54 protein-coding genes and 1 tRNA gene (1 of these 55 cut by a window edge) are annotated in these 55,881 nt (G+C 70.9%); 16 read left to right on the top strand and 39 right to left on the bottom strand.

The annotated features are described in order from the left end of the window. Nucleotides 1–108: 108 nt before the first annotated feature. Genes sseA through ASG59_RS18460 form a run of 3 tightly spaced genes read left to right on the top strand, consistent with a single transcriptional unit; the run spans nt 109 to nt 2,764 of the window. Nucleotides 109–957, top strand: coding sequence for a 3-mercaptopyruvate sulfurtransferase (gene sseA / locus ASG59_RS18470; RefSeq protein ID WP_056410689.1), 849 nt, complete (start codon nt 109–111; stop codon nt 955–957). Next, nucleotides 954–1,892 (top strand): arginase, encoded by a 939-nt coding sequence (rocF, locus tag ASG59_RS18465; protein WP_056410687.1) that lies wholly within the window; start codon nt 954–956, stop codon nt 1,890–1,892. Before sseA ends, rocF begins: the two co-directional genes overlap by 4 nt. Next, nucleotides 1,889–2,764 carry an urease accessory protein UreD gene (locus ASG59_RS18460; RefSeq protein WP_244475759.1) on the top strand — a complete coding sequence of 292 codons (876 nt, stop codon included), beginning with the start codon at nt 1,889–1,891 and terminating at the stop codon, nt 2,762–2,764. The genes rocF and ASG59_RS18460 overlap by 4 nt, the downstream gene beginning before the upstream one ends. A 79-nt stretch (nt 2,765–2,843) precedes the next feature. On the opposite strand, the gene ASG59_RS18455 is transcribed toward ASG59_RS18460, so the two are convergent. The 20 genes from ASG59_RS18455 to ASG59_RS18360 form a co-directional block, all read right to left on the bottom strand. Further along, complete coding sequence (locus ASG59_RS18455) at nt 2,844–3,152, bottom strand: hypothetical protein (RefSeq protein ID WP_082528852.1); 309 nt, start codon at nt 3,150–3,152, stop codon at nt 2,844–2,846. Nucleotides 3,153–3,329: 177 nt separating this feature from the next. Beyond that, a complete protein-coding gene (locus ASG59_RS18450) occupies nt 3,330–3,689 on the bottom strand; it encodes a hypothetical protein (RefSeq protein WP_056285566.1) in 360 nt (119 codons plus the stop codon). Between the two features lie 212 nt (nt 3,690–3,901). Then, nucleotides 3,902–4,324 (bottom strand): acyl-CoA thioesterase, encoded by a 423-nt coding sequence (locus ASG59_RS18445; protein WP_055889398.1) that lies wholly within the window; start codon nt 4,322–4,324, stop codon nt 3,902–3,904. Nucleotides 4,325–4,591: 267 nt separating this feature from the next. Beyond that, on the bottom strand, nt 4,592–4,888 hold the full coding sequence (locus ASG59_RS18440; RefSeq protein ID WP_055889395.1) for a hypothetical protein: 297 nt from the start codon (nt 4,886–4,888) through the stop codon (nt 4,592–4,594). Nucleotides 4,889–5,053: 165 nt separating this feature from the next. Next, nucleotides 5,054–5,239, bottom strand: a complete 186-nt coding sequence (locus tag ASG59_RS18435; RefSeq protein ID WP_055889391.1) for a DUF1508 domain-containing protein — start codon at nt 5,237–5,239, stop codon at nt 5,054–5,056. A 189-nt stretch (nt 5,240–5,428) separates the two neighbouring features. Beyond that, nucleotides 5,429–6,940, bottom strand: coding sequence for a DEAD/DEAH box helicase (locus ASG59_RS18430; RefSeq protein WP_055889388.1), 1,512 nt, complete (start codon nt 6,938–6,940; stop codon nt 5,429–5,431). A 734-nt stretch (nt 6,941–7,674) separates the two neighbouring features. Then, nucleotides 7,675–9,477 (bottom strand): hybrid sensor histidine kinase/response regulator, encoded by a 1,803-nt coding sequence (locus ASG59_RS18425; protein WP_055889386.1) that lies wholly within the window; start codon nt 9,475–9,477, stop codon nt 7,675–7,677. A 630-nt stretch (nt 9,478–10,107) separates the two neighbouring features. Then, the gene (locus ASG59_RS18420; protein WP_056410681.1) at nt 10,108–11,358 is read right to left on the bottom strand and encodes a lytic murein transglycosylase; all 1,251 of its coding nucleotides are present in this window, start codon (nt 11,356–11,358) and stop codon (nt 10,108–10,110) included. A 60-nt stretch (nt 11,359–11,418) separates the two neighbouring features. Continuing rightward, nucleotides 11,419–11,628 carry a hypothetical protein gene (locus tag ASG59_RS21365; protein ID WP_244475758.1) on the bottom strand — a complete coding sequence of 70 codons (210 nt, stop codon included), beginning with the start codon at nt 11,626–11,628 and terminating at the stop codon, nt 11,419–11,421. Between the two features lie 63 nt (nt 11,629–11,691). Then, complete coding sequence (locus tag ASG59_RS18410) at nt 11,692–12,678, bottom strand: aliphatic sulfonate ABC transporter substrate-binding protein (protein ID WP_056410677.1); 987 nt, start codon at nt 12,676–12,678, stop codon at nt 11,692–11,694. 41 nt (nt 12,679–12,719) lie between these two features. Continuing rightward, the gene (locus ASG59_RS18405) at nt 12,720–14,000 is read right to left on the bottom strand and encodes a hypothetical protein (RefSeq protein ID WP_056410674.1); all 1,281 of its coding nucleotides are present in this window, start codon (nt 13,998–14,000) and stop codon (nt 12,720–12,722) included. A gap of 641 nt (nt 14,001–14,641) precedes the next feature. Further along, nucleotides 14,642–14,718: transfer RNA gene (locus ASG59_RS18400), tRNA-Met, on the bottom strand. Between the two features lie 169 nt (nt 14,719–14,887). Continuing rightward, the gene (gene trpB / locus ASG59_RS18395) at nt 14,888–16,129 is read right to left on the bottom strand and encodes a tryptophan synthase subunit beta (RefSeq protein WP_055889371.1); all 1,242 of its coding nucleotides are present in this window, start codon (nt 16,127–16,129) and stop codon (nt 14,888–14,890) included. Between the two features lie 189 nt (nt 16,130–16,318). Further along, nucleotides 16,319–16,969, bottom strand: coding sequence for a phosphoribosylanthranilate isomerase (locus ASG59_RS18390; protein WP_056410670.1), 651 nt, complete (start codon nt 16,967–16,969; stop codon nt 16,319–16,321). A gap of 7 nt (nt 16,970–16,976) precedes the next feature. Continuing rightward, entirely contained in the window at nt 16,977–17,339 is a 363-nt protein-coding gene (locus tag ASG59_RS18385; protein WP_056410668.1) for a LapA family protein, read from the bottom strand. Between the two features lie 28 nt (nt 17,340–17,367). Next, nucleotides 17,368–17,682 (bottom strand): integration host factor subunit beta, encoded by a 315-nt coding sequence (gene ihfB, locus ASG59_RS18380; RefSeq protein ID WP_055889363.1) that lies wholly within the window; start codon nt 17,680–17,682, stop codon nt 17,368–17,370. Between the two features lie 67 nt (nt 17,683–17,749). Beyond that, nucleotides 17,750–18,712, bottom strand: coding sequence for a signal peptide peptidase SppA (gene sppA, locus ASG59_RS18375; protein ID WP_056285532.1), 963 nt, complete (start codon nt 18,710–18,712; stop codon nt 17,750–17,752). 345 nt (nt 18,713–19,057) lie between these two features. Further along, nucleotides 19,058–20,779 (bottom strand): 30S ribosomal protein S1, encoded by a 1,722-nt coding sequence (rpsA, locus tag ASG59_RS18370; protein WP_055889359.1) that lies wholly within the window; start codon nt 20,777–20,779, stop codon nt 19,058–19,060. 315 nt (nt 20,780–21,094) lie between these two features. After that, complete coding sequence (locus ASG59_RS18365; RefSeq protein WP_244475757.1) at nt 21,095–21,658, bottom strand: hypothetical protein; 564 nt, start codon at nt 21,656–21,658, stop codon at nt 21,095–21,097. Between the two features lie 205 nt (nt 21,659–21,863). Continuing rightward, nucleotides 21,864–22,574: a cell cycle transcriptional regulator TrcR gene (locus tag ASG59_RS18360; RefSeq protein ID WP_055889356.1), complete on the bottom strand. Its 711-nt coding sequence runs from the start codon at nt 22,572–22,574 to the stop codon at nt 21,864–21,866. Between the two features lie 321 nt (nt 22,575–22,895). On the opposite strand from ASG59_RS18360, the gene ASG59_RS18355 reads away from it, so the two are divergent. After that, nucleotides 22,896–23,468, top strand: a complete 573-nt coding sequence (locus ASG59_RS18355; protein ID WP_055889506.1) for a fasciclin domain-containing protein — start codon at nt 22,896–22,898, stop codon at nt 23,466–23,468. Between the two features lie 131 nt (nt 23,469–23,599). Here the strand turns inward: ASG59_RS18355 and hflX are convergent, their stop codons facing one another. The 4 genes from hflX to ASG59_RS18335 all read right to left on the bottom strand — a co-directional run bounded on the left by hflX (nt 23,600) and on the right by ASG59_RS18335 (nt 29,502). Then, complete coding sequence (gene hflX, locus ASG59_RS18350; RefSeq protein ID WP_055889504.1) at nt 23,600–24,958, bottom strand: GTPase HflX; 1,359 nt, start codon at nt 24,956–24,958, stop codon at nt 23,600–23,602. A 381-nt stretch (nt 24,959–25,339) separates the two neighbouring features. After that, a complete protein-coding gene (gene hfq / locus ASG59_RS18345; protein ID WP_055889353.1) occupies nt 25,340–25,594 on the bottom strand; it encodes an RNA chaperone Hfq in 255 nt (84 codons plus the stop codon). A 162-nt stretch (nt 25,595–25,756) separates the two neighbouring features. After that, on the bottom strand, nt 25,757–27,127 hold the full coding sequence (locus ASG59_RS18340) for a sigma-54 dependent transcriptional regulator (RefSeq protein ID WP_055889351.1): 1,371 nt from the start codon (nt 27,125–27,127) through the stop codon (nt 25,757–25,759). Then, a complete protein-coding gene (locus ASG59_RS18335; protein WP_056410666.1) occupies nt 27,124–29,502 on the bottom strand; it encodes a PAS domain-containing sensor histidine kinase in 2,379 nt (792 codons plus the stop codon). The genes ASG59_RS18340 and ASG59_RS18335 overlap by 4 nt, the downstream gene beginning before the upstream one ends. A gap of 130 nt (nt 29,503–29,632) precedes the next feature. On the opposite strand from ASG59_RS18335, the gene ASG59_RS18330 reads away from it, so the two are divergent. The 3 genes from ASG59_RS18330 (at nt 29,633) to ASG59_RS18320 (ending at nt 32,782) form a co-directional block, all read left to right on the top strand. Then, complete coding sequence (locus tag ASG59_RS18330) at nt 29,633–29,920, top strand: type II toxin-antitoxin system ParD family antitoxin (RefSeq protein WP_056285529.1); 288 nt, start codon at nt 29,633–29,635, stop codon at nt 29,918–29,920. A 369-nt stretch (nt 29,921–30,289) separates the two neighbouring features. After that, complete coding sequence (locus tag ASG59_RS18325; RefSeq protein ID WP_056410661.1) at nt 30,290–31,888, top strand: gamma-glutamyltransferase family protein; 1,599 nt, start codon at nt 30,290–30,292, stop codon at nt 31,886–31,888. A gap of 24 nt (nt 31,889–31,912) precedes the next feature. Beyond that, complete coding sequence (locus ASG59_RS18320) at nt 31,913–32,782, top strand: class I SAM-dependent methyltransferase (RefSeq protein ID WP_056285524.1); 870 nt, start codon at nt 31,913–31,915, stop codon at nt 32,780–32,782. 48 nt (nt 32,783–32,830) lie between these two features. On the opposite strand, the gene ASG59_RS18315 is transcribed toward ASG59_RS18320, so the two are convergent. From ASG59_RS18315 to dusB, 5 genes are all read right to left on the bottom strand, one after another. Beyond that, entirely contained in the window at nt 32,831–33,127 is a 297-nt protein-coding gene (locus ASG59_RS18315; protein ID WP_082494600.1) for a BrnA antitoxin family protein, read from the bottom strand. Beyond that, nucleotides 33,108–33,380, bottom strand: coding sequence for a BrnT family toxin (locus ASG59_RS18310; protein WP_056410658.1), 273 nt, complete (start codon nt 33,378–33,380; stop codon nt 33,108–33,110). The genes ASG59_RS18315 and ASG59_RS18310 overlap by 20 nt, the downstream gene beginning before the upstream one ends. Nucleotides 33,381–33,488: 108 nt before the next feature. Next, nucleotides 33,489–34,952, bottom strand: a complete 1,464-nt coding sequence (ntrC, locus tag ASG59_RS18305) for a nitrogen regulation protein NR(I) (RefSeq protein WP_055889331.1) — start codon at nt 34,950–34,952, stop codon at nt 33,489–33,491. Between the two features lie 9 nt (nt 34,953–34,961). Beyond that, nucleotides 34,962–36,098 (bottom strand): ATP-binding protein, encoded by a 1,137-nt coding sequence (locus ASG59_RS18300; RefSeq protein WP_055889500.1) that lies wholly within the window; start codon nt 36,096–36,098, stop codon nt 34,962–34,964. Between the two features lie 104 nt (nt 36,099–36,202). Continuing rightward, nucleotides 36,203–37,264, bottom strand: coding sequence for a tRNA dihydrouridine synthase DusB (gene dusB / locus ASG59_RS18295; protein WP_056410655.1), 1,062 nt, complete (start codon nt 37,262–37,264; stop codon nt 36,203–36,205). Between the two features lie 198 nt (nt 37,265–37,462). Here dusB and ASG59_RS18290 point away from each other — a divergent pair, with 198 nt between their 5' ends. From ASG59_RS18290 to ASG59_RS18270, 5 genes are all read left to right on the top strand, one after another. After that, a complete protein-coding gene (locus tag ASG59_RS18290; protein WP_056410652.1) occupies nt 37,463–38,716 on the top strand; it encodes a bifunctional 2-C-methyl-D-erythritol 4-phosphate cytidylyltransferase/2-C-methyl-D-erythritol 2,4-cyclodiphosphate synthase in 1,254 nt (417 codons plus the stop codon). Further along, nucleotides 38,713–39,219: a nicotinamide-nucleotide amidohydrolase family protein gene (locus ASG59_RS18285; RefSeq protein ID WP_056410649.1), complete on the top strand. Its 507-nt coding sequence runs from the start codon at nt 38,713–38,715 to the stop codon at nt 39,217–39,219. The genes ASG59_RS18290 and ASG59_RS18285 overlap by 4 nt, the downstream gene beginning before the upstream one ends. A gap of 114 nt (nt 39,220–39,333) precedes the next feature. Beyond that, nucleotides 39,334–41,526, top strand: a complete 2,193-nt coding sequence (locus ASG59_RS18280) for a pilus assembly protein TadG-related protein (protein WP_210168515.1) — start codon at nt 39,334–39,336, stop codon at nt 41,524–41,526. After that, a complete protein-coding gene (locus tag ASG59_RS20840) occupies nt 41,523–42,056 on the top strand; it encodes a TadE/TadG family type IV pilus assembly protein (RefSeq protein ID WP_056410643.1) in 534 nt (177 codons plus the stop codon). The genes ASG59_RS18280 and ASG59_RS20840 overlap by 4 nt, the downstream gene beginning before the upstream one ends. A gap of 3 nt (nt 42,057–42,059) precedes the next feature. Beyond that, nucleotides 42,060–42,602, top strand: coding sequence for a TadE family protein (locus ASG59_RS18270; protein ID WP_056285502.1), 543 nt, complete (start codon nt 42,060–42,062; stop codon nt 42,600–42,602). Nucleotides 42,603–42,617: 15 nt separating this feature from the next. On the opposite strand, the gene ASG59_RS18265 is transcribed toward ASG59_RS18270, so the two are convergent. Next, complete coding sequence (locus ASG59_RS18265; protein WP_056410640.1) at nt 42,618–43,079, bottom strand: type II toxin-antitoxin system RatA family toxin; 462 nt, start codon at nt 43,077–43,079, stop codon at nt 42,618–42,620. 6 nt (nt 43,080–43,085) lie between these two features. Next, nucleotides 43,086–44,054 carry a lipoyl synthase gene (gene lipA, locus ASG59_RS18260; RefSeq protein WP_055889492.1) on the bottom strand — a complete coding sequence of 323 codons (969 nt, stop codon included), beginning with the start codon at nt 44,052–44,054 and terminating at the stop codon, nt 43,086–43,088. A gap of 491 nt (nt 44,055–44,545) precedes the next feature. On the opposite strand from lipA, the gene ASG59_RS18255 reads away from it, so the two are divergent. Together ASG59_RS18255 and ASG59_RS18250 are read left to right on the top strand one after the other, a co-directional pair. Then, the gene (locus ASG59_RS18255; protein WP_056410637.1) at nt 44,546–45,736 is read left to right on the top strand and encodes an SDR family oxidoreductase; all 1,191 of its coding nucleotides are present in this window, start codon (nt 44,546–44,548) and stop codon (nt 45,734–45,736) included. A 185-nt stretch (nt 45,737–45,921) separates the two neighbouring features. Continuing rightward, nucleotides 45,922–46,197: a hypothetical protein gene (locus tag ASG59_RS18250; protein ID WP_056410635.1), complete on the top strand. Its 276-nt coding sequence runs from the start codon at nt 45,922–45,924 to the stop codon at nt 46,195–46,197. A 52-nt stretch (nt 46,198–46,249) separates the two neighbouring features. Here ASG59_RS18250 and lpdA read toward each other — a convergent pair whose 3' ends face one another. From lpdA to ASG59_RS18215, 7 genes are all read right to left on the bottom strand, one after another. After that, nucleotides 46,250–47,689, bottom strand: coding sequence for a dihydrolipoyl dehydrogenase (gene lpdA, locus ASG59_RS18245; RefSeq protein ID WP_056410632.1), 1,440 nt, complete (start codon nt 47,687–47,689; stop codon nt 46,250–46,252). Nucleotides 47,690–47,835: 146 nt separating this feature from the next. Beyond that, a complete protein-coding gene (locus ASG59_RS18240) occupies nt 47,836–49,239 on the bottom strand; it encodes a pyruvate dehydrogenase complex dihydrolipoamide acetyltransferase (protein ID WP_056410628.1) in 1,404 nt (467 codons plus the stop codon). Between the two features lie 4 nt (nt 49,240–49,243). Next, on the bottom strand, nt 49,244–49,849 hold the full coding sequence (locus ASG59_RS18235) for a Uma2 family endonuclease (protein WP_056410795.1): 606 nt from the start codon (nt 49,847–49,849) through the stop codon (nt 49,244–49,246). Nucleotides 49,850–49,861: 12 nt separating this feature from the next. Continuing rightward, nucleotides 49,862–50,137 carry a DUF5076 domain-containing protein gene (locus ASG59_RS18230; protein ID WP_056285486.1) on the bottom strand — a complete coding sequence of 92 codons (276 nt, stop codon included), beginning with the start codon at nt 50,135–50,137 and terminating at the stop codon, nt 49,862–49,864. Nucleotides 50,138–50,147: 10 nt separating this feature from the next. After that, a complete protein-coding gene (locus ASG59_RS18225) occupies nt 50,148–51,596 on the bottom strand; it encodes a pyruvate dehydrogenase complex E1 component subunit beta (protein WP_056410625.1) in 1,449 nt (482 codons plus the stop codon). 55 nt (nt 51,597–51,651) lie between these two features. Beyond that, complete coding sequence (pdhA, locus tag ASG59_RS18220; RefSeq protein ID WP_156387826.1) at nt 51,652–52,668, bottom strand: pyruvate dehydrogenase (acetyl-transferring) E1 component subunit alpha; 1,017 nt, start codon at nt 52,666–52,668, stop codon at nt 51,652–51,654. Nucleotides 52,669–52,937: 269 nt separating this feature from the next. Then, complete coding sequence (locus ASG59_RS18215) at nt 52,938–53,249, bottom strand: septum formation initiator family protein (RefSeq protein ID WP_055889490.1); 312 nt, start codon at nt 53,247–53,249, stop codon at nt 52,938–52,940. 104 nt (nt 53,250–53,353) lie between these two features. On the opposite strand from ASG59_RS18215, the gene ASG59_RS18210 reads away from it, so the two are divergent. Next, complete coding sequence (locus tag ASG59_RS18210; protein ID WP_056410792.1) at nt 53,354–54,301, top strand: LysR substrate-binding domain-containing protein; 948 nt, start codon at nt 53,354–53,356, stop codon at nt 54,299–54,301. A 62-nt stretch (nt 54,302–54,363) separates the two neighbouring features. Next, a complete protein-coding gene (mntR, locus tag ASG59_RS18205; protein WP_055889292.1) occupies nt 54,364–54,816 on the top strand; it encodes a manganese-binding transcriptional regulator MntR in 453 nt (150 codons plus the stop codon). Between the two features lie 9 nt (nt 54,817–54,825). Here mntR and ASG59_RS18200 read toward each other — a convergent pair whose 3' ends face one another. Beyond that, nucleotides 54,826–55,881, bottom strand: the 3' portion of a protein-coding gene (locus tag ASG59_RS18200; RefSeq protein WP_055889289.1) for a type III PLP-dependent enzyme. Its footprint extends 231 nt past the window's final position; 1,056 of the gene's 1,287 nt are visible here — the last part of the coding sequence; the start codon falls outside the window, past its right edge — the gene reads right to left on this strand; its stop codon occupies nt 54,826–54,828.

The following is a 55,881-nucleotide window of genomic DNA, read 5'->3' as shown; positions in this document are numbered from 1 at the left end:
CGGGTGGGTCCGACCCGCGCGGCGCGATCGTCCGGGGCCGTGCAAGGCCCGCCGCGATGTGATTGAGTGGCCCCTCCGTCCAGACCCTCGCCCGCACCGGATCGTCCCATGGCGCCCTCCCCCTTCGTCACCGTCGACTGGCTGTCGGCCCGCCGCGATGCCCCCGACATCGTGGTGCTCGACGCCTCCTGGTACCTGCCCGCGCAAGGCCGCGACGCGGCGGCCGAATACCGTGCCAGCCACATCCCCGGCGCGATCCGCTTCGACCTCGACGCCATGAGCGACGAGACCTCGCCGCTGCCGCACATGCTGCCGCGCCCGGAGGTCTTCGCCTCGCGCATGCGCGGCCTCGGCATCGGCGACGGCGCGCAGGTCGTCGTCTACGACGGCCTCGGCCTGTTCTCCGCGCCGCGGGTGCGGTGGATGCTGCGCACCTTCGGCATGCGCGACGTGGTGATTCTCGAGGGCGGGTTCCCGGCCTGGGTCGCCGGCGGCCATCCGGTGGAGGACGGCGATCCCCGACCGCGCGAGCGGCGCCACTTCACCGCCCGCCTCGACCACGGCGCCGTGGCCGATGCGGGCGACATCGCCCGCGCCCTCGAGACCGGCGCGGCGCAGGTGGTGGACGCCCGCTCCGGCCCGCGCTTCCGCGGCGAGGAGCAGGAGCCTCGCCCCGGCGTGCGCCCCGGCCACATGCCCGGCGCCCGCAACCTCCATTACGCCGCCCTTCAGGGCGACGGCCGCCTCAAGGACGAGGCGTCCCTGCGCGCCGCCTTCGAGGCCGCCGGGGTCGACCTCGACCGCCCGGTGGTCACCACCTGCGGCTCGGGCGTCACCGCCGCCATCGTCTCGCTGGCGCTGGAGACCCTGGGGCGCCCCTCCCGCGCCCTCTACGACGGGTCCTGGTCGGAGTGGGGCGCCGACCCCGCCCGCCCCGTCGCCACAGGCCCGGCGTGACCGGCAGCGGCCGTCGGGCCGTCGAGGTCATCGGCGCCCCGATCGAGGTCGGCACCCACGAGGCCGGCGCCATCATGGGCCCGGCCGCCCTGCGCACGGCGGGGCTGGTGCGGGCGCTCGCCGACCTCGGCTGGCCGGTGACCGACCGCGGCGACGTCTCGCCCGATCCGGCTGCGCCCGCGCGCGGCGCCGTCGCGGTGGCGGCCTGGGCGCTCGCCCTGCGCGAGGCTGTCGGCGCCGCCCTCGGCCGGGGCGCCCTGCCCGTGGTGATCGGCGGCGACCACAGCCTGTCGCTGGGCACCGTCGATGCGGTCCTGCGCCATTGCGTGGCGGGCAACCGCGCGCTCTTCGTGCTGTGGCTCGACGCGCATGCGGATTTCAACACGCCCGAGACCTCGCCGTCCGGCAACATGCACGGCATGCCGCTGGCGGCGCTCTGCGGCGAGCCGGGGTTCTCGGACCTGTTCGCGGACGACGACCGCCCGACTCTGGCGCCGGGCAACGTCCACCTGTTCGGCCTGCGCTCGATCGATGCGGGCGAGCGCGCCCTGGTGGCCGCCCGCCGCATCGACGTCGTCGACATGCGCACCATCGACGAGTTCGGCGTGGTCGCGCCCCTGCGGCGCATCCTGGAGCGGGTCAAGGCCGCCGACGGGGTGCTGCATGTCAGCCTCGACGTCGACTTCCTCGATCCCTCCCTGGCGCCGGGCGTCGGCACCACGGTGCCGGGGGGCGCCACGTTTCGCGAGGCGCATCTCATCATGGAGATGCTGCACGATTCCGGCATCGTGGCGGCCCTCGACGTGGTCGAGCTGAACCCGTTCCTCGACGAGCGCGGCCGCAGTGCGCGGCTCTTGGTGGAACTCGTCGCCAGCCTGTTCGGCCGCGCGATCCTGGAGCGGGCGCCGGTCCTGCCGGACGTGGGCGGGGCGTGAACCGGATCGAAGACCCCTCGCGCCTCGACGAGGAAAGGCCTGCCGCGCCGGCCCGGCAGCGCTCGCAGGGGTTCGCCGGCCTCCGGCTCGGCTGCCCCGGCGGTGGCGGCACCCGCGTCCTCGACATGCGCGAATCCGGCCCGCTGCGGCTGCGGCTGCCGCGCCGGCCGGAGGGCGCGCTGGAGGCCGTCCTCCTCAACACCGCCGGCGGCATCGCCTGCGGCGATGCCTTCGCCGTCGAGGCGACCCTCGACCCGGGCGCCGACCTCGTGCTGACGACCATCGCCGCCGAGAAGGTCTATCGCTCCGACGGGCCGGTGAGCACGGTGGCGACCCGCGCCCGTCTCGCCGCCGGCGCCCGCCTCGCCTTCCTGCCGCAGGAAACCATCCTGTTCGACCGCAGCGCCCTCGACCGGCGTTTCGAGGCGGATCTGGCGGCCGATGCCCGGCTGCTGGCCTTCGAGGCGGTGGTGTTCGGGCGCGCCGCCCGCCACGAGGCGATGACGCAGGGGCGCCTCGTCGATGCCTGGCGCATCCGCCGCGCCGGCCGCCTCGTGGTCGCCGACACGCTCCGGCTCGAGGGCGCGCTGGGCGACCTGCTCGACCGCACCGCCATCGGCGCCGGCGCCCGGGCGATGGCGACCCTGATCGACGTCTCCCCGCAAGCCGAAGGCCGCCTCGACGAGATGCGGGCCCATCTCGACGCCGCGGGGGCCAATGTCGTGGCGGGGGTGGAGGCCGGGGCCAGCGCCTGGAACGGCCACCTCGTCGCCCGCTTCCTCGGCCGCGACGCCGATGCCCTCAAGGCCGTGGCGATCCGGGTGCTGGTGGCCTATCGCGGAGTGCCGATGCCCCGCGTCTGGCAGACCTGAGGACTCGCCGGTCCCCGGCCCATGCGAAAACGGCGGCGCTTTCGCCCCGCCGTCCGCTCTTCGAACCGTGGTGTGCCGGTCAATAGGCCGGGCCGCCCGAGGTGGTGCCGTAGTTGGGCACGACGCGGTTGTTGCCCTCGGCGTTGCCGGCCTTGGCGGAACTGTCGAAGCCGCGACGGGTGACCGACCCGGTGGTCAGGTCGTCGTCGAACGCGCCCCGGCGCGCGGCCTCGGCATTGCGGCGGGCCGTCCGGCCCTCGAGCCCGGCCGGAGCGGTCGCGGCGGCGACGCCGGCCGGTGCGTTGTAGCTCTGCGCAAGAACAGGCGAAGTAACGGTGCCGGCGGCGACGAGCAGGGCGGCGGCGAGGGAAGCAAGGCGCTTGGTCATGACGATATCCATTCCGTTCTGCGCGGTCGTTGCCGTTCCCGGTCGGCCGCGTGATCTTGTGTGATCCGGATATGGGACGGGCAACGCCGCCTCGTCGTGCGGTGCCGCACGCGACTGCGATGGCTCCGCGCCTCCTGCGGGCTCCGAAATCCGGCGACCAGCTTTCGGTCCGATGCTCTAATCCCGACGGCGGCGGGAGGCGGTGGTCCGGTTGGGCGTCCGGCCGGCCACGGTGGCGAACAGGGCGGGATGCGGCTCGATCCCCGGCTTTGCGGGAAACTTTCCGGGCGGACGCCAGACCGTCGGCGGCCGCCGGGACGCGTCGGCGGCCGGTGTCGAGACCGTCGCCGCGCGGGCCTTGCGCGGGACGGCCCGGCGCGGGGCCGGGAACAGAGCGGCGATGCCGGCCAGCACCAGGCAGCCGAGGCCGATCGCCAGGCCGCTCGGCCCCGGCACGGCGTCCGTCATCATGACGACGAGGCCCGCGAGGGAGAGGATGCGAACGAGGTTGTGGGCCGCGAAGGGGTCGTAAGGCATGGCGGCAGGATCGTCGCCAACCCTTGCCGGACCTTGAAGCCGGTCCGTCGCAATCGATGCATCGATTGCTTCGTCAAGGGCTTACGAGCAAGGGCTTGCGAGGAAGTCCGGCGCCAGGGCTTCGCCTTGGTGGCCTAGCCCTCGCGCGCCGCCGCCGCGGCACCGGCCCGATGGCCTCGGGCCGACGCTTGCGATGCCGCGCAAGGGCCGCTTCAGCCCGCCGGTCCTGCGGGCGGGAGCGGGCGGGGCCGGCCCTCGTCGTCCACGGCCACGAAGGTGAAGGTCGCCTCCGTCACCTTCTCGCGGGTCTGTGTGCGGAAGCGGCGAGCCCAGGCCTCAACCTCGATCTTCATGGAGGTGCGGCCCACGCTCGGAATGCGTGTGTAGACACACAGGACGTCGCCGACCCTCACCGGACGGATGAAGGTCATGGCGTCCACCGCCACGGTCACCACCCGGCCCTGGGCGCGGTCGACCCCGGCGATGCCGCCGGCCTGGTCCATCTGCGACATCACCCACCCGCCGAAGATGTCGCCGTTGGCGTTGGTGTCGGCCGGCATGGCGCTGGTGCGGACCGTGAGGTCGCCGCGCGGCTCGACCGCCTGATCCGTGGACGAGCCCTTGTCGCGCTCCATCGATCCCTCCCGTGCCCGCCGGCGAGCCCGGCTTGTCCCGTTCGGCGATGGGGTGCCGACCGTACCGGGCCGCCCCGGCCGCCGTGGCCGGGATCATGGGCCGCAACCGGCGGGAAGGCCAGTGCGGCGACGGCCCGGGGCGACGGCTCGCGCGAGCGCGCAGAACGACGAAGGCCCGGCAGCGGATGTCGCTGCCGGGCCTCGTCCGGGCGTGTCGCCGGCGGGGTCCCTTCCCCGAAGGAAGGTCTCCGCCCGGTGACGGGAGCGTCAGTAGAAGCGGCGCGGGCCGTAGAAGCGCGGGCCGCCGTAGAAGCGACGCGGGCCATAGAAGCGACGCGGACCGTAGAACCGGCGCGGGCCGTAGAAGCGGGGGCCGCCGTAGAAGCGGCGCGGCCCGTAGAACCGGCGGCGATAGCCGTAGTACTGCGCCTGCTCGACGACGGCCGGAGCGGCCTGCGCCTGAAGGGCGAGCGCGGGACCGATCGGGGCCGCCGAGGCGCCCTGGGGCGCCGTCGCAGCGAATCCAAGAGCCAGCAGGGCTGCCAGCAGCATCTTCCTCAGCACGTTCAGAACTCCTCGGATAAGGGCCACCGGCCCGGTGAACGATCGGGCGGCCGGCCGTCACCCTGGCCTTGCCGCCCGCTCGAAGTCTTCAAACGCACGATGCGCCCAAAGCGTTTCAGGCTCGACCGCCCCTTCGGTTCGGGAGGCCTCGGCCTGTCAAAGACCTCAGGCGATCTTGAGCGTCATGTCGACGACCGGTGCGTCTCCGACACGGCGAACCAGGCCGATGCCGTGCTCGCAATCCTCGCGGCGGAGGTAGCCCTCGGCGCAATCGGCGATCACGTTTCCGTTCTGCGCCCGGAGCCGCCAGCGCCATTCGCCGCCGGCATCCCGATAGAGTTCGAACCGCATCCCGATGCCTCGCCTGCGACAAACCGACCGGACATGAGATGGGGTATCGCGCGGCGGCGGCAATGCCGGTGGCACCGATGGCCCACGAAAAAACCGCCTCGGACGAACCGAAGCGGCTTTTTCGTTCCTGGCCTGTCGCGTCGGGAGGTCGACGCGACAGGCGATGGCGGTGCGGTCCGCGGTGTCGGATCAGGAACGCGGGGCGCGGTCGAGCCAGCCGATCGCGCGGCCGCCTTCGCCGCTCGTGGTCCGCTGCGGGCGGCCGGCGCCCTGGGGGCGACCGTCGCCGCGCGGCTCGCCGCGGGGAGCCTGGGTGCGGGCCTCGGCCTGGCGCTCGCCGCCGCGGTTGTCCGGGCCGCGATTGCCGTCGGGGCGACCGGACCGGGCCGGGGCGCCGCGGTTCTCGGTTCCGCGCGCTTCGGGACGGCCGCCGTTGCCGGACCGGCCGTTGCCCGGACGGCCGCCGCCGGGGCGCTGGCCCTGGCGCTGGCCGGGACGCTGGCCCTGCGGCAGCGGGCGACGCTCCTCGGCCTGGGCCGCGTCCATCGCCTCCTGGCGGCTCGGGGGCGCGAAGCCCTCGGGGAAGCCGGCGACGGGGATCTTCTGGCGGGTGGTGCGCTCGATGTCGCGCAGGTACGCCTTTTCCTCGTCGTTGCAGAACGAGATCGCGAGGCCGTCGGCCCCGGCCCGCGCCGTGCGGCCGATGCGGTGGACGTAGCTCTCCGGCACGTTGGGCAGGTCGTAGTTGATGACGTGGCTGACCGCGTCGACGTCGATGCCGCGGGCCGCGATGTCGGTGGCCACCAAGACCCGGCAGGAGCCGTCCTTGAAGGCGGCGAGCGCCCGCTCGCGCTGGGGCTGCGACTTGTTGCCGTGGATGGCGGACGCCGCGATGCTGACCTTCTCGAGGCCACGCACGACGCGGTCGGCGCCGTGCTTGGTCCGCGTGAAGACGAGCACCCGCTCGATCTTGGGATCGCGCAGGATGTGGTTGAGCAGCGCCTGCTTGGCACCGGTGTGGGCGAAGATGACCTCCTGGGTCACCCGCTCGGCGGTGGTCGCCACGGGCGTGACGGCGACCTGGACGGGGTCACGAAGATACTGGTCGGCGAGGCCGGCGATGTTCTTGGGCATGGTGGCCGAGAAGAACAGGCTCTGGCGCTCACGCGGCAGCATCTTCACGATGCGCTTGAGGGCGTGGATGAAGCCGAGGTCGAGCATCTGGTCGGCCTCGTCGAGGACGAGGATCTCGACGGCCTCGAGGGTGAGCGAGCGGCGCTCGATCAGGTCCATCAGGCGGCCGGGGGTGGCGACCAGGATGTCGACGCCGTTGGCGAGCGCCTTCTCCTGGCGGGAGATGGTGACGCCGCCGAACACCACGGTGTTGGTGAACGACAGGTGCCGGCCGTAGTCCGAGAAGCTCTCGGCGATCTGGTTGGCGAGCTCGCGGGTGGGCGAGAGCACCAGGACGCGGCAGCCGCGGCGGATCGGCCGGCGCGGCGTCAGGGCGAGGCGATGCAGGATCGGCAGCGCGAAGGCCGCGGTCTTGCCGGTGCCGGTCTGGGCGATGCCGCAGAGGTCGCGGCCCTGCATGGCAGGCGCGATGGCCTGGGCCTGGATCGGTGTCGGCGTGGTGTAGCCGGCTTCCTCCAGCGCACGCAGCACGGGCTGGGCGAGGCCGAAATCAGTGAATTGGGTCAAGGGTGGTCTTTCAAGGCAGCGGGACCGGCCGCACGCCATCGATCGCGATGGTCGTCGTACGCAGGCTGGTCCGTTGGGCTGGAGGCTGCCCGCGTGATGGGGCAGTCCGGGTGCATGCACGTTGAAGAGAGGGGCTCAGGTCGCTGGGGCCGCGCTGATGCGCAATCGGCGATCCGTCACGCAGCCCTCTCAAGCGGAACCATGACGGCCGCTGACGCTGCAGGGCGACATTTGCGCCTTCGCACTTGCGAAGTCAATCCCCGGACAAGAACCTGCCCCGGATAAGAACCCGCCCCGGACCGAACCTGCCCCGGATCGGACCCGTGCGGGCGATCCGTTGCGGAAATCCGAGGCCCGAAACGATGACGGCCACGGGTGGCGGTGTCCTGTGCGCGTACATCCGGCGTCACAGGTCACCGGCTCCGTGGCCGTGTCCGACGGTGCGACTGGGTCGCGATCGGCATGGGTCGACGATGACCCGAGATGGTTAACGCCCCGTCAACGCCGTGGCGATTCCCTCCGGGTCGGTCGCGGGATCAATAGGTCCGGCGCTGCCCGCGACCGCCGAAGCGACGGCTGACGAACTGGATCAGCCGGGGCAGGAGGAAGGCGACGAGAAGCTTACGGATCATCGAAGGTCTCCGAGAAAGGCGGCGTGACTGCCGGTATGGAGACGTAAAGGCGCGATGCCGCGATGCGTTCCATGCCGTCGGCATCCGCGTGCCGCGGATCGGTCAGGCGGCCATCCGGCTGGATTCCGGCGCGGACACCGGAAAGACGAGCTGGACGGTCGTGCCCTCGCCCGGGCGGCTCTCGATCGACGCGCTCCCGCCGGCCTGCTGGGCGAACCGCAGGACCTGGTTGAGGCCGAGCCCGGTGCCCTTGCCCACGGGCTTGGTCGTGAAGAACGGGTCGAAGGCGCGGGCGATCACCTCGTCGCTCATGCCGGGCCCCGTGTCGCTCACCGCGATGGTCACCTGGACCGTCTGCGTGGCCGTGGCGACGGCGCGTGTGGCGATGGTGAGCGAGCCCCCCGCGGGCATCGCGTCGCGGGCGTTGACGGCGAGGTTGAGGAGCGCATTCTCGAGCTGGTTGGCGTCGAGGGTCAGGTTCGGAACGTCCGGCGACAGCTCCAGCTCCATCCTGATCTGTCCGCCCAGCGTGCTGCGCAAGAGCTTGGCGAAGCGCAGGATCAGGTCGTTGACGTCGGTCGGCGCGACCGACAGCGGTTCGTTGCGGGCGAAGGACAGCAGCAGGTGCGTGGTCTCGGCTGCCCGTTCGGCGCCCCCGAGGGCGTCCTTCACCCGTGCGAGCAGGGCCGGCTCGTGCGCGAGATGACGTTCGAGCCAGTCGAGGTTGGCGATCACCACGTTCAGGAGGTTGTTGAAGTCGTGGGCGATGCCGCCCGCGAGCTGGCCCACCGCCTCCATCTTCTGGGATTGGCGCAGCTGCGCTTCCGCCGCCTCGCGTGCGCGCACCGCGTCCTCGCGCGCCAGCACCGCCTGTGCCCGCGCGATGTTGGCGCGCGCCTGGCGCGCCAGGGTCCAGAGGATGCCCAGGATGGCGGCGATGCACAGGACGGTGGCGCCGGCTCCCAGGATCGCCTGGTTGCGCCAGTCGTGCAGGATGTCGTCGCGGGCACGACTGACGTTCACCACCATCGGGTAGCCGGTGACGGCGCGGGTGGCGACGAACCGATGGACGCCGTCCATCGCATCCGAGACCTCGTAGTAGCCGCCCTGGCTGGCCACGAGGTCCGGGGTGAACGCCTTGATCCTGAACTGCCGCCCGACCCCGGCGATGGCCGGCTCGCGGGTCAGCAGGGTGCCGTCCTGGCGCCACAGGCTGATCGCCGACCGGCCGCCGAGCTTGAGCGAGCGGTAGAAGCTGTCGAAGTACCGGAGGTCGATCGCCCCGAGCACCAGGCCGACGAACCGTCCGTCCGGCCCCACGAGCCGGCGCGCCAGATAGATCGTCCAGGTGCCGGTGCCCCTGTTCTGCACCGGCTCGGTGACGTAGGAACCGGTCACCTCGGTATCGCGCAGGTGCGCGAAGTAGTCCCGGTCCGACAGGTCGATGGCCGGAATCGGAAGGAAGCGGGAGAAGGTGACGAGCCGGCCGTCGGCTCCCACCACCGACACGGCATCGAGCTGCGGGATGCCGGCGATCTTCGCCTTCAGGCCCTCGTGGAAGCCGCGGTCGCCCGCGAGGCTGGCGAGCCCCTCCCCCGTGGGCGGGCCGTCCTTCGAGAGGGAGGCGACGATGGTGTCGACGACGAGGTCGACGCTCTGCATCGCCCGTGCGGTCTCCTCCGCGAGCACCGTGTTGAGGGTCATCAACTCGCGCTTGGCGTCGAGCAGCTGCTTGGTGCGCAATTCCAGGATGACGAAGGCCGCCATGGCCACGAGGCCGACGCTCAGGACCAGCCCGACCAGGGCCAGCCTGCGCGAGAGCATGCCGATCGTCTGCCGGAGCTTGACGATCGAGCGGGCCTCCCCCTCCGGTAGCCGGGCTCCCGCCTCGGTGTCGGGTCTCATGCCGCCGGCCTACCCTCGCGCCCGGCCGGCGGTCGAACGGCGGGCCCGTCGACGGCGGCCACCGCTGGTCTCAGATCCGCCATTCCGTACCCGTCCGCCTAATTTATGAGGAGCGCCGCCACGCTGACATCCAAGACCGTCACGGGTGATGACACCGAGGATCGGACAATCGGACGATCCGCCTAGTCTGGTCGATGGAGCCCGTGGCGTAAATGGAGGCCGAACGTCGTATCCTCCACGTCCGGCGGCCCCGCCGCACGAGGAGGACGTCGTGGTGTGTCGGGACGGCCCTCGATCCAGGAGCGCGAACGGCACCGACATATCCGAGTCTGTCATCGGCTTCGATGCGGAAGTCGCAGGATTTATTCTGGATAAAATCTGCCGAACGGCATATCGACAATGGAAAAATCAGGTTTTAATTTCTGGCGCAAGCTTCGATGTTGAATAACGAGACACAAGTTCCCGATTCATTCTGGCGACCGCCGTTCCGTCAGGGGCGTTGCTCGGGCCACTCATAGATAGAATGCGCGTCGCGACAAGTCGATTTGTGGGGGATGGTTTACAACCGAGAGGCGCGGGACGCCCGCCGGATCGCCGGGCCGGGAGGGTGGCCGTTCGAGGCCGGTTCGGCTAACGCTCCGGTGCGAGCCGGTCGAGGAGGACGCCGTCGGCATAGCCGTCCGGCGTGAGCCCGACCGAGGCCTGGTAGGCGCGGATGGCGGCCCGGGTCCGGGGGCCGATCTTACCGTCGATGCCGCCGGCCGCATGGCCGCGTTCCGTCAGCCGGGTCTGCAGCGTCCGGATCTCCTCGGGCGTCGGGATGCGGTCGCCCCGCGGCCAGTCCCGGGCGAAGGCCGGTCCTCCCCGCAGGCGGTCGGACAGGTGGCCGACCGTGAGGGCGTAGGCGAGCGCGGTGTTGTAGCGCAGGATCACGGAAAAGTTCGGCAGCAGCAGGAAGGCGGGCCCGCGGGCGCCCGCAGGCAGGATCAGCGTCGCTCGCGTCGCCCCGTCGGGTGGCACGAAGCCCGGCACGGGGCGCACGCTCAAGGTCGCCCATTCGGCGAGGCTGCGCGGCGTGGTCTCGTCGGCCAGGGCGTAGTCGAAGCCCTCCGGCAGGGTGGCCTCGGTGCCCCAGCCCTCGCCCGGCCGCCATCCCATCGCCGAGAGATAGGCGGCGGTGGAGGCGAGCGCGTCGGGCACGTTCCAGAGGTCGCGCCGGCCGTCGCCGTCGCCGTCCACCGCATGGGCCTGGTAGACCGTCGGCATGAACTGGGTGTGGCCCATGGCGCCGGCCCAGGAGCCGGTGAACCGCTCCGGCGCCACCTCGCCGCGGGCCAGGAGCTGCAAGGCCGCGATCGTTTCGCCGCGCCAGTAGCCGGCCCGGCCGGTGTCCCCACAGGCCAATGTCGCCAGCGAGCGGACCACCGGCCGCACCACGGCCGCGTTGTCGAGGACGGCGCCATAGCTCGATTCGACGCCCCAGAACGCCGCCAGGGTGAAGCGGTCGACCCCGAACCGCCGTTCGATCTCCTCGAAGACGGTCGCCCACTCCTGAAGCTTGCGCTTCCCCTCGTCGATGCGCGACGGCGAAGCGCCGCCGTCGAGATAGGTCCAGATCGGGGTGACGAACTCCGACTGGTTGCGGGTGGCGGCCAGCACCTCCGGGTCCGGCGTCAGGGCCAGCAGGCGCTCGGCGATCACCGCCTGCGGCACCTCGCGGGCCGCCGCCTCGGCGCCGATCCCGGCGATGCATTCCGCGAACGGGGGCGCGGGCGCCGCCTCCTGGCCCGCCGCCGCTCCTGCCTGGAGGCCGAGCACGACCGAGGCCGCCGCCATACCGCGCGGGATCGGGGACCGGCGATGGGCCGTGCGATCGCGCATCCTGATTCTCCCGGCAGGCCATGCTGCGCCCGTGCCGGCGGGGTACCACCGCCCGCCGCCCTATGAAACTGTCCTTGAAACCGTCCCGGCCCGCCCGGCGAGGAGGCCGGGGTCCACCGAGACCTCGACGATGCGCAGCTTTGGGTCGTCGAGGTTCTTTTCCGGCCACTCGGTGGTGACGAGGGGATCGTCGGCCGCGGTCGGCGCGGCGGGGGACGCGGCTCCGGTGAAGGCGATCGCAACGTCCGGCCGGCAGGTTCGCAGTCTCATGACAGGTCCCTCGCTCATGACGGGTCTCTCGGCGAAGATGCGGGGACGACGGGTCGAGAGGGGTCAGCGTCCCGGCTTGCGCACCGCATCCGCGATCGTGACGGGCTTGGGCAGAAGGCCGAGCGCGTGGAAGGCGTCCGCGACCCGCTGCTGGTCGGCGACGGTCGCCGCATCGAGGGGCGTCACGCCGTAGGTCTGGCGCTTGAGCGCGACCGAGAGGACCGCGGCCGGGATGCCGATGGAGGGCGCGAGTTCGGCCGCGACCGCATCGGTGTTGTCCTTGGCCCAGGCGTCGATCTCGCCGATCGCCGCCACCACCGCGTCGATGGCGGCTCCGTTCGCCTCGGCGAAGCTGCGCCGCGACAGGTAGAACTGGCGGTTAGGTACGAGGTCGCTGCCGTTCACGAGGGTGCGCGCGCCAGTGGAGCGTTCGCCGGAGGCAAGGAAGGGGTCCCAGATCGCCCAGGCATCCACCGCCCCGCGCGCGAAGGCGGCCGCCGCGTCCGCGGGCGAGAGGTGGACCGGGGTGATCGCCTCGTAGGGGACGCCGGCCCGCTCCAGGGCCCGCACCAGCAGGTACTGGACGTTCGAGCCCTTGTTGAACGCGACCTTCTTGCCGCGCAGGTCCGCCACGGAGCGGATCGGGCTGTCCTTGGCCACCAGGATCGCCTCGCCCGAGGGGGCCGGCGGCTCGTGGGCGACGTAGAGGAACTCGCCGGGGTTGGCGGCCTGCGCGAAGACCGGCGGGGCCTCGCCGGCCGACCCGACGTCGACCGCGGCGGCGTTGAGCGCCTCCAGCAGCGGCGGCCCGGACGGGAACTCGGCCCAGACGACCCTGTAGCCGAGCGGCCTCAGCTTCTGTTCGAGGAGGCCCTTGCCCTTGAGCAGGACCAGGGTGCCGTACTTCTGGTAGCCGACGCGGATCACCCGCTCGTCGGCACGCGCGATCAGCGTGCCGGACACGACGATGGCCAGCACCAGGAGGGCGGTCCACAGCCGTCGGGCGATGTCCGGGCGGAGGGTGGCGAGAGGCAGGGCGGATCGGGACATCGGGACGGGTGTTCCTTCGGTGAACGTGAGACGGGTGGGGATCATTTCGCGGCGACCAGGGTCGCCGGCTCGGCGAGAAGCAGGGCGCGCAGGGCCGAGGCCGCCTGATGGAGGGGCCGGGCCAGGGCTCGGCGCAGGGCCTGGGTCCCGGCCCGGCAAGCCCCGGTCGAGGGCCGGGCGGGAGGCCGCATTCGGTCTTCGGACGCGGCGACCGCGGTCCGGCCCCCGCCCTGCCCGCGCGCCCGCGCGATCAGGGCGGCCACGCCCGCTCCCGATGGCCGGAGGGTGCCGAGCGTGTCCCCGATCACGACGGCGTCGCCGCCCGCGATCGCCTCGCACGCGCTCCCGTCCGTGGCCTGCCGCATGGCGGCGAGGGCGGCCTGCCCGAACGCCAGCACCGTCGCCTCGTCGGCCCCGCGCAGCACCGCGCGCAGGTGGGCGGCCGCCTGCCGGTGCAGCCCGTCGAGGGCGTCCGCCTCGGTGCGCCCCGTGGCGTAGCCGTCGCGGTACCAGGCGGCGATCCGGTCGACGGCGGCGGGGTCGGCCCCGGCGAGGACCGGCAGGTTGCGCAGGACCTGGGCGCGGGCCGCCTGCGGGCTGTCGTCGTCGTCGAGGGTCGAATCGGGGAAGCGGTCGGTCCCGACCACGTCCGTGACCACGCCGGCCCGGACGAGCCGCTCCGGCTCGGGCGTCCACATGTCGTCAGAGGCCACCGCCAGCGCCTCGGCGACGAAGTCCGCCGCGATGCCGGCGTCGCGGTAGGCGGCGCGCTCGGGCGCGGGGTCCATCACTGGGCTCCGCCCGGACGGCCCGGTCTCGTAGGGGGCGTGGAATCCGAGCCGTCCACCCGTCCCGAGGTAGCGCCGGGTGCCGCGGACGAAGACGAGGGTGCAGGCCGAGGCGCAATCGTCCGGGACGTAGGTGGCCAGGCCGTGTGCCGCGACGAGGCTCCCGAGGCTCATGCCCTCCGAGACGAGGCCGCCGCCGCTGGTGAGGTGGATGCGCCGCACGCCCGGGTTTTTCGCGAGCAGGGCGGCGACCCGCGCCGACACCCCCTCCATGAGATCGCCGGCCAGACGCAGGTCGCGGCCACCCGGGCCGAGGGTCACCCGCGCCGCCGTTTCCGCGTCGTTGGTCTCGATCTGGTCCGGCTCGATCTGGTCCGGAAGGTCGGTGGCGACCGAGGCCGGGACGGGGCGCGGCGTCGAACCGCCGTCCGACCCATCGGACGCGACCGCGGCAAGGCAGGCGGCGCCGACCAGGGTTGCGCCGCACAGGATCGCCCAGGGCCTGCGAGGAGGTCGGGACAGGGTGATGGGCATGCAAAAGTCCTCCCGTCCGCAGGGATGCGAGAAGCATGGAGCCGCCGGCCGGCCGATCCGGGTCGCCGAGCGGGACCGCGACGGCGTCAGCCTCGAGACGGCGCGCCCGGCATCGGCCGGAGGGCGCTACCGGACCTCAGGCGGTCATCGACGGGGGAGCGATCGCACGTCGGCGATGCCCGACCGCATGCCGTCCACAGCGGTTCTCACCGGCTCCGCCTCGACAGGACGCGCGGGACGGCACCATCGTCTGTTCCAGAAAGTACATCCGGGCGATCATCGGCAATGCAGGCTCTCCCGTCGCAAGCCTATGCTTTCGATGGAGTGATTCTAGCCGTTCGGACCGGGGATGTGCTTCCAAAGATGGGCCGTCGTGCAGTCGTTTCGATGCGCGAAACGCCCGATGCGCGAAACGTCGGTCTTCCTGCGCGAACGGGTCGTCGGGGACCGGTCATCACGCCGAGACCGGCACATCGGCCAGGCCGACGAAGATGCGATCGGGCACGCGGTGGCCGATACGGATCGCCGAAAACGCAGGGCCGCGACGCCGACGCCATCCGGCGGGACGACGTCCTCTGGCCGCGACAACGAAAAACCCCGGCTGCGGGGCCAGGGTTCGAAAGCGCGATCATCGACAAATTTGGTAGCGAGAGAGGGACTCGAACCCCCGACACAAGGATTATGATTCCTCTGCTCTAACCAGCTGAGCTACCCCGCCCCAACGTCCGGGGCCTTCGCGTGAACGACGGTCCCGACCGGAGCCGGCGGTATAGGGAAAACCGCCGCGTGGTGTCAACGGTGCGTTTGGGGTGCGTTCGGCGTCGGCTTTGCGCATCGTGGCCGACGGCTTTCTTCCAAAGCCGGCGGCCACCTCCCGGTCCGACGTTCTAGAGGGTGGTGCCCATGATCTCGGCCACCTGCGGCACGTCCTTGTCGCCGCGGCCGCAGAGGTTGACCACCATGAGGTGGTCGACCGGCTTCGTGGGGGCGAGCTGCATCACCTTGGCCAGGGCATGGGCCGGTTCGAGCGCCGGGATGATGCCTTCCAGGAGCGAGCACAGCTTGAACGCCTCCAGCGCCTCCTGGTCGGTGGCCGAGATGTAGGTGACGCGGCCGGTCTCGTGCAGCCAGGAATGCTCGGGCCCGATGCCGGGGTAGTCGAGGCCCGCCGAGATCGAATGGGCGTCCGAGATCTGGCCGTCGGCGTCCTGCAGCAGGTAGGTGCGGTTGCCGTGGAGCACGCCGGGCCGGCCTCCCGTGAGCGAGGCGGCATGCAGCCCCGAGGAGACGCCGTGACCGGCGGCCTCGACGCCGAAGATCTCGACGTCGCGGTCGTCGAGGAAGGGATGGAACAGGCCCATGGCGTTGGAGCCGCCGCCGATGCAGGCGACCAGCGAGTCGGGCAGCCGCCCTTCCCGCGCCAGCATCTGCTCCTTCGTCTCTTTGCCGATGATCGACTGGAAGTCGCGCACCATCGCCGGATACGGGTGCGGCCCGGCCACGGTACCGATGCAATAGAACGTGTCGGCGACGTTGGTGACCCAGTCGCGCAGGGCCTCGTTCATGGCGTCCTTCAGGGTGCGGGTGCCCGATTGCACCGGCACCACCTCGGCGCCCAGCATCTTCATGCGGAACACGTTGGGCGCCTGGCGCGCCACGTCGACGGCGCCCATGTAGATCACGCACTTCAGGCCGAAGCGGGCGCACAGCGTGGCGGTGGCGACCCCGTGTTGGCCGGCCCCGGTCTCGGCGATGATCCGCGGCTTGCCCATGCGGCGGGCGAGCAGGATCTGCCCGAGCACGTTGTTCACCTTGTGCGAGCCGGTGTGGTTCAGCTCGTCGCGCTTGAAGTAGACCTTGGCGCCGTGGCCCGGCTCCGACTGCGCGCGCAGGTGCTCGGTGAAGCGCTCGGCGTAGTAGAGCGGGCTCGGCCGGCCGACGTAGTGGGTCAGGTAGCCGTCCATCTCCTCCTGGAACGCCGGGTCGGCCTTGGCCTTCGTGTAGGCGGCCTCGAGGTCGAGGATCAGCGGCATCAGCGTCTCGGCCACGAAACGTCCGCCGAAGATGCCGAAGCGGCCGCGCTCGTCGGGGCCGGTGCGGAACGAGTTCGGGGTCGGGGCGATGGTCACGGTGGCGGTTCCTTGCAAGCGGGCGTCCTCCGTGTCGGCGGGCAGCGTGAGGTCGTGCCTCCGGCCGGCGACGGGGATCGCGGTTCGTGAACGAAACGATGCGGTTCCGGGCTCTCACATGAGTCTAGCACGGTTTGCCGACAATGCGGCGCGAGCGCCATCCGGGCGGAAAACGCGAGGCTTCCGGTTTCACCCGCCGCCGGCGCGCGCTGCGGCGATGAAGGCCCGGATCCGGTCCGGATCCTTGACCCCCGGCGCGCTCTCCACGCCCGAGGAGACGTCGAGGGCCGCGATACCCGTCCGGCGTAGGGCTTGCGCCACGGTCTGCGGCGTCAGCCCACCCGACAGCATCGTTCCGGCGGGGAGGTCGGCGCCCGCCAGGACATCCCAGTCGAAGGCATGGCCGTTGCCGCCCGGCAGGTCGGCGTCCGCCGGCGGCTTGGCATCGAGGAGGAGGATGTCGGCCACGCCCACATACGGCGCCAGTGCCGCCAGGTCGTCACGCCTGGCGATGCCGATCGCCTTGATCACCGGCCGCCCGATCGCCTTGCGGATGGCGGCGACGCGTTCGGGGGACTCGCTGCCGTGGAGCTGCACGAGGTCCGGCTCGACCGCGGCGAGGCCTTGCGCCAGCAGCGCATCGTCGGGATCGACCAGGAGGAGGACGCGCCCGGCACGGCCCCTCGCTTGCGCCGACAGGCGGGCTCCGGTCTCCCAGTCGACGTGGCGCGGGCTCTTTGGGAAATGTACGAAGCCGACGAGGTCGGCCCCGGCATCGAGGGCGGCCTCCAGGGTGTCGGCCGTGCTCAGCCCGCAGATCTTGACACGCGTCGCGGGCATCGCGGTGTCAGCGCGGCGCCGGCAGGGCGACCTGGTTCGTGCCGCCGCGCGAATAGAGGTCGTCGCCGCCCGGCACCTGCGTCTTGAGCCGGGCGGTCTCGGTCTCGAGGCGGTGGATCTCGCGGCGGCGATCGCGGCTGCGGCGGCGGACGCCGGACTGGCCGAGCCAGGTGCCGATCCCGCCGAGCACCACGCCCAGCGCCACCGCCCCGAACAGGATCAGGTAGAACGGCAGCGTCACGCTGAAGACGGGCATGTCGGGCGAGAACGGATCGAAGGACAGGCGCACCGCCTCGCGATTGGCCACCGCCAGCGCGACGACGACGATCGCCACCGGCAGCAGCACAAGTCCCTTGAGGAAGCGGATCATCGAAGTCCTCCGGTTGTCGTGAATCTCGTCACGGGGCCGCCTCGGCCCGATCGTCGCCGATCCCCGCGTCGTTCAAGCGCTGGCGCATTTCCTTGCCGGTCTTGAAGACGGGGATGGCCTTCTCGGAAACGGCAACGGCCGCTCCCGTGCGCGGGTTGCGTCCCCGCCTCGCATCGCGGCGTTTCACCGAGAAGGCGCCGAAGCCCCGCAGCTCGACCCGGTCGCCCCGCGCCAGGGCGTCGGCGATCGTGTCGAGGATGGCGTTGACCAGGGTCTCGACGTCGCGCTGGTAGAGATGCGGGTTCTGCTCGGCGATCCTGAGCACGAGCTCCGACTTGATCATGCGGCCGTCTTCTCGCAGGTCTGTCGCCGGCGAGGCCGGCGGTGGAGGGTGGAGAACCGTAGGTCGATCAGGGCCGCCACAGGGCCAGCAGGCCGCCCTGGGCGAGGTCGGTGGTCTCGGTGCCGACGGCGCGCAGTTGCATCGCGGCTCCCGGGAGGCCGAGGAGTTCGGCGCCGGTGCCCAGCGCCGACCAGAGCTGGAAGTCGCTCTTGCCCTTGGGCTTCCAATCGGTCACCGGCAGTCCCTTGGCGACGCCGCGGCTGTTCTCGAGCCAGGCCACGGCATCGCGCTCGCCGCCCAGCGCGTCCACGAGCTTGAGGGGCACGCTCTGGCGCCCGCTGAAGACGCGACCGTCGGCGACCACGGCGAGTTCCTTGTCGCTCATCTTGCGACGGTCGGAGACGAGGCCCTTGAACCAGCCGTAGGTATCGCCGACCACCGCGGCCAGGGCCGCGCGCGCCTCGGGCGAGGTCGGGGTGAAGCCCGACGGCTCGGCCTTGAGCGGGGCCGACTTGATGGATTCGACCTTGACGCCGACCTTGTCGAGAAGCCCGGACAGGTCCGGGTACTGGAACAGGACGCCGATCGAGCCGACCAGCGCGGTCTCGCGCGCCACGATGTGGTCGGCGGCGATCGCGGCGATGTAGGCGCCCGAGGCGGCGGTGCCGTCGACGAAGGCCACCATCGGCTTCTTCTCGGCGAGCGCACGCAGGTTGCGGTGGAGTTCCTCCGACCCGGTCGTGGTGCCGCCGGGCGAGGAGATCGAGACCACCACGCCCTGGACGGCGCTCGACTCGCGCACCCGCGCGATCAGCTTGGTGGTCTCCTCGCTCCCGGCGATGAAGCCGCCCACGCTGATGCGGGCGATCTGCGGCTTGATGGCACCGAAGCCCGCGACCTCGCCGCCGCGCAGGCGAAGGCCCACGGCGCCCACCGCCACCACGAGGGAGCCGATGCCGACCACGCGCCACACCGACAGCTTTCGGCGCAGGCGGCGGCGATCGATCAGAAGTTCGGCGTCGGCTGCCATGCGTTCGGTCACTCCCGCGGGTCCGGCTCGGATTGGGGCGAGCCTGTTCTTGCCCCCTTCTCCCACAACCCCGGACCGTTTGCACCATCCTTCGGCGTCGCGTTCGGGTCCGTGACGGTCGCCAAGTCGTTGGCGGGGATGGACTTGGCGAGCATGGGCTTGACGCCCGGGAGGTCGACTCGGGGGCGGTGTTCTAGCCCCGCCCGCGCCGGAGCGGCAAGAGGCTGTACGTGCGCGCATCGAAGAGGCTGCGCGCATGGCATGGAAAAACCCGCGCGGGAGGCGATCCCGCGCGGGTTGCGTGGTCGTCCGGCCCACCGCCCCGAAGGGCGGCGGGGGATGAGACTATTCCTCGTCCTTGTCGTCGCTGGTGCGGGCCTTCTTGAAGGCCGCGCCCAGGATCTCGCCGAGCGAGGCACCCGAATCGGCGGAGCCGAACTGGGCCATCGCCTCCTTCTCCTCGGCCATTTCGAGGGCCTTGATGGAGAGCTGGACCCGGCGGACCTTGCGGTCGAACTGGATCACGCGGGCATCGAACTTCTCGCCGGCGGCGAAACGCTCGGGACGCTGGTCGCCGCGGTCGCGGGCGAGTTCGGCACGGCGGATGAAGGTCGAGAGGTCGGTGTCGATGATCTTCACCTCGACGCCCGAATCCTTCACCTCGACCACCTCGCAGGTCACGACCTGACCCTTCTTGAGCTCGCCGGCCTCGGCGAAGGGGTCACCGCCGAGCTGCTTGACGCCCAGCGAGATGCGCTCCTTCTCGACGTCGACGTCGAGGACCTGGGCGCGCAGCATGTCGCCCTTCTTGAACTCCTCGATGACCTGCTCGCCGGGACGGTTCCAGTCGAGATCCGACAGGTGGACCATGCCGTCGACATCGCCTTCGAGGCCGATGAACAGGCCGAACTCGGTCTTGTTCTTGACCTCGCCCTCGACCTCGGAGCCGACGGGATGCTTCTCGGAGAAGGCCTCCCACGGGTTCTGCAGGGTCTGCTTGAGGCCGAGCGAGATGCGGCGCTTGACCGGATCGACCTCGAGGATCTGCACTTCCACTTCCTGGGAGGTGGAGACGATCTTGCCGGGGTGGACGTTCTTCTTGGTCCAGCTCATCTCGGAGACGTGGATCAGGCCCTCGATCCCCGGCTCCAGCTCCACGAAGGCGCCGTAGTCGGTGATGTTGGTGACGCGGCCCTTGATCTTGGCCTCGACCGGGTAGCGCTGGGCGATGCCCTCCCACGGATCGGCGAGCAGCTGCTTGATGCCGAGCGAGATGCGGTGGGTCTCGTGGTTGATCTTGATGATCTTGACCTTGACCGTCTGGCCGATGGTCACGACCTCGGACGGGTGGTTGACGCGGCGCCAGGCCATGTCGGTGACGTGGAGCAGGCCGTCGATGCCGCCCAGATCCACGAAAGCGCCGTATTCGGTGATGTTCTTGACGACGCCGTCGATGACCTGGCCCTCTTCGAGGTTGGCCACGAGCTCGGAGCGCTGCTCGGCGCGGCTCTCCTCGAGGACGGTGCGGCGCGAGACCACGATGTTGCCGCGGCGGCGATCCATCTTGAGGATCTGGAACGGCTGGGGCGTGCCGAGCAGGGGCGTGACGTCACGCACGGGGCGGATGTCGACCTGGGAGCGCGGCAGGAACGCCACGGCGCCGTCGAGGTCGACGGTGTAGCCGCCCTTGACCTGGTTGAAGATCGCGCCGGTGACGCGCTCGTTGGCCTCGAAGGCCTTCTCGAGCTTGACCCAGCTCTCCTCGCGGCGCGCCTTGTCGCGCGAGATGACGGCCTCGCCGAGCGCATTCTCGATGCGGTCGACATAGACCTCGACCTCGTCGCCGACCGCGAGGTCGTCGCGGCCGGGGCCGTTGAATTCCTTGAGGGCGACACGGCCTTCCGTCTTGGCGCCGATGTCGATGACGGCGACGTCCTTCTCGATCGCGACGACGCGACCCTTGACGACGGAACCTTCGGTGATCTCGTGCTCGAGGAAGCTTTCCTCGAGGAGAGCCGCGAAGTCGTCGCGGCTCGGGCTACGCTGCAGGGCGTTACCAGCGGTCATTCTGTCTCCTGACAGGCCTCCTGAAGAGGCCGGCATCGGCGGCTCGTGTGACGGGAGACCCCCTCCGACGCCGCCCGGGATCCGTTCGGGATCGACGGGCTCACCTCCCCGAGGGAGGGCCGACGCAGTCTCAACGCTGGTCGAGGGCCATCCCCGCAATGGCGCGGCGGCGGGCAGGAACTGCCCAGGAGACGTCGCATCCATCGTGAGGAACGGCGACGACATACGCGATCGCGCGCTCAGGGGCAACCGCGCCGCGCCGTTTGGGCGGCGGTCTCAGGTCAGGGGCGCCGGTCTCAGGTCAAGGAAGCTTGGTCAGGTCAGGGAAGCCTTGGGCGGCCCACCGCCGCGCAGCCACACCGCCGAGGCCACCGCGAGGGGTTCCAGGGGCAGCGTCACCGTGCCGTGGCGCCGGCCCCACAGGGTCAGACCCTTGAAGCCGACTTCGCGGATCTCCAGCCAGGCCCCGAACGGGAAGGTGGCGTCGGTCCCCTCCCCCGGCCCGTAGCATTCCTCGAAGGCGATCGGGTCGACCATGATCTCGCGGTATCGGCCGAGATGTTCGGTCATCGAGACCTTGGAGCGGAACAGCATCCGGTCGCGGTGGTAGGAGGAGAAGCAGGGCTCGTATTCGGTCAGCGTCACCCACAGCTTGCCGCCGATGCGCAGATACGGCGGGTTGGGGCCGGCCTCGCTGAAGTTCGACGCGCTCCAGCCGGCGTCCGCCATGAGCGATTCCGCGAGCGTCACAGGCTCCTGCGCAGCACCCTGAACGATATTGCAAGGGCGCAGGCCGCCCGGCCCGACTGCGGATCGCTCGCTCCGCGATGCCCGGTCGTAGACCGGGCCGGCGTCGGTGTCGGTTCCCAGGGAGGCCATGGGACGCTCCAGATGCGATGCCCTCGCCCATCGCGGCGGAACACTATCCGGCATTTTATCGCGCTTGGCGAGCCGTTTCGGCTGCCCCGGCCGGGCCGGACCCGGCCGAGGCAGTCCTCGTTCGTGCTCCTGGCCGACGTCGCGATATCCCGCCCGCGGCCAAGAGGTCTCAAGAGGTCTTCGGCGCCAGGCCCGCAGGCGGTGATCAGTCCTCGTCGTCCTCGTCGGTCTGGCGCATGCCCTTGAGCTTGGCGAAGACCGAATCGACGTTGAGTTTTTCGTCGCGGGCGTTGCGGTGGTGCTCGGCGTGCTCGTCGGTCTCTTGCGCCGTCGAGAGCTCGGTGGGCAGGAGGCTCGCTCCGACGTCGGCCGGCACGGTGGCGGGCCGGTCCTTGGCGGCACGCTGCACCTCGAAATCGAGGTCGATCTGCGTGCAGAGGCCCAGCGTCACCGGGTCCATCGGCTGCAGGGCGCTCGAGTTCCAGTGGGTGCGCTCGCGGATCTGCTGGATCGTCGACTTGGTGGTGCCCACCAGCCGGATGATCTGCGCGTCCTTGAGCTCGGGGTGGCTGCGCAGCAGCCAGAGGATGGCGTTGGGCCGGTCCTGCCGGCGCGACAGCGGCGTGTAGCGCGGGCCCTTGGTGGTGCGCTTGACCTCGGGCAGCTTCACCTTCGAGACCGCGACCTTGAGCTTGTAGTCGGGCACCCGCTGCGCCCTCTCGATCTCGTCGCGGGTGAGCTGGCCGGTGGTGATCGGGTCGAGCCCCTTGATGCCGGCCGCGACCTCGCCGTCGGCGATGCCCTTCACCTCCAGCGGGTGCAGCTTGCAGAAGTCGGCGATCTGCTCGAAGGCGAGCGACGTGTTCTCGACCAGCCAGACGGCGGTCGCCTTGGGCATCAGCGGACCCTGGGACATCGGGCAACTCCAAACACGGCGGGCGAGGACGAGCCGGTCCGGGAATCGGTCCGCGGGGGTCCGGATCCATTGATCCGAAGCGTCCCGTCTCACGCCATCAAAAAGGGGATGCCTCGCTTATAGGCGCGAGATCGGAGCGCCGCAATCATCCTCATGCGGACTCGCATCTCGATACGGACCTCGGCGCCCGAAAACCCCGGCTCCCGGTGCGGCTACGATCGCCCTCGGACGAAAGGCCTGAAACTTTTCCCCGGAGAGCCCCGTAAGACCGATCACCGCCCCGATCGCAGGGGCTCGTACCGAGGAAAACGCTCCATGATGATGTCCAACGCCCGCCGCTCGTTCGCCTCCACCGCCGCCGCCGTGGCCCTGGCCGTCTCGGTCGGCGCGGCCCTGCCGGCCGTGGCCTTCGCCAAGAACCCGATGGTCGGCGGCGCACCGATGTTCGCATCCAAGACCATCGTCGAGAACGCCGTCAACTCCAAGGACCACACGACCCTGGTGGCCGCCGTCAAGGCCGCCGGCCTCGTCGACACCCTGTCGGGCCCGGGTCCGTTCACGGTGTTCGCGCCCACCAACGCCGCCTTCGCCAAGCTGCCGGCCGGCACCGTCGAGACCCTGGTGAAGCCCGAGAACAAGGGCACCCTTACCAAGATCCTGACCTATCACGTGGTCTCGGGCACCTACACCGCCAAGGACCTGATGAAGCTCGTCAAGGACGGCGGCGGCGAGGCCCAGCTCAAGACCGTCGAGGGCACCCCCCTCGTGATCCAGGCCAAGGGCAAGTCGGTGTTCGTCACCGACACCAAGGGCAGCACCGCCAAGGTCACGGTGGCCAACGTGATGCAGTCCAACGGCGTCATCCACGTCGTGAACGGCGTCCTGCAGCCGTAAGGCCTTGCGCTCCGCCCTTCCCCCTCCCCCTTTAACGGGGAGGGGGAAGGGTGCGGGGTTCGAGCGTCGCGGTGCCGTCTTCGCCACCCTCGCCTCCGATTCGTCTCCCCGCACGGAGGGTCGGAGCGCCCTCACCCCGCCCGGCTGAGGCGCCGCGCCCCGTCGAACCGGTTGAGGAAACGCGGCTCCTTCTCGGGGGCGATGCGGATGGCGAGGTGGATCGTGCCGCCCTCCTCCTCGCGCCGGTCGAGCACTTCCGCGTTCTCGTAGAGCCAATGCAGGGCGCCGCCGTCCTCGGGTGAGAGGACCACCGCGAAGGTCGAGCGCGACTTGGCGATCCGCGCCTCGATCCGGCTCGTGAGCGCCGCCATCCCCTCGCCGGTCACCGCGGAGACGAGGACGGGGGCGCCGCTGTCGCGGTCGCTCCGCCCGGTCCCCGTGAGGTTGAGGAGGCGGTTGCGCTCGTCCTCGTCCAGCAGGTCGGCCTTGTTCCAGACCTCGATGATCCGGTCGGCCGAGGTCTCGATGCCGAGTTCGCGCAGGACCCCGCCGACGTCCTCGGCCTGGGCCTCGCTGTCGCCGTGCGAGATGTCGCGCACGTGCAGCAGGATGTCGGCCTCGATCACGTCCTCCAGCGTCGCGCGGAAGGCCGCGATGAGGGAGGTCGGCAGGTCCGAGATGAAGCCGACGGTGTCGGACAGGATCACGGTCTCGCCGTGCGGCAGCCTGGTGGCGCGCGCCGTCGGGTCGAGGGTGGCGAACAGCATGTCCTGCGCCATCACCTCGGCCTTGGTCAGGGTGTTGAACAGGGTCGACTTGCCCGCGTTCGTGTAGCCGACGAGGGCCACGATCGGGTACGGGACCCTCGCGCGGCCCTGCCGGTGCAGGCCGCGGGTGCGGGTGACGCCGTCGAGGTCGCGCTCGATCCGGGTCATGCGCTCCTGGATCATGCGCCGGTCGGCCTCGATCTGGGTCTCGCCGGGGCCGCCGAGGAAGCCGAAGCCGCCGCGCTGGCGCTCCAGGTGGGTCCAGGACCGCACGAGCCGGCTCTTCTGGTAGGCGAGGTGGGCGTGCTCCACCTGCAGCCGCCCTTCGCGCGTCGAGGCGCGGCGCCCGAAGATCTCGAGGATGAGGCCGGTGCGGTCGATGACCTTGGCGCCGAGTTCCTTCTCGAGGTTGCGCTGCTGCACCGGCGAGAGGGCGCAATCCATCACCACGAGGCCGATCTCGCGCGCCTTGATGACGCCGGCCAGTTCCTCGACCCGGCCCTTGCCGAGGTAGGTCGAGGGCCGGATGCGCGGCAGCGACAAGCAGATCGCCTCGACCACGTCGAGCTCGATGGCGGCCGCCAGCCCCACGGCCTCGTCGAGGCGGGCATCTGTGGCCCGCGAGGCCTCGCTGCGGCTGCCGCCGGAGGCGGTCCGCGCGAGATAGGGACCGATGACCAGGGTATGGGTCGCGGCCGCGATCTCACCCTCGGGAGCCGCCATCGCCTGAAGCCGGGCTTCGCCGGGGGTGATCGTGTGGTTCGTCAACTGCTGTCCGGCCTCGTCCTGATGCGTTCCAGGACAATGGGCCTTTGCCGGCTGCAGACAAGGGCGTGCTCCCATCGAACGATGGAGGCCGATGAGCTTTTGCGGAGGATCGAACCGGTCGGACGTCATGTCCCGGACGCCCGGAGCGTCAGCGGGCGACGACCCGGGAACCGGTGTCGTGAAGGGCCGCCTCGGCGGCTCGATCGCGGCGGCTCGATGCGAGCGGCGCAGACGGTATCGACGCCGCGCGGCTCGTCGTGCCGGACCCCGGGTCGGGTTCCGTTTCGCGTCACCCGCCCGGGGAATGGCCCCGCGGGGATCGATCGGCGTTCGACCTCACGCCTTCTCGGGCGCGGCCTCGTCGGGTTCGAACAGCTGCACCGGGTGGCCCGGCATGATCGTCGAGATCGCGTGCTTGTAGACGAGTTGCGAATGGCCGTCGCGGCGCAGAAGCACGCAAAAGTTGTCGAACCACGTCACCACGCCCTGGAGCTTGACGCCGTTCACGAGGAAGATGGTGAGCGGGATCTTGTTCTTGCGAACGTGATTGAGGAACGTGTCCTGGAGGTTCTGAGAGCGTTCGGCCGCCATTTTTTTCTTGTCCTTGTTTAATCATGCCGCCCGCCTCACCGGGCGGGTTCTCTTCAGTCGGGGTCGCCGCCACGACTTCGTGACCGGGCGAGTCAACCTCGCCATTACACGTAGATTGCCGGCCCGATGCAAGTGCGCGACCGCTCGCGACCGCGCCATTCTTCAGGAGCCGATGCCGAGCGACTTCAGTTTCCGGTGCAGGGCCGAGCGCTCCATGCCGATGAACTCGGCGGTACGGGAAATGTTGCCGGAGAACCGGGCGATCTGGGCGATGAGGTACTCCCGCTCGAAGATCTCGCGCGCCTCGCGCAGGGCCAGGCTCATCAGCTTCTCGCCGCCCGACCCGTTGGGGGTGGTGGGCACCAGGGCACCGATCTCGGTGGGCAGCATCTCGGAGGTCACCTCCTGCTCCGGATCGGTGTGGGTGAGGATCATCAGGCGTTCGACGTTGTTGCGCAGCTGGCGGATGTTGCCGGGCCAGTCGTGCGACTGCAGCACCGCCATGGCGTCCTCGGCGATGCGCCGGCGCGGCAGGCCGGTGGCGCCCGAGATCTGCTCCATGAAGAACCCGATCAGCTCGGGCACGTCCTCGCGCCGCTCGGAGAGCGACGGCACCCGGATCGGCACCACCGAGAGCCGGTGGAACAGGTCCTCGCGAAAGCGCCCCCCCGCGATCTCCTCCGCGAGGTCCCGCGAGGAGGAGGAGATGATGCGCACGTCCACATGCACCCGCGTGGTGCCGCCGACCCGCTGGAAGTTCTGGTCCACCAGGACCCGCAGGATGCGGTTCTGGGTCTCGCGCGGCATGTCCGCGACCTCGTCGATGTAGAGGGAGCCGCCGTGGGCCTCCTCCAGGGCACCGACGCGCCGGACCCGGCCCTCCCCCGCCTCGACGCCGAACAGCTCGGCCTCCATGGTCTCGGGCGTGATGGTGGCCGCGTTGATGACCACGAACGGGCCGTTGGCGCGGGTCGAGGAGGCGTGCAGGGTCCGCGCGGACAGCTCCTTGCCCGAGCCGGGCGCGCCCAGGATCATGACCCGCGCATTGGTGGGGGCGACCCGCTCCACCGTCTGGCGCAGCTGGTTGACGGCCACCGAGCCGCCCACGAGCTTGCTCGCCTGGCCCGAGCGGGTCTTGAGGTCGCGGACCTCCCGGCGCAGGCGCGAGGTCTCGAGGGCCCGCTCGGCCACCAGGATCAGGCGGTCGGCCTTGAACGGTTTCTCGATGAAGTCGTAGGCGCCCGCCTTGATCGCCGCCACCGCGGTCTCGATGTTGCCGTGGCCCGAGATCATCACCACCGGCAGGTCGGGGTGGCCGGCCTTGATCTGGTCGAGCACCTGCAGCCCGTCGAGGCGCGAGCCCTGCAGCCAGATGTCGAGGAAGACGAGGTGGGGCCGGCGCGACTCGATGGCGGCCAGGGCCTCGTCGGAACCTCCGGCGGTGCGGGTGCGGTGGCCCTCGTCGTCGAGGATGCCGGCCACGAGGTCGCGGATGTCGGCCTCGTCGTCGACGATCAGGATATCGGCGCTCATGATAGGATCTCCGCGATCTCGGGGCCCGTCCGTGCGGCGCCCTTCTCGTCTGGCGCGGCGGCACGGGGCCCCCGCATGTCGTCACCGGTTCCGGCCGGGGTCCGCCCGCTGGCGGCCTCGACGTCGCGGGGGATGCGCATGCGCACCTGCCCGCCCCGCCCGGCCGGGTTGTCGTTCAGTTCGATGCCGCCGCCATGGTCTTCCAGAACCTTGCTGACGATGGCGAGGCCGAGCCCGGTGCCGCCCTCGCGGGTCGTCATATAGGGCTCGAGCAGGCGCTGGCGCCCCTCCACCGGAAAACCCTTGCCGGTGTCGGTGACCTCGATCACCGCGAAGGCGTCCTCCACGAGAAGCCTCACGTCGACCCGGCCCTGGCCGCGCTCGGCCTCCGGCACCGCCATCACCGCCTCGACGGCGTTCTTGAGGATGTTGGTGATGGCCTGCGACAGGAGGCGGATGTCGAAGGCGGCGGTGAGCGGCTCGCCGCCGTCGCCCTCGCCCGAGAAGCCGAACTCCAGGTCGGGGTGGGCCACCCGCATCATGAAGAGGTTCTGGCGGGCGATCTCGCCGAGGTCGTTGCGGCCGATGGCGGGCTTGGGCATCCGCGCGAAGGACGAGAACTCGTCGACCATGCGCTTGATCTCGTCGACCTGGCGCACGATCGTCGCCGTGCACTGGTCGAACACGTCGCGGTCCTCGACGATGACCTTGCCGTACTTGCGCCGGATGCGCTCGGCCGAGAGCTGGATCGGGGTGAGCGGGTTCTTGATCTCGTGGGCGATGCGCCGCGCCACGTCGGCCCAGGCGGAGGTGCGCTGGGCCGCCACCAGGTCCGTGATGTCGTCGAGCGTCACCACGAAGCCGCGCTGGCCCCCTTGCGCCTGCTCGCTGGTGACGCGCACCGTCACCGTGCGCTCGCGGCCGTCCCGCACGAGCTGGATCTGCTGCTGCAGCGCGCGCTGGCGGCCTTCGCTGCCCTCGGGGAAGAGGGCTTGCAACTCGGGCACCACCTGGGTCAGGGGCCGCCCGACGATCTCCTCGGCGCCGATCCCCAGCGTGCGCTCCACCGCCGGGTTGGCGATGGTGACGAGGCCGGCGGCGTCGACGCCGATGACGCCCGGCGAGACGCCCGAGAGCACGGCCTCCGTGAAGCGGCGCCGGCGGTCGATGAGGTCGCTGGCCGCCGTCAGCCCGTCGTGCTGGCGGCGCAGCTCCTGCGTCATCTTGTTGAAGCTCTCGCCGAGATGCGCGAGGTCGCCGTCGGTCTTGCGGGCCGGCACCTGCGCGTAGAAATTGCCCGATGCGACCTGGTCGGCGGCGTTGATGAGGCGCCGGATCGGCGCGACGAAGCGGTTGGCGAAGTTGAGCCCGAACCACACCGCCGAGAGCAGCGCGATCAGCGCGATCAGCACGAACACCGAGGCGAAGGTGATCTGGATCGAGCGCTTGAGCGAATCGTAGGTGAGATATTCCGCCGCCGCCGCCCGCGACACGCCGGGGAATTCCACCGCGAGCTGGCTGACCTCGCGCTGGACCAGCAGCACCGCCCCGTCGTAGGCGGTCATGCGCAGGAGGGCGGCGAAGACCCGGCCCTCGGAGGGCACGAGGCAGATCGGATCGCTCGATTTGGCCGCCTCCTCGAAGGCGGCGGCCGAGGGCAGGCGGCGCTCCTTGATGATGTCGATCTTGGCGCGGGCCACCACCTCGGTGGGGCCGCGCATGATCTCGGCCACCGGCAGGCCGAGGGCCGTCGCCCGCGTGGTCAGGAAGGTCTGGAACCAGTCGCGGTTCACGTCGAAGTTCGGCCGGGCCCGGGTGAGGTCGTCGGCCAGGATGCGGATCTCGCGGGCCAGCGACTGGCACTGGTTCTCCTGGTAGGCGTCGGCCACCTCCACGGACTTCAGCACCACGTCGCGGACGCGGTCGGTGAAGCCGAGCGACAGGCCGCGGTCGATGGTCACCGCCGCCACCACCGCCAGCAGCACGGTGGGCAGGATCGCGATGAGGCTGAACAGGCCGACGATGCGGGTGTGCAGCCGCGCCACCGCCGCATTGGCCTTGCGGGCGTGCAGGAAGACCCGCGCCTCCCAGGCGATGATCACCACGAGCCCGAGCACCAGCGCGACGTTGATGCCGAGCAGGGTGACGCCCACGGTGGGCGTCGGCGTCACCCGGATGACGCCCGCCAGGATCAGGAAGGTCGCGATGGCCGAGACGAGCGCGGTGGCGACCACCAGGGCGCCGATCCAGCCCGGACCCCGCGGCGGCGGCCTGACGACCACGTCAAGGGCGGCTCCGTCCGTCGAGGCGGTCTCGGAGGCCTCCGAGACCGCCTCGGGAGGCCGCTTTTTGCTGAACCGTCGAAGCCACGCCATGGGCTGATGCATCGCCACAACAGTGTGGCGAAATTAATACGAATCGCTTGTCCGACACGGTTGTGACCCAGCTCGCGAAAGCCGTAAAAGTATGACAAAGTATGATTTGCTCAATAGAAAGCCGAGCGCCATGGCCGACCTCGAACGCTTGACCATCACCTTGCCGCCAGAGATGGCATCCGTCGTCCGAGGCGCCGTAGCCTCGGGAGATTATGCTTCCACCAGCGAAGTGGTCAGGACGGCGTTGCGCGATTGGAAGATGAAGCGATCCCTGCAGATCGCGGAGCTGGACGCGCTGAAGGCCGATATCGAAGCAGGCTTGGCCGATGTCGCGGCAGGCCGGACCGGGAGTTTCGACATCGGCGACATCGTCGAACGGGGGAGGACGTTATTACGCGACCGCTCGTCCTCCGTCTGACCCGTGCCGCCGAGGCCGATCTGGCCAGGATCTGGTGGCATATCGCGACCGAAGCGTCCGAAGGACGGGCGACGTCGTTCATCGAGCGGATCAAAGGCGCCTGCGAGCCATTCTGCCTTTTTCCGCTTTCCGGAGCATCGCGAGATGCCTTGGCGCCGGGCCTGCGCGCGGGGTTCGCGAGAGACTACGTGATTTACTATCGACACGACGACCAGGCGGTCACTGTGATCCGCGTTCTGCATGGCGCCCGCGATGCCGTTGCCCTTTCAGACCAGGGCGGCTTTCACGGCAACTGACATCGCCTGCGATGTTCGACCACGCTTTGAAACGCACTATGATCGCGTCGTCGTTCACACCACGAGCTCCCCGATGCCAGAAACCCCCGTCTTCGCCTCGGCCGCCGTGGCCGCACCCCATCACCTGGCCGCCAAGGCGGGCCAGAGCGTGCTGGCGCAGGGCGGCAACGCCATCGAGGCGATGGCGGCGATGGCGGCGACCATCGCGGTGGTCTATCCGCACATGAACGGCATCGGCGGCGACGGGTTCTGGCTGGTGCGCGAGCCCGGCGGCCGCGTGCGCGGGATCGAGGCCTGCGGCCCCGCCGGGAGTCTGGCCACCATCGCCCGCTACCGCGAGAAGGAATACGAGGCGATTCCCGCCCGGGGCCCCGACGCCGCGGTCACGGTCGCCGGTGCCGTCGGCGGCTGGCGCCTCGCCCTCGATCTCGCCCGGGCATTGGGCGGGCGGATGCCGCTGCCGACCCTGCTCGCCGACGCGATCCGCCATGCCCGCGACGGTGTTCCGGTGTCGCCGTCGGAGGCGCGCTACGTGCCCAAGGAACTCGACGCCCTCCACGACCAGCCGGGGTTCGCCGACGCCTTCCTCGATGCCGGCAAGCCCTACGCCGCCGGCGCGGTCCGGCGCCTGCCCGCACTCGCCGCCACCCTCGACCAGCTCGCCCATGCCGGCCTCGACGACTTCTACCGGGGCGACATCGCCCGCGAGATCGCCGCCGACCTCGAACGCCTCGACGCCCCGGTGACCCGGGCCGACCTCAAGGCCTATGCCGCGCGCGAGCGGGCGCCACTGTCGCTCAGGCGCCGCGACGCGGTGCTCTACAACTTCCCGCCCCCGACCCAGGGGCTGGCGGCGCTCATCATCCTCGGCCTGTTCGACCGGCTCAAGATCGCCCGGCCCGAGACCACGGCGCATTACCACGGGCTGATCGAGGCCACGAAGCGGGCCTTTGCCGTGCGCGACCGCTTCGTCACCGATTACGACCGCCTCGACGGCGATCCGTCCCGCTTCCTCGAGCCCGGCTTCCTCGACGCGCAAGCGGCGCAGATCGACATGCGCCGGGCCGCGAGCCTGCCCCTGCGCAACCCCGGCGAGGGCGACACCGTCTGGATGGGCGCCATCGACGGCAGCGGCCTGGCCGTCTCCTACATCCAGTCGATCTATTGGGAGTACGGCTCGGGGGTGGTGCTGCCGAAGACCGGCATCCACTGGCAGAACCGCGGCACCTCGTTCTCCCTCGACCCCAAGGCCGTGAACCCGCTGGAGCCGGGCCGGCGCCCGTTCCACACCCTGATCCCGGCGCTGGCCGCCTTCGACGACGGCCGGGTGATGTCCTACGGCAGCATGGGCGGGGACGGCCAGCCCCAGTTCCAGGCCCAGATCTTCTCCCGCTACGCCGATTATGGGATGGGCGTCGCCGATGCGGTCGATGCGCCCCGCCTGCTCTACGGCCGGACCTGGGGCGCGGAATCGCTCAGCGTGAAGGTCGAGGACCGGTTCGACCCGGCCTGCATCGCGGCACTGCGCGCCATGGGCCACGAGATCGAGGAACTCGGCGGCGCCTACATCGATTCGCTGGGCCACGCCGGCATGCTGGTGCGCCACCCCGGCAACGGCCGCATCGAGGCCACCCACGATCCGCGCTCCGACGGCGGCGCCGAAGGTTTATGAGATTCGGCTCTGAGGAGAGCGACCATGGCCGAGACCATCACCCAGGCCGAATACTGGAACGGCGACGCCGGCCGGCGCTGGGCCCGCAACCAGCGCGCCATCGACACGGTGTTCGCCCCCCTGACGCAGGCCCTGTTCGCGGGCGCGGTCCTGCGGCCGGACTCTGCCGTCCTCGACGTCGGCTGCGGGGCGGGCGATTGCGCCATCCGTGCCGCGCGCGACCTCGGCGCCCGCGGCCGGGTCGTGGCCGCCGACGTCTCGGCGCCGCTCCTCGCCGTGGCGCGCGAGCGCGCCGCCCTGGACGCGCCGGGCGGCGCGCCGATCGCCTTCGTCGAGGCCGACGCCCAGCGCCACGATTTCGGCGGCGCGGTGTTCGAGCGGGTGATCTCGCGGTTCGGGGTGATGTTCTTCGAGGATTCCGTGGCGGCCTTCGCCAACCTGCGCCGGTCCCTGGTGCCGGGCGGGCGCCTGACGTTCCTGTGCTGGCGCCCGCTCGCGCAGAACGCCTGGATCGCGGTGCCGCTGGCCGTCGTCCAGCCCCTGGTGCCGGAGCAAGAACCCTCGCCGCCCGGCGGACCGGGGCCGTTCCGCTTCGCCGACCCGGACGTCATCGGCGACATCCTCGCCGCGGCGGGCTTCCTCGACATCGGGATCGAGGCGATCGACCGGCCCCTCGTCCTCGGCCTGTCGGGAGAGGCCGCCGCGGGTGCCGCCGCCGAGGCCGCGGCGCGCTTCGTGCTCGAACTCGGGCCGGTCTCGCGCCTGCTGCGCGACCGCGACGACGATCTGCGTGCCCGCGCCCATGCGGCGGTGGCGGCCGACTTTTCCGCCCGCGCCGAAGCGGGGGCCGTGACCCTCGGGGCCGCGTGCTGGCTGGTGTCGGGGAGGCGGTGAGCCAGTCCGTGGCAGTGCTTGCCGTGACAGTGCTTGGGGAGCCGCGGCCTACTTCCCGCCCCTCGGCATGTGCTCGCGCAGAACCGCGTTCATCCGCGTCTGCCAGCCGTCGCCTTCGCGACGATAGGCTTCCAGCACCTCGGCATCGAGGCGAAGGGTCTGGTTGACCTTGCGATCCGGTTTGCGAGGGCGGCCGGGTCCCCGGCGCAACGCTTCCGCCGCCTCTGCACCGAAGACGCCTTCGATGACGGTGAGCGCCGGACGAGCCGTGCTCACGTCGTGCCGCGTCCATTCCGGGTTCTCGTCGTCCGGCCGCGAGACGGCATCATCGCCTATCGTGCTCATAGCGCCTGACCTCCCGCGCATTGGCCTTGCGAAAGCTGATCACATGGAGGGCGTCACCACGGATGGTGATCACGACGGCGTACAATCGGCGATCGATGAAGCCCAAGACCCGCACACGTTTTTCGCCGTAGTCCCGGCGCGTGTCCTCCTGCGACAGGGCCGTGTCCCACTCGATGTCCGCGACCCGCTCGAAAGACAGGCCGCGCTCGGCAACGTTCCGCGCGTCCTTTGCGGGATCGAACGTGATCCGCATTTTATGCTACAGCGTAAAATCCCGAGTCAAGGTGAGCGGCCACCGTCATCCCGTTGAACGAACCCTGGGTCGATGAGAGAGGGTACCGCGCAGGGGACCGTCGGGACGTCACCGCGCCGTGCGGAACACCTGCAGGTCCAGATCCCGGACCTTCTTGCGCAACGTGTTGCGGTTCACTCCCAGCAGTTCGGCCGCGCGGATCTGGTTGCCGCGGGTGGCGGCCAGGGCCGCGCCGATCAGCGGGCCTTCGATCTCGCGCAGGATCCGGTGGTAGAGGCCGGGCGGGGGCAGCGTGTCGCGGTAGCCGCTGAAGTAGTCGGCGAGATGCCGCTCCACCGCCCCCGACAGGGTCTCGCTCTCGCCCGACGCCTGGCGGCGGCCGTTGCCGCCCTGGGGCGCGCTCTGGGCCAGCGGCAGGGTGTCGAGCTCGGCCTCGATCACCGGGCCGGTGATGGTCTCCTGCGGGTAGAGGGCGGCCAGGCGCCGGACGAGGTTCTCGAGCTCGCGCACGTTGCCGGGCCAGCGGTAGCGCTTGAGCTTCTCCATCGCCTCGCCGTCGAGCTGCTTGCGGCTGAGGCCCTCCTTCTCGACGAGGACGAAGAAGTGGCGGATGAGGTCGGGCACGTCCTCCGAGCGCTCGCGCAGGGCCGGCAGGCGCAGCGGCACCACGTTGAGGCGGAAGAACAGGTCCTCGCGAAAGATCCCCTGCTGGATCGAGATGCGCAGGTCCTTGTTGGTGGCCGCGATGATGCGCACGTTGGTCTTGATCGGCACCCGGCCGCCCACCGTGGTGTATTCGCCCTGCTGCAGCACGCGCAGCAGCCGGGTCTGGGCCTCCATCGGCATGTCGCCGATCTCGTCGAGGAACAGCGTGCCGCCCTCCGCCTGCTCGAAGCGGCCGGCCGAGCGGGCGAGCGCCCCGGTGAACGAGCCCTTCTCGTGGCCGAACAGCTCGGATTCGATCAGGTCGCGCGGGATCGCCGCCATGTTGACGGGCACGAACGGGCCGGTGCGGCGGCGGCCGTAGTCGTGCAGGGCGCGCGCGACCAGTTCCTTGCCGGTGCCGGATTCGCCGGTGATCATCACGGTGAGGTCGGTGGGCATCAGCCGGGCCAGGGCCCGGTAGATCTCCTGCATCGCCGGCGAGCGCCCCACCAGGGGGATGTCCTCGTGGGCCGGGTCGGCGCCGGGCGCGGGCGTCCCGCGCGGCCGCGAGAGCGCGCGCCCGACGATGGCGATCAGCTCCTTCAGGTCGAAGGGCTTGGGCAGGTACTCGTAGGCGCCGCGCTCCGAGGCCCGGATCGCGGTCATGAAGGTGTTCTGCGCGCTCATGACGATGATCGGCAGCTCGGGCCGCACCCGCTTGATGCGCGGCAGGAGGTCGAACACGTTCTCGTCGGGCATCATCACGTCGGTGATGACGAGGTCGCCCTCCCCTTGCGCCACCCAGCGCCAGAGGGTGGCGCAATTGCCGGTGGAGCGTACCTCGTACCCGGCCCGCGACAGGGCCTGGTTGAGCACCGTGCGGATGGCGGCGTCATCGTCCGCGACGATGATGTGGCGGTTCTGCATGACGCGACTCTACGGGTTCCAGGATTCCACGCTCGATTCACGCCCGTCCCGGGCGCTCGACATGGGCAGGAGAAGGCGAAAGGTGGTCCGACGGGGCACGGGATCGCACTCGACGATGCCGCCGTGGTCGCCGACGATCTTGGCGACCAGTGCAAGTCCGAGGCCGTTCCCCTGCGCCTTCGTGGTGACGAAGGGATCGAACATGTCGGACAGGAGGTCGGGGCTGACCCCCGGCCCGTTGTCGCGCACCGCGACCTCGATGGGCAGGCTGACGCGCTCGCGCGAGCCCGGCACCTGCAGGCGCAGGCCGGTGCGGAAGGCGGTGGAGAGGGTGATCTCGCCGTCCACCGTATCGGCCCCGATCGCCTCGGCGGCGTTCTTCACGAGGTTGAGGATGATCTGGATCAGCTGGTCGCGGTTGCCGAGCACCGGCGGCAGCGAGGGGTCGTAGGTCTCCACGAAGCGGATGTGGCGGGCGAACCCGCTCTGCGCCGAGCGCTTCACCTGGTCGAGGACGCCGTGGACGTTGACCGGGCCGCGCTCCACCGGGCGCTCGTCGCCGAACAGCTCCATGCGCTCGACGATGCGCACGATCCGGTCGGATTCGTCGCAGATCAGGCGGGTCAGCAGCCGGTCGTCCTCGCTGCCCGACTGCTCGAGGAGCTGGGCGGCGCCGCGGATGCCGGCGAGCGGGTTCTTGATCTCGTGGGCCAGCATGGCGCCCAGCGCGATCATCGAGCGGGCGGCCCCGCGATGGGTGAGCTGGCGGTTCATCTTGTCGGCGATGGTGCGCTCCTGGAGCATCAGCACCACCGCCTCGCCGTCGTCGCCGAGCGGCGTCGCGAACACGTCGACGCTGCGCTCCTGCCCCGAGCGCGGCTGCACCAGCTCGACGCCGTACTCGCTCACGCTGGCCCGCCGCCGGCGCACGTCGGTGACCAGGGCGATGATCGGCGAGGCGAAGGGGATGATGTCGGCCAGGCGCTGGCGCTGCATCAGCCGGGCGGAATGGTCGAAGAACGATTCGGCGGCGTGGTTGACGTGGAGGATGCGGTCTTCGGCGCCGATGGTGATCACCGGCAGCGGCAGGGCGTTGATCACCGCCTCGCTGGTGGGGATCACCGCGGCGGGCAGGCCGGCGGGCAGCGCGTAGCCGCCCTTGCGCGGCGGCCTTGCCGCGCCCTCTGCCTTGGCCGTCGCCCCGGCTTCGTCGCCGGGCTGTCCCGGACCCTTCGTTGTGCCCATGGTCGTCACGCCGCCTTCCCGATCGCGGGACGATCGCCGGAGCCGCGTCCCTCCCGGGCCGGGCCGATTCCGAAGGCGGCCAGGAGCAAGTCGCGGACCCGCGCCGGATCGGTGCCGGTGAGGAGCGCGATGCGCTCCGGCCCGTCGAGGCCGCCGGCCGCCTCGGCGTAGGCGGCCAGGTGCTTGCGGGCATGGCGCACGCCCATCCGCAGGCCGTAGAGCGCCAGCAGCCCGTCGTAATGATCGAGGGCGACCCGCGCCCGCGCCGCGGCGTCGAGCACCGGGGCGGGCCGCCCGCCGAGTTCGGCTGCGACGGCACCGACGAGCCAGGGCCGGCCCAGCGCCGCCCGCCCGATCATCACCCCGGCCGCTCCCGATTCCGCCAGGCAGGTCCGCGCGGTCCCCGCATCGGTGACGTCGCCGTTGGCGACGACGGGGATGCGCACCGCCTCGACCACCGCCCGGATGGCGCCCCAGTCGGCCCGGCCCTTGTAGAACTGCTGGCGGGTGCGGCCGTGCACCGTGACGGCGTCGAGGCCGATATCCTCCGCCCGCCGCGCCAATTCGGGGGCGTTGAGGCTGGCATGGTCCCAGCCCAGCCGCATCTTGACGGTGACGGGGATCGCAACGGCACCGCGCACGGCGGCGAGGATGCGGGCGGCCCCGTCGAGGTCGCGCATCAGCGCCGAGCCCGCCTCGCCCCCGGTCACGGTCTTGGCGGGGCAGCCCATGTTGATGTCGATGACGTGGGCACCGGCCGCTTCCGCCAACCGCGCCGCCTCGGCCATCGGACCGGGCGCGCAGCCGGCGAGCTGGACCACGTGCGGGTCGATGCCGCCGCCCTCGGCGCGCAGGCGCGCTTCCTCGCTGCCCTTCGCGAACTCGGCCGCCGCCACCATCTCCGACACGACCGCGCTCGCTCCGAGGCGGCGCACGGCCCGGCGGAAATGCAGGTCCGTGACGCCCGAGAGGGGAGCCAGCAGGACGGGCGGCGCGGATGCCGTGGCATCCGCCGTTCCGGAGCTTCCGCCCGTGCGCAGAACGCTCAAATAATCATCAGCTCTCATTCTGCACAACAAATAGCCATATCGGAGCCGGACGCAAGGACTGACGCAGATTTGATTTCACACCCTCCCCCGCTTACACGACAGGCCCTTCGGTGACGCGGTCCTCATCCGTGGGGCGTTGCGCGCGGGCCGCACGACGTCATGCGCGATTCCGACGCAGCGAGAATCGGCGAGGGGACTTCGAGAGGGAACTTCGAGATGGCGGGCTCGGCATTTCAGGCGGCGGCCGTGGTGGTCGCGGCCGGGCGCGGCATCCGCATCGGCGGCGACACCCCCAAGCAGTACCGCCGGGTCGGCGGGCGCGCCGTCCTCACCCGCACCCTGGCGGCTCTGGCGGCCCACGACGGCATCGCGCGCATCCAGCCGGTGATCGCCCCCGACGCCGCGGCCTTCTACGAGGACTGTCTGGCGGACCTGCCCGCGCAAGCCCGTGACAAGCTCGCGGCGCCGGTGGCGGGGGGCGCCACCCGCCAGCTCTCGGTGCGGGCCGGGCTCGACGCCCTGGAGCGGGCCGGCGCCCCCGACCTGGTGCTCGTCCACGACGCCGCCCGGCCCTTCGTCGACACCGCCCTCCTCGACCGGGCGCTCGCGGCCGGCCGCGACCACGGCGCCGCGGTCCCCGGCATCCCCGTCACCGACACCGTCAAGCGGGTCGAGGCGGCCGAAGGCGGGATCGCCCGCGTCGCCGAGACCCCGGCACGCGAGGCCCTGCGCGCCGTCCAGACGCCCCAGGTCTTCGCCTTCCGCCTCCTGGCCGACGCCCACGCCCGCGCCGCCGCCGCCGGCCTCGACGGCTTCACCGACGACGGGGCGCTCGCCGAATGGGCCGGGCTGCCGGTCGTGGTGTTCGAGGGCGACACGGCCAACCGCAAGATCACCCAGGCCGCCGACCTGATCGAGGCCGACCGCCGCTTCTCCGAGTCAGAGGGTTCGACCATGACCGCCACCGTCACGCGCCTGGGCACCGGCTTCGACGTCCACGCCTTCACCGAGGGCGACCACGTCTGGCTCGGCGGCATCAGGATCCCGGCCGACCGCGGCGTGCTCGCCCATTCGGACGGCGACGTCGCCCTGCACGCCCTCACCGACGCCCTGCTCGGAGCCATCGCCGACGGCGACATCGGCACGCATTTCCCGCCCAGCGACGAGCAATGGCGCGGCGCCTCCTCCGACCGCTTCCTCGCCCATGCCTGCGCCCTGGTGCGCGCGCGCGGCGGCCGGATCGACCACCTCGACATCACGGTGCTGGCCGAGGCCCCGCGCATCGGCGCCCATCGCGAGGCGATCCGGGCGCGCATCGCCGAGATCTGCGACGTCCCCTTGAGCGCGGTCTCGATCAAGGCCACCACCACCGAGAAGCTCGGCTTCGTGGGTCGCGCCGAGGGACTGGCCGCCCAGGCCGCCGCCACGATCCGGCTGCCCGAAATCGACCCCGCCGGGTTCGGCGCGTGATCGACGATCCCCTCCTGCGGGCCCGGGCCGGGGCGCTGGTGGCGGCCTATGCCGCGGCGGGCCGGCGCATCGCCTGTGCCGAATCCTGCACCGGCGGCCTCGTCGCCGGCCTGCTGACGGCGATCGCGGGCTCCTCCGCCGTGGTGGAGCGCGGCTTCGTCACCTATTCCAATGCCGCCAAGACGCAGATGCTCGGGGTGCCCGCCGACCTGATCGCGGCCGAGGGCGCGGTGAGCGAGGCGGTGGCCGGAGCGATGGCGCAGGGCGCCCTCGACCGGTCCGAGGCCGACGTCGCCGTGGCGATCACCGGCATCGCCGGGCCGGGCGGGGGCAGTGCGCACAAGCCCGTGGGGCTCGTGCACTTCGGGCTCGCCGCCGCGGGGGCGCCGCCGCGCCGTCTCGAGCGGCGTTACGGCGACCTCGGCCGCGACGCGGTCCGGCGACGGGCGGTGGAGGATGCCTTGGCGCTCCTCGAGTCGAACATTGCGGTCGGCCAGGCGTGACCGGTCCGGCCCGAGATGAAATTCCCGTGAGTCAGGTATCGGCTTAACGATCCTTTCGCAGGCAATGCTTACGGCTACGCTCGACATGATCAGATGTCGGGGGCGACCACGGTGATGACGATCGTACCCGCACGGGTTCTCGGTTTCGCCCGGCGTTTCGGCTCCGATACGGGCGGCGGCATCGCGATCATCTTCGCGCTGGGCGCCGTCGTCCTGATCGTGGCCTCCGGCGGCGGCATCGACCTGATGCGCTCCTACCAGGCCAAGCAGAAGCTGTCCGAGATCGCCACCCTGACCTGCCAGTACGCGAGCCGCCCGAGCGTGCTCCAACTCCTCAACGGCACCGGCGGTCCGGGCGCCACCTCCTACCAGGCGACGGTGGAGGGCTACATCGACCGGGCCGTGACCACGCAGAAGATGGGCTGGACGCTCACCAACACCGACCGCTTCGTCCAGTCCGGAACCGGCCCGGCCGACGTGAAGCTCGCGGTGGCGGTGCCCACCGCCTTCGCCAGGATCATCGGGATCACGCAACTGCCGGTGACGGCCGCGGCCCATTGCTACGACGGCCCGAACGCCCCCGATCCCAGCGGCTTCGTGGTCAAGGAGGGCTTCGAGGCCACCGGCGGCGCCAACGCCGTCCAGAAGGGCGGCTGGGCTTATTACACCATCGACGGCCGCTCCATCGCCAGGCCGTCCGCGAACCCGGGCTCGACCCCGGTGTACACCGGCACCGGCAGCGCGGTCTGGTACGGCACCGGCTATTGCCTGGAGACCGACGAGGTCGGGACCATCAGCAGCACGGTCCCGGAGGGACGCCAGTCGGCCGAACTCGATTGCGAGAACGGCTCGGGCCGGGCGGGCAACTCGGCCATTTCCACCAAGGTCGACCTGAGGGCGGGAAACCAGGAGCTGCGCTACTTCTACCGCAGCCGCGTGACCTACCGTAACTACGACCCGGCCTACCTGTGCGGCTCGACGGCGGGCGACCTGTCCTGGGCCAACGACACCGCCTCGTCGGGCGGGCCGGTGCCGAACGTGTCGCGCACCAACCAGATCAACGTCTACCTCGATGCCGCCACGGCGGGCGCGAACGCCCCCCTGCATCGCACCCTCGACGGACGCCAGGAACTGGCCGGCGCCAACCTGATCGACAGCTGCGTCTACGCGCCGGCCTGGATCGAGCGCAGCGTGCGCATCTTCGTGTCGACCCCCGGGTCGTACTGGCTGACCTTCGCCGCCGATGGGCAGGACGACAGCTACGGCGGCCAGATCGACAGCATCCGCCTGTGCAACGGCACCTGCCCGGATGCGCTGCAGGACAACTTCCCCGCCGCCTGGGCAGGGGGCGGCAAGGTGCTGTTCGCGGATTCGTTCGAGTCGCCGACCTATGCCGAGGACGTGCCGCGCCACGGCATCGCCAAGGGCGGCAACCTCGCCCTCAGTCGCGGCAGCACCGGCGGCTCCCCCCTCGGCTGGCCCGCCCAGGACCCGTCCGGCTGGACCACCGCGCCGGTCAACCAGGTCAACTACGGCACCCTCCACAACGGCCAGTCGGGCGCATCGCAGGGGTCGCAATACGTCCTCCTCGACGGCTGGAGCGCATCCGGCTCGGCCGACAAGAACCGCAAGGTGATGCGGCCCTTCCTGCTCGATCCGGGCTATTACCGGGTCAGCTACGGCTACATCTCCATCGTCGACCTGAGCGGTGCGGGCGTCACCGGCACGAGCTGCCAGGCCAACCCTGCGTCCGGCGCGGTCTATCCCGCCGACGGCGCCGGCCTCACCGGCACGATCCGCCACCACACCACCCTCGCCACCGGGCGCTGGACCAACCTCGTCGGGGTGTTCATGTCCAACGGCCAGCTGATCAGCACGCCGGTTCCCGGTGCGTCGCAGGGCGCGGCCACGAGCTTCCGGAACCCCGACGGCAGCTTGAGCGCCACGCCGGCGGTCCCGCCCGACAGGGTCGACTGGCAGAGGTACGACGCGGGCGCCGTCAATCCGGTGATCGACACCTGCGGCTATGCCGACAGCTTCCGCTGGGTGCCGCGCACGGCGAGCGTGAAGATCACCAAGCCCGGGATCTACTGGCTGACCTTCTCGGCCAACGGCGGCACCGCCGACGGCAACGGCGGGGGCATCGACGACGTGAAGGTCACCGCGCTGGGCGGCCCCTACCTGGCGAACCCGCCCGGCAACACGACGACGATCCCGGTCCCCGATCCGCAGCCCGGCACGCGGATCTATTTCACCGGCTTCTCCATCGTCGCCGATCCCTTCGCACCGACGGCGCCGCTGCAGTGACGAGCCCCCCCGCCCTTCCCCCGCCGGCCGCCGGCCGGGGTCTTCCGGCGCCCCGCCGCACCGCGGCGCGGCGCTTCACCATCGATGACGGCGGCGCGTCGGCGGTGGAATTCGCCCTCGTGTGCGCCCCGTTCTTCGTCCTGCTCCTCTACATCCTGCAGGTCGGGATCTACTACATGACCCAGACCGCCCTCGACGCCGGGGTGATCCGCACCGCCGACGAGCTTCGCAGCAGCTTCAACACCGCCGTGCCGCTGATGCCCGATGCCGCCGCCCTCAAGACCAAGGTCGAGGCCAACGCAGGCGGGCTCGTCTCCGCGGCCGGCGCCAACGTCCTGGCCGTGGAGATGCGTCCCATGACCAGCCTGTCGGCGGCCGCCGTTCCGATATCCGGCGGCGTCGCCGACTACGGCACCGCCACCAGCGTGCTCGCCCTGCGGGCGCAGACGTCCGTCGTGGTGTTCGCGCCGGGCTTCTCCAGCCTGAACAAGGTCACCTCGACCTCCCTCCTGCGACGTCAGGCACGATAGGCGATGCGCGATCGATCCGACCCGGGCCCGGCGACCCGTTTTCGCGCCTCGCGCCGGGGCAGCGCCGCGATCGAATTCGCGGCGGTCGTGCCGATCATGATCCTGCTCGCGGCGGGGATCGTGGAATGCGGGGCGGTCTTCCAGGTCTATAACCAGACCAACCGCCTGGCGACGCAATATGCCATCGTCTGGTCCGACTGCCGGGACGACACGACGTCCTGCCAGACCGAGCTGAACACCTACACGCCGGACGCCGCCAAGGGGAACGTCGCGCCCCAGCTCAGCCCGAGCAGGATCACCCTGCAGATGTTCCAGGTGAGGATGTCGGGAACGACGCCGCAGGTGGTCTACGCCTATCCCGCCGGTGCGACCCCCACCGCGGCCCAGATCGACGCGGTGCAGAAGACGGTGCCCGACAGGCAGACCGGCGTCATCGTCACCGCCACCTACCGGCATTCGCTGATGTTCTTCTCGGCGCTGGCTGCGCCCTTCCTCGACGCGGCGGCCCTGGCCCCGTCCTACACCGTGACCCAGCTCAAGACCTGAGCCGACGGGCCGCCCTCACGGGCGCGGCAGGCCGTAGACCCGGTTGGCCCGGCTCTCGAAGGCGTCGGTGAACTTGCGGAAGGCCCGGTCGAACATCGAGCCCATCAGGAGGCCGAGCGTCCGGCTCTTGAATTCGTAGGTGATGAAGAAGTTCACATCGCAGCCACCGCTCGCCGCCTCGGTGAAGCCCCAGCGGTTCTCCAGATGCCGGAACGGCCCGTCGATGTATTCGGCGACGATCCTGTGGTCGACCGGATCGAGGGTGACGCGGGTGGTGAAGCGTTCCCGGATCGCCTTGTAGCCCACCGCCATCTCCGCGACGCAGACCTCGGTCCCGTCCGGCCCCGGCTGCCGGCGCAGGACGCGCAGGGATTCGCACAGCGGCAGGAACTCCGGATAGCGTTCGATGTCGGCGACGAGATCGTACATCTGTTGGCGCGAGTGACGCACCGTGCGGGTGATCCGGAAGGATGGCATCGAGACTCAGGTGCTGGCGGTGGCGAGACGAGCGAGCCTGGCCGCTTTCAATCGGGAAAAATCCTCGCCGGCATGGTGCGAGGAGCGGGTGAGCGGGGTCGCCGAGACCAGGAGGAAGCCCTTGGCATAGGCCGTGGTCTCGTAGCCCTTGAACTCGTCTGGGGGGACGAAGCGGACGACCTCATGGTGCTTCTTGGTCGGCTGCAGGTACTGGCCGATGGTAAGGAAGTCGACGTCGGCCGAGCGCAGGTCGTCCATCAGCTGCACCACCTCGTGGCGCTCCTCGCCCAGCCCCACCATGATGCCGGACTTGGTGAAGACGGTCGGGTCGAGCTCCTTCACCCGCTGCAGCAGCCGCACCGAGTGGAAGTAGCGCGCCCCGGGGCGCACGGTGAGGTAGTTGCCCGGTACCGTCTCGAGGTTGTGGTTGAACACGTCCGGCCGGGCGGCCACCACCGTCTCCAGCGCGCCATCCTTGCGCAGGAAGTCCGGCGTCAGGATCTCGATGGTGGTGGCGGGGCTGTGCGCCCGGATCGCTTCGATCGTGCGGGCGAAATGCGCGGCGCCGCCGTCGGCCAGATCGTCCCGGTCCACCGACGTGATCACGACATGGGCGAGGCCGAGCTTGGCCACGGCCTTCGCCACCTTTTCCGGCTCGTCCCCGTCGAGGGCCTCGGGCAGGCCCGTGCGGACGTTGCAGAAGGCGCAGGCCCGCGTGCAGGTGTCGCCCATGATCATGAAGGTGGCGTGCCGCTTCTCCCAGCACTCGCCGATGTTGGGGCAGCCGGCCTCCTCGCAGACGGTCACGAGGCCGTTCTCGCGCACGATCCTGGCGGTCTCGGCCCAGGCGGCCGAGCCGGGGGCCTTCACGCGGATCCAGTCGGGCTTGCGCTGCACCGGGGTGTCGGGCCGGCGCGCCTTCTCGGGGTGGCGCGGGCGCCGGTCGTTGCTCAAGGTGTCGAGGACGAGGGCCATGCCGCACCGCTGCGGGCGCCAGGAACCGGCGCCCATAGTCCTGACCTAAGCGTTCGGGCGCGCGGCCGCAAACCCGACGCGACCCGGCGCCGCGTCGAACGCGCCGATCTGTCAGGCGCGAGCGCCGTCGCCGCGAGCCGCCCAGCCCCGGATCGCGCTCGCTCATGCGGCCGGCCCTGGCGGAATTCACCCTGAGATTGCAGCGTCCGATAGCCGGCTTTGCACCCGGCCTGGGTCGGCCAGCGTAATCGTCGGTGTCCTCGGCCCGCCGGCAAGGCAAAGCGCAGGACGAGAGCCTTTCGACGCGCAGACCTCACGTTAACGATAACCCAAGATCCACCCTGTGTGCCCTGCGCGCGACGCGGCCTGTTTTTTACGGGCATAACAATTGCGCGGATGTTGATGGCGATTTGTTTACGCTATTCGTGGGTGCCGGGCTGATGGCATCGTTTTTCTGGCGAGCGGGAGTGTCGACGGTGAACCGAGTTCTATTGACGGGTGCAACCGGACTGATCGGCGGCGCCGTGCTTCACCGGGCGCTATCGAGCGGGCACCCCGCCGAATGGGTCTGCCTGGTGCGGGCACCCGATGCCGAGGCCGGGCGCCAGCGCATCGCCGCCCGGCTCGGGCGCTTCACCAACCCGCTCACCGCCCAGCGCCTCGCCCAGAGGGTGGAGGTCGTGACCGGCGACTTCACGCAGGCCGACCGCATCGCCGATCCGCGGCTCGATTCGGTGACGCAGGTTCTGCACCTGGCCGCCGACACCTCGTGGTGGGCGGAAGGGAAGGTCCACAAGACCAACCACGACGGCACCCTGGCGCTGGCGCGGCGCGCCTCGCACATGGCCGGGCTGACCCGCTTCCTCCATGTCAGCACCGCGATGATCTGCGGCGGCGAGCCGCCCCACCTCGTCGACGAGACGCTCTATCCCCGGCCCGACACCCACCACCTCGTGCATTACAGCGCGTCGAAATCGGCCGCCGAGATGTCCCTGGCCGCGCAGTTCCCCGACCTGCCGCTGGTGGTGGCGCGGCCCTCGATCGTGGTCGGCCATGCCGCGCTCGGCGCCCGGCCGGGCTCGAGCATCCTCTGGGTGGTGCGCGCCTGCGACAGGCTGCGCCTGCTCTCCTGCGACCCGGAGGGCGCCATCGACATCGTGCCGGCCGACTGGGTGGCCGACACGCTGATCGCCATGCTCGACCGGCCGGAACTCGCCCACACGGTCTACCACCTCTCGGGCGGCCGCGACCATTGCACCCGCTGGGATGCGCTTGCCCGCGCCTTCGAGGCGGCCGACCCCGAGGGGGGGACGCGCCACTACGAGCGCTTCGAGGCGACCGACCGCGCGACGCTGCAGGAACGGTTCGCCGAGACCTTCGGCCTCGACGAGGCGATCAAGGTGGCGATGATGCGCGCGCTCCAGGCCTACTACCGGTTCTGCGCCCTCAACGTGACCTTCTCCAACGACCGCCTGCTCGTCGAGGGCTTCGCCCCGCCCCCGTCCCTGCCGCAGTACCTCGCCCGCTGCCTCGAGACCTCCGGCGAGATCGTCGACCAGTTCCACGAGGACTTCGGCAACTACGCCCCCGGCCAGGCCCCGCAGCGCGCCCCGAGCCGGCGCGTGGCGGCGGCTGCTGCCCGCACCGGCGCCGAAGCCAGACCGGCCCGCCGCGCCGGCTGACCGCTTGCTCCACAGGCCTGCGAAGGCCGAGGGTCATCCAGCCACCCCCGCCTCCCTGCTCCTCCCCGCCAGGGGGGAGGAGAGGCGCGAACGTCCGTTGGTCCGTCTCTCGTCCCACAGGAACGTCGCCTCTCGACCTGATGTTGACGTCGGCGTGCGAACGCCAACGATCAGGGAGAAACACCATGTCGATCAAGACGCTTCTCGTCGCCGGCACCGTCCTGCTGGGTTCCGTCGCCCTCGCCACCGCCGGCGGTTCGGGGACCAGCAAGTCGGGTACGACCGACAAGACGGGCGCCAGCGACGCCGGCTCGGGGTCGTCGCCGGGGGCGGCGGGCAGCGGCCCGTCCACGGGCGACAAGAGCCGGTCGGGCACCACCAACAGCACCGGCGCCAACGACGCCGGCTCGGGTTCCTCGCCGGGCGCCGCGGGCAAGGGCGCGCCGGCCCCGACCCGCTGAACTTTGGCGCGTCCCCTCCCCCTGGGCGGGGACGCGCCTGACGTGACGGGCGCTACGAGTGGATCACCCGCCCGTACGCATCAAGCACGCTCTCGTGCATCATCTCCGAGAGCGTCGGGTGCGGGAAGACCGTGTGCATCAGGTCTTCCTCGGTGGTCTCCAGGTTCATGGCCACCACGTAGCCCTGGATCAGCTCGGTGACCTCGGCTCCCACCATGTGGGCGCCGAGGAGCTGGCCGGTGTTGGCGTCGAAGATCGTCTTCACGAGGCCGTCCGGCTCGCCCAGCGCGATGGCCTTGCCGTTGCCCGCGAAGGGGAAGCGGCCGACCTTGACGGAGAACCCCAGCTCCTTGGCCTTGGCCTCGGTCAGGCCCACCGAGGCGATCTGCGGCTGGCAATAGGTGCAGCCGGGGATTTTTGCCTTGTCCATGGCGTGGGTGTGAAGGCCCTTGATGGTCTCGACGCAGAGCACGCCCTCGTGCTCGGCCTTGTGGGCCAGCATCGGCGGGCCGGCGACATCGCCGATGGCGTAGACGCCGGGCACGTTGGTGCGCCCCAGCCCGTCGGTGACGACGATGCCGCGCTCGATCTTCACCCCGAGCCTGTCGAGGCCGATGCCCTCGATGTTGCCGACCACGCCCACCGCCGAGATCAGCTTCTCGGCCGACAGCTGCTGGGTCTTGCCGTCTCCGGTCTCGATGGTCGCCGTGACGGAACCCTCCGCTTTCTGCACCTTCGTCACCTTGGCGCCGGTGAGGATCTTGATGCCCTGCTTCTCGAAGCGCTTGCGGGCGAGGCCGGCGATCTCGGCGTCCTCCACCGGCAGGATCTGCGGCAGCAGTTCGATCACCGTCACCTCGGCGCCCATGGTGCGGTAGAACGAGGCGAACTCGATGCCGATGGCGCCCGAGCCCATCACCAGCAGGCTCTTGGGCATCGTCTCGGGCACCATCGCCTCGTAGTAGGTCCAGATCTGCTTTTTGTCGGGCTCGATGCCGGGGATCGCGCGCGGGCGCGCACCCGTGGCCACGATGATGTGCCTGGCCGCGTACGAGCCCGCCGCGAGCGCGCCCTTGGGGGCGGGCGCCCGGGTGGTCTCCTTCACGGTGACGGTGCCGGGTTGGTCGCCCTTGGGTGCGGCCTCGATCGTGCCCTCGCCCCAGATCACGTCGACCTTGTTCTTCTTGAGCAGCATGCCGACGCCGCCGTTGAGCCGGGCCGAGACCCCGCGCGAGCGCTTGACGATCGCGGCAGTGTCGTAGCCGACCTTCTCGGCCGACAGCCCGTAGTCTCCGGCGTGCTGCATGTAGTGGTAGATCTCGGCCGTGCGCAGCAGGGCCTTCGTGGGGATGCAGCCCCAGTTGAGGCAGATGCCGCCTAAGTGCTCGCGGTCGATCACGGCGGTCTTGAACCCGAGCTGCGCCGCCCGGATGGCCGCCACATAACCGCCGGGGCCGGCGCCGATGACGAGGATGTCGTAGGTGTCGGGCATGTCGGGGCTCCGTCGGCTTTCCTCCCCCTTACGGAGAGGACGTGGAGGTGGGGGCGGCTGGGCGACCCGCTGCGGAAGATGGTGGAACCTCCCCCACCCTCGATCCCTCCCCACGAGGGAGGAGGGAAGCGCGTTGTGGTTCCGGCTTACACCAGCATCCCCATCGGGTTCTCGATCAGGCTCTTGAACGCCGAGATCAGTTCGGCGCCGAGTGCCCCGTCGAGCACGCGGTGGTCGCAGGAAAGGGTGGCGGTCATCGCCTGGACCACCGCCGGGGCACCGTCCTTGACGACGACGCGTTTCTCGCCGGCGCCCACGGCCAGGATCGAGGATTGCGGCGGGTTGATCACCGCGGTGAAGTGCTTGATCCCGAACATGCCGAGGTTCGAGACCGAGGTGACGCCGCCCTGGTACTCCTCGGGCTTGAGCTTCTTGGCCCGCGCCCGGGCGGCGAAATCCTTCATCTCGTTGGAGATGGTGGAGAGCGTCTTCTGGTCGGCCCTGCGGATCACCGGCGTGAACAGCCCGCCGTCGATGGCCACCGCCACGCCGACCTCGGCGTTGTTGAAGCGCAGGATGCGGTCCTCGGCCCAGACCGCGTTGGCGGTGGGCACCCGCATCAGCGCGAGGCCCATCGCCTTGATGACGAAGTCGTTCACCGAGAGCTTGAAGGCCGGCTTGCCGTCCTTGGCGACGGCGGCGCTCTTGTTGAGCTGCTCGCGCAGGGTCATCAGCGCGTCGATCTCGCAATCCACCGTCAGGTAGAAGTGCGGCGCCACCTGCATCGCCTCGGTGAGGCGCTTGGCGATGGTCTTGCGCATGCCGTCCAGCGGCACCTCCTCGTAGGCGCCCTTCTGGTAGAAGCCGCGGACCTGATCGAGGCTGAGCCCCGCCGGTGCCCCGGCGGCGGCCTTCGGCGGCGCCGGAGGGGTGGCGGCCGGAGCCGGCGCCGGCGCGGCCGGTGCCGCTTTGCTTGCCCCCGCCTTGGCCGAACCGTCAGCCACCGCCGCCCGCACGTCGCGCTCGATCACCCGTCCGCGCGGGCCGGAGCCGGAAACGGCGGAAAGGTCGATTCCCTCGATCTTGGCGATGCGGCGGGCGAGCGGCGAGGCGACGACGCGTCCGCCATCCGCCGCACCCTCGGGGGACTTGGTCTCGGACGGATGGGTCGGCTCGGCGCCCTCCGGTGCCGCATCGACCCGGGCATAGGCCATCTGGCCGCCGCCGGGCGTCGTGTTCTCGCTGGGCGGAGCCGCCTCGGCCTTGGCCGCGCCGCTGCCCGGCGCCTGGATGCCGGCCGGGTCCTCGCCCTCCCCGGCGATGATGGCGATGAGGTCGTTCACCGGCACGTCGGCGGTGCCCTCCGGCACCAGGATCCTCGCCAGGATGCCCTCGTCGATGGCCTCCACCTCCATCGTCGCCTTGTCGGTCTCGATCTCGGCCAGCACGTCGCCGGATTTCACGGCGTCGCCCTCCTTCTTCAGCCACTTGGCGAGATTGCCCTTCTCCATCGTCGGCGACAGGGCGGGCATCAGGACGTTGATGGGCATGGCGTCAGACCTCGGGCGGGAGAGGCGCCGCAGGCGGGGCGGCCGGATCGTCGAAGGGGAACAGGTCGTCGAGTGGGAACGGTGCGGCGTCGAAGGGGGACAGGGCCACCACTTCGCCGCGTGCGACGGTACCGAGCAGCAGCCACTGGCGGCCGGTGAGCGCGAAGCCTTCGAGCACGCCCTCGCCCGGATCGAGCAGCCAGAGATGGCTCACCCCCGCCTCGGCGTAGATGCGGCGCTTGGGACCGCGGTCGAGGCGCGCCGTGGACGGCGACAGGATTTCGCAGACCCAGTCGGGCGGAGTCTCGACGAAGGCGGTGGCCGGCTCGGCCACCATGCGTTCGCGGCGCCAGCCCGCGAGATCGGACACCACCACATGCGAACCGAGGTGGAGCTCGGGCTCGATCATGAAGATCCAGCCGCCGGGGCCGCCGCGACCGCGTCCGAAGGGTGGCCCGAGCTCAGCAGCCAGTCCCGCCGCGGCGATCCCGTGCCGAGGCCTCGGGCGCGGATGCGTCTCCAGCACCCCATCGACGATCTCGGCCACGAGATGGTCCGGCACGGCCTCGAGATCGGCGTAGGTGGCGAGGCGGGTCGCGGCATCGGCCATGGGCATGCGCCGCTAGTTGAAGCCGCCGGGGTCGAGGCTCTCGGCCTCCCACCCGGCGCGGATGCGTTCGAACGCTTCGTCCTCCGACATCCCGGTCTCGAGGCCGTAGGCGCGCGCGGCCTGACGGGCGAGGTCGCTGAGAAGCCGCCCCCAGGTCGCGGGGTCGTCGAAGGAGCGGCGCAGGGCCACGCTGATCGCGCCGTCCACGACGGCGGCGCGCAGGACCTCGATGCCGCCCTGTTCGAGGGCGTCCGGCGGCACGGCCAGTTCGACGAAGGACTCGCTCACGGTCTGCGCCTCAGCGATAGCAGACCGCCTTGGCCGCCTCGACCACCTCGGCGACGTTGGGGAGCGCCAGCTTCTCGAGGTTGGCCGCATACGGCATCGGCACGTCCTTGCCGGTCACGCGCAGGACAGGCGCGTCGAGGTAGTCGAAGGCGTCCACCATCAGGCGGGCGACGATCTCGGCGCCGATGCCCGACTGCGGGAATCCCTCCTCCACGGTGACGCAGCGGCCGGTCTTCTTCACCGATTCCACCACCGTGGCGGTGTCCATCGGGCGCAGGGTGCGCAGGTCGATCACCTCCGCCTCGATGCCCTGTTCGGCCAGCGCCTGGGCGGCCTTGAGGGCGTAGGTCATGCCGATGGAGAAGGAGACGATGGTCACGTCCTTGCCGGTGCGGTGGACCTTGGCCTTGCCGATCGGCACCACGAAGTCGTCGAGCTTCGGCACGGGGAAGGTCTGGCCGTAGAGGATCTCGTTCTCGAGGAAGATCACCGGGTTGGGGTCGCGGATGGCGGCCTTGAGGAGGCCCTTGGCGTCGGCGGCGGTGTAGGGGGCCACCACCTTCAGGCCGGGCACGTTGGAGTACCAGGCCGAGTAGTCGTGGCTGTGCTGGGCGCCGACGCGGGCGGCCGCACCGTTGGGGCCGCGGAACACGATCGGGCAGCCGAGCTGGCCGCCGGACATGTAGAGCGTCTTGGCCGCCGAGTTGATGATGTGGTCGATCGCCTGCATGGCGAAGTTGAAGGTCATGAACTCGACGATGGGCTTGAGGCCGGTATAGGCCGCGCCCACCGCGATGCCGGCGAAGCCGTGCTCGGTGATCGGTGTGTCGACCACCCGGCGCGCGCCGAACTCCTGCAGCAGCCCCTGCGTGATCTTGTAGGCGCCCTGGTACTCGGCGACCTCCTCGCCGATCACGAAGACGTCGTCGTCCTTGCGCATCTCCTCGGCCATGGCGTCGCGCAGAGCCTCGCGCACGCTCGTCGTCACCATCTCGGTGCCGGCGGGATAATCCTCCATCACCTCGGCCTGGGCCTTGGTGGTGATCACGGCCGGGGCGGCGGGGGCGTTGGGCATGTCGTCGGCGGTCTTGGTGGTGGCGGCGCTCTGCGCGGCCTGCCCCTCCGCCTGCATGTCGGGGGTCGGCGCGGGCGGCTCGGCCGCGGCGCCGTTCGCCTTCGGCTTGCCGCCGCCGCTGGCCGCCGCCGCCACGTCCTCGCCCTCGGCGGCGATGATGGCGATCGGCGTGTTGACCTTCACGCCCTCGGCGCCCTCCTCGACCAGGATCTTGGCGAGGATGCCCTCGTCGATGGCCTCGACCTCCATCGTCGCCTTGTCGGTCTCGATTTCGGCGAGGACGTCGCCGGACTTGACCGCGTCGCCCTCCTTCTTGAGCCATTTGGCGAGCTTGCCCTCCTCCATGGTGGGCGAGAGGGCGGGCATCAGGATGTCGGTCGCCATAGGGTACTCTGTCGATCGAGGATGAAGCGGGCGGCCCCGTCGTCTCGTGGGTGCGTCAGGCGCGCGCCTCGAGCAGGATGTCCGTCCAGAGTTCCGAGGGGTCCGGCTCGGGGTCGTGGGTCGCGAACTCGGCCGATTCGTTGACGACCTCGCGCACCTTGGCGTCGGTGGCCTTGAGCTCGGCCTCCGGCACGCCGTGCGCCTCGATCAGGCGCTTGCGCACCATCTCGATGGGGTCGTGCTCGTCGCGCATCTTCGAGACCTCGTCCTTCGACCGGTACTTGGCCGGGTCGGACATCGAGTGGCCGCGATAGCGGTAGGTCTGCATCTCCAGGATGTAGGGGCCTTCGCCCGAGCGGGCGTGGGCGATGGCGCGGGCCGCCGCCTCGCGGACCGTGCGCACGTCCATCCCGTCGACCTGCTCGCCGGGGATGCCGAAGGAGATGCCGCGCTTGGAAAAATCGGTCTGGGCCGAGGCGCGGGCCACCGAGGTGCCCATGGCGTAGCGGTTGTTCTCGATCACGTAGACGACCGGCAGCTTCCAGAGCTGGGCCATGTTGAAGCTCTCGTAGACCTGGCCCTGGTTGGCGGCGCCGTCGCCCATGTAGGTCATGCTGACCTGGCCGTTCTTGCGGTAGGCGTCGGCGAAGCCCAGCCCGGTCCCGAGGGAGACCTGGGCGCCGACGATGCCATGGCCGCCGAAGAATTGCTTCTCACGGGAGAACATGTGCATCGAGCCGCCCTTGCCGCGGCTGTAGCCGCCGCGGCGTCCGGTCAGTTCGGCCATGACGCCCTTGGGGTCCATGCCGCAGGCCAGCATGTGGCCGTGGTCGCGGTAGCCGGTGATGACCTGGTCGCCCTCGACCGAGGCCATCTGCATGCCGATGACGACCGCTTCCTGGCCGATGTAGAGGTGGCAGAACCCGCCGATCAGCCCCATCCCGTAGAGCTGGCCCGCCTTCTCCTCGAAGCGGCGGATCAGCAGCATCTCGTGATAGGCGTGGAGGTCTTCGTCCTTGGTGAACTGCGGCGTGTTCGGGGCCGGGGCGTGGCCGGGGTCGCTCTCGCGCATCGCCTTGGCGGCTTCGGCTGTGGCGTGACCCGCTTCGTTCGCGGCATCCATCGGCGACCTCCCGTGAACTGCTCTCGTGGCGAGGAGTCTTAGGGCAGGGTCCGGGGGAAAGCGAGGGCCGGCACGGCGCGGAGTGAAGCAACCGCCGGTTCTGTCACTCGTCCAAGTTTCATGCCGGGTTTCACGCGGTTTCGCGCCGGGCGCGTGCTCGGCCCGTCGCGCCGCCGGAACGGATCGCGGCAACCGCGGTGCGCCGGCGCGCCCCGTTTTCAGGGATCGATGATCACCACGTCGTTGGCGTGGACGCGGCCGAGCATCACCCGGGCGCGCTCCTCCAGGAGGTCGCGGTCGATCTGGTCCGACCGCAGCAGCGCGACCCGGTGCTCCCAGATCGCCCGGTCGGCCCGTGCGGCGGCGAGTTCCTGGTTGAGCCCGTAGGCCTGGATCTTGAGGGCGCGCTTGGCGACGAGGCCGCGGTTGCCGCTCTCGGCCTGCTGCACGAAATAGGTCACGACGAGCGCCGACACGGCGAAGAGGCCGAGGGGCATCAGGACGGAACGGACGCGGCGACGGACAACCATGGTGCGCAGCATCGGGCGACAAGGTTAAGGAAGTGCTGATCGCACCCCGGTTCGTTTCACGCGGATCCGGCAGGACGCGCGGCGATTAGGAAACCGGCCCGATGATGCGTTTCGACCTCGTCGATCTCAGCCTGTTCCGCCACGTGGTCGAGGCCGGCTCGATCACCCACGGCGCGGCGCGGGCCAACCTGGCGCTGGCGGCGGCCTCCGCCCGGGTGCGGGGGATGGAGGAGACCCTGGGGGCCGCCCTCCTCATCCGCAGCCGCCAGGGCGTCGTCCTCACCCCGGCGGGCCGGACCCTGCTCGCCCACGCCCGCGTCCTGCTCGACCGTGTCGAGCGGATGCAGGGGGAGCTGGCCGCCTACGCCGGCGGCACGGTGGGGCAGATCAGGCTCCTGTCGAACACCAACGCGCTCACCGAATTCCTGCCCGAAGTGCTCAGCGCCTACCTCGGCCGCCACCCCGGCGTCAGCGTCGACATCGAGGAGCGCACCTCCGACGAGATCGTCGGCCTCGTGGCCGAGGGCGCGGCGGATCTGGGCATCGTGGCCGGCACCGTCGATACCGGCACCCTCCAGACCTATCCGTTCCGGCAGGACCGCTTCGTGGTGGTGGTGGCCCCCGGCCACGCCCTGGCCGCGGCCGAGGCGGTGAGCTTCGCCGACGTGCTCGCCCACGACCTCGTCGGGCTCGACCGGGCGAGCGCCCTCACCCGGTTCCTGGCCGACAAGGCCGGGCGCATCGACGGCCGCTCCCTGCGGCTGCGGGTGCAGCTGCGCAGCTTCGATGCGGTCTGCCGCCTCGTCGAATGCGGGGTCGGGGTCGGCATCGTGCCGGAGACCACGGCCCGGCGTGCCATGCGCGGCATGGCCATCGGCATCGTGCCGCTCACCGACCCATGGGCCCTGCGCGACCTCACCCTGTGCCTGCGCGCGCTCGACGCCCTGCCCGCCTTCGCGCGGGATTTCGTGGCGCACCTGCGCCACCCCCAGACCCTCGAATCCCGTGCGAACCCGTCCGGGGGGCTCCCATCCGGGGCCGGGCTTGGCTAAACAGGGGCCGGACGGCACCGCGCGACGCGGCGCCGCAGCGACCGCGAGAGTCAGCCGGCATCATGCGCGAACCCTCCCGATCCGAGGCCGAGGTGCCTCTCATCGATCCGGACGTGCATGTGGAGAGCTTCCGCCAGGCGCGCGAGGCCCGGCGCCTGGAACTGGTCGAGGATTACGTCGAGCTCATCTCCGACCTGATCGGCGACGGCGGCGAGGCGCGGCAGGTCGACATCGCCGCGCGCCTGGGCGTCGCCCAGCCCACCGTCGCCAAGATGCTCAAGCGCCTGGCCGAGGACGGCTTCGTGCAGCAGCGGCCCTACCGCGGCGTCTTCCTCACCGCCGCCGGCCAGGCCCTGGCCGCCCAGAGCCGGGAGCGGCACCGCATCGTCGAACTGTTCCTGTGTGCGCTCGGCGTCAGCCCGGAGACGGCGCGTCGCGACGCGGAAGGCATCGAGCACCACGTCAGCGCCGAGACGCTGGAAGCCTTCCGGCGCTATTCCGAGCGGGGCGCCTGAGCGACCGGTTCATGGCGAGCCGATCCGCGCCGCGCGGCCTGCGTCCACCAGCACTTCCGCCGGGAGCGGGTGGCTCAGGAAACCGGTGGGGCTGGCGGTGAGGCCGTAGGCGCCCGACTGCAGCACCGCGACAAGGTCGCCCTCGGCGAGATCCGGCAGCGCCGTCGCCCGCGCCAGCATGTCGAGGGGCGTGCACAGGGGGCCGACCACGGCGCAGGGGCTGCGCGGGCTGTCGGGGGCCTCGCGCACCGCGCTCACCGGATAGTCGCGCTTGATCACCTGGCCGAGGTTGCCCGAGGCCGCCAGGTGGTGATGGAGGCCGCCGTCGGTGATGAGGAAGCGGGTGCCGCGCGAGACCTTCACCGCCCGCACCCGTGCGACGTAGATCCCGGCCGGACCGGCGAGGTAGCGGCCGGGTTCCAGGACGACGCGGGCGCCCGCCAGCCCCGGATGCGCGGCGAGGCTCCGGGCGAGGGCCGGCACGCCCGCGCGGATCGCGTCGAGGTCGAGGTCGGAATCGGAGGCGAAATACGGGATGCCGAGGCCGCCGCCGAGGTCGATCGTGGCCAGCGGCCGGCCGATCCGGTCGGCCACCCGCGCGGCCAGGGCGAGCCCATGGCCCCATTGCGCCAGCAGCGTCGCGGCCATGAGCCCCTGCGTCCCGGCGAACAGGTGGATGCCGGAGAGCGCCAGGCCGGGCTCGGCCTCGACGGCATCGACCACCGCGTCGAGGTCCTCCTCGTCGAAGCCGAACGGCGAGGGTTTTCCGCCCATGCGCATGGCCCCGCCCTGCGCCTCGGGGCCGGGGTTGATCCGGATCGCCACCCGCGCGGTGCGGCCGTGGCGTCTGGCGGCCGCGGCGACGCGGGCCATCTCCTCGGCGTTCTCGAGATGGATCTCGCCGATGCCCGCGGCCACCACCCGGTCGATCTCCGTCTCGCCCTTGCCCGGCCCGGCGAACAGGATGCGGTCCGCCGCCAGCCCTGCCCCCAGGGCCGCCTCGAACTCGGCGCCCGAGGCAATCTCGGCGCCCGCCCCCTCCTGCGCGAACACCCGGATCACCGC

Origin of the sequence: Methylobacterium sp. Leaf466 (genome assembly GCF_001425565.1) — a bacterium.
In the GTDB taxonomy this organism is placed as follows: domain Bacteria; phylum Pseudomonadota; class Alphaproteobacteria; order Rhizobiales; family Beijerinckiaceae; genus Methylobacterium.
Note: the sequence above shows the minus strand (reverse complement) of the source record. Positions and strands in the feature narration are given on the sequence as shown.

Coding starts and splice junctions, on each gene's coding strand:
- sseA (WP_056410689.1), top strand. CDS start 109: ATGGCGCCCTCCCCCTTCGTCACCGTCGACTGGCTGTCGGCCCGCCGC.
- ASG59_RS18455 (WP_082528852.1), bottom strand. CDS start 3,152: ATGACCAAGCGCCTTGCTTCCCTCGCCGCCGCCCTGCTCGTCGCCGCC.
- ASG59_RS18450 (WP_056285566.1), bottom strand. CDS start 3,689: ATGCCTTACGACCCCTTCGCGGCCCACAACCTCGTTCGCATCCTCTCC.
- ASG59_RS18445 (WP_055889398.1), bottom strand. CDS start 4,324: ATGGAGCGCGACAAGGGCTCGTCCACGGATCAGGCGGTCGAGCCGCGC.
- ASG59_RS18435 (WP_055889391.1), bottom strand. CDS start 5,239: ATGCGGTTCGAACTCTATCGGGATGCCGGCGGCGAATGGCGCTGGCGG.
- ASG59_RS18425 (WP_055889386.1), bottom strand. CDS start 9,477: ATGAGACCCGACACCGAGGCGGGAGCCCGGCTACCGGAGGGGGAGGCC.
- ASG59_RS18420 (WP_056410681.1), bottom strand. CDS start 11,358: ATGCGCGATCGCACGGCCCATCGCCGGTCCCCGATCCCGCGCGGTATG.
- ASG59_RS21365 (WP_244475758.1), bottom strand. CDS start 11,628: ATGAGACTGCGAACCTGCCGGCCGGACGTTGCGATCGCCTTCACCGGA.
- ASG59_RS18410 (WP_056410677.1), bottom strand. CDS start 12,678: ATGTCCCGATCCGCCCTGCCTCTCGCCACCCTCCGCCCGGACATCGCC.
- ASG59_RS18405 (WP_056410674.1), bottom strand. CDS start 14,000: ATGCCCATCACCCTGTCCCGACCTCCTCGCAGGCCCTGGGCGATCCTG.
- ASG59_RS18390 (WP_056410670.1), bottom strand. CDS start 16,969: ATGCCCGCGACGCGTGTCAAGATCTGCGGGCTGAGCACGGCCGACACC.
- ASG59_RS18385 (WP_056410668.1), bottom strand. CDS start 17,339: ATGATCCGCTTCCTCAAGGGACTTGTGCTGCTGCCGGTGGCGATCGTC.
- ihfB (WP_055889363.1), bottom strand. CDS start 17,682: ATGATCAAGTCGGAGCTCGTGCTCAGGATCGCCGAGCAGAACCCGCAT.
- sppA (WP_056285532.1), bottom strand. CDS start 18,712: ATGGCAGCCGACGCCGAACTTCTGATCGATCGCCGCCGCCTGCGCCGA.
- rpsA (WP_055889359.1), bottom strand. CDS start 20,779: ATGACCGCTGGTAACGCCCTGCAGCGTAGCCCGAGCCGCGACGACTTC.
- ASG59_RS18365 (WP_244475757.1), bottom strand. CDS start 21,658: ATGGCCTCCCTGGGAACCGACACCGACGCCGGCCCGGTCTACGACCGG.
- ASG59_RS18360 (WP_055889356.1), bottom strand. CDS start 22,574: ATGTCCCAGGGTCCGCTGATGCCCAAGGCGACCGCCGTCTGGCTGGTC.
- ASG59_RS18355 (WP_055889506.1), top strand. CDS start 22,896: ATGTCCAACGCCCGCCGCTCGTTCGCCTCCACCGCCGCCGCCGTGGCC.
- hflX (WP_055889504.1), bottom strand. CDS start 24,958: ATGGCGGCTCCCGAGGGTGAGATCGCGGCCGCGACCCATACCCTGGTC.
- hfq (WP_055889353.1), bottom strand. CDS start 25,594: ATGGCGGCCGAACGCTCTCAGAACCTCCAGGACACGTTCCTCAATCAC.
- ASG59_RS18340 (WP_055889351.1), bottom strand. CDS start 27,127: ATGAGCGCCGATATCCTGATCGTCGACGACGAGGCCGACATCCGCGAC.
- ASG59_RS18335 (WP_056410666.1), bottom strand. CDS start 29,502: ATGGCGTGGCTTCGACGGTTCAGCAAAAAGCGGCCTCCCGAGGCGGTC.
- ASG59_RS18330 (WP_056285529.1), top strand. CDS start 29,633: ATGGCCGACCTCGAACGCTTGACCATCACCTTGCCGCCAGAGATGGCA.
- ASG59_RS18325 (WP_056410661.1), top strand. CDS start 30,290: ATGCCAGAAACCCCCGTCTTCGCCTCGGCCGCCGTGGCCGCACCCCAT.
- ASG59_RS18320 (WP_056285524.1), top strand. CDS start 31,913: ATGGCCGAGACCATCACCCAGGCCGAATACTGGAACGGCGACGCCGGC.
- ASG59_RS18315 (WP_082494600.1), bottom strand. CDS start 33,127: ATGAGCACGATAGGCGATGATGCCGTCTCGCGGCCGGACGACGAGAAC.
- ASG59_RS18310 (WP_056410658.1), bottom strand. CDS start 33,380: ATGCGGATCACGTTCGATCCCGCAAAGGACGCGCGGAACGTTGCCGAG.
- ntrC (WP_055889331.1), bottom strand. CDS start 34,952: ATGCAGAACCGCCACATCATCGTCGCGGACGATGACGCCGCCATCCGC.
- dusB (WP_056410655.1), bottom strand. CDS start 37,264: ATGAGAGCTGATGATTATTTGAGCGTTCTGCGCACGGGCGGAAGCTCC.
- ASG59_RS18290 (WP_056410652.1), top strand. CDS start 37,463: ATGGCGGGCTCGGCATTTCAGGCGGCGGCCGTGGTGGTCGCGGCCGGG.
- ASG59_RS18280 (WP_210168515.1), top strand. CDS start 39,334: ATGACGATCGTACCCGCACGGGTTCTCGGTTTCGCCCGGCGTTTCGGC.
- ASG59_RS18270 (WP_056285502.1), top strand. CDS start 42,060: ATGCGCGATCGATCCGACCCGGGCCCGGCGACCCGTTTTCGCGCCTCG.
- ASG59_RS18265 (WP_056410640.1), bottom strand. CDS start 43,079: ATGCCATCCTTCCGGATCACCCGCACGGTGCGTCACTCGCGCCAACAG.
- lipA (WP_055889492.1), bottom strand. CDS start 44,054: ATGGCCCTCGTCCTCGACACCTTGAGCAACGACCGGCGCCCGCGCCAC.
- ASG59_RS18250 (WP_056410635.1), top strand. CDS start 45,922: ATGTCGATCAAGACGCTTCTCGTCGCCGGCACCGTCCTGCTGGGTTCC.
- lpdA (WP_056410632.1), bottom strand. CDS start 47,689: ATGCCCGACACCTACGACATCCTCGTCATCGGCGCCGGCCCCGGCGGT.
- ASG59_RS18240 (WP_056410628.1), bottom strand. CDS start 49,239: ATGCCCATCAACGTCCTGATGCCCGCCCTGTCGCCGACGATGGAGAAG.
- ASG59_RS18235 (WP_056410795.1), bottom strand. CDS start 49,849: ATGGCCGATGCCGCGACCCGCCTCGCCACCTACGCCGATCTCGAGGCC.
- ASG59_RS18225 (WP_056410625.1), bottom strand. CDS start 51,596: ATGGCGACCGACATCCTGATGCCCGCCCTCTCGCCCACCATGGAGGAG.
- pdhA (WP_156387826.1), bottom strand. CDS start 52,668: ATGCGCGAGAGCGACCCCGGCCACGCCCCGGCCCCGAACACGCCGCAG.
- ASG59_RS18215 (WP_055889490.1), bottom strand. CDS start 53,249: ATGGTTGTCCGTCGCCGCGTCCGTTCCGTCCTGATGCCCCTCGGCCTC.
- ASG59_RS18210 (WP_056410792.1), top strand. CDS start 53,354: ATGCGTTTCGACCTCGTCGATCTCAGCCTGTTCCGCCACGTGGTCGAG.
- mntR (WP_055889292.1), top strand. CDS start 54,364: ATGCGCGAACCCTCCCGATCCGAGGCCGAGGTGCCTCTCATCGATCCG.